The following is a 50945-nucleotide window of genomic DNA, read 5'->3' on the forward strand; positions in this document are numbered from 1 at the left end:
TTTAAGATCTTCATACTTAGGAAAGCGACCATTCAAAACCTTGTCTGTTAATTTTCGAGCTTTCTGAAGGACTTCCGGATTCTTGATTAACTCATACACCACAAAACTTAGAAGTCCTGAGGTAGTCTCGTGGCCTGCAATCAGAAAAGTAATGAGCTGATAACGGAGGTTCTCATCGCTTAGCTTTTCACCAGTCGACGGATCTTCAGCATTCATCATCACGTCGAGAACATCTTCATCACCCTCAGCGCTGGGATTCCGACGCCGCTCTGAAATCAACTCATCCACCGTATTTTCCATGGTTTTAATGTCCCCCTGGAATCGGTGTTGACCAATAAAGTCAAGCTTTTTTTGAATTTCAAGTGCGTGAGCCTTTCGGCCTGCATGATGTAGGCCTCTTGCCATTGCATTGACAAACGGGTGGAAACCTTCGGTGTAAAACGAGTTAAACCGATAGCTGAACGAGCATAGCGCGATCGTATCGAGAGTCAAACGAGTGAAATCATTAGCAACGTCAACTGCCGCTCCTGAAGAATTTCTGGACCACTTAAGCATTAACTGGTCCGCAATGTCCGTCATTTGACCATACATACTCCGCAACGCTAACGGGTTGAACGCCGGCATGAGAATACGGTGGGCTTTGCCCCACTCCGGATCATCATATTCAGAAGTAAACAGTCCATTCCCCGCAAAATTACGCACTACTTGCAGAGCAGGGTGGACTAATTTATGGAATCGGGATTCATCCGATAGTTCATCCACCAGTGCGAAGGAGCTCACTACATAGAAAGGCTCTGTCCCAGGGATTACCTGTCGATAAAATCGCCCATGTTCTTTAGCAAGCTTAGTTGCGGATTGTACAACGTTATTAGGGTCAACCGAATATGCAGTTCCGACAAACGGGTAAACCTTGGGTCCTGGCAATTCCGCCAAACAAGTTGAGTTATTGTCATTTTTCGAGGCGTTGGTGATAGTGCCAGTCATCTAGATTAGCTCCTTCTTTGAATTCACATCGCAGTAATACGTCTCGGATTGAAGTCCTTGTTGGACTTACAGATAGGTATTTGTACAGCTACGTTAAATGGCTCTTGAAGGCGTACTTCTAAAATAATTGAAATACTTGTTGAATGCTCGGCCATGCATTCAAGGTTCTGTCCAAGAAATTGTCTAAACGCAATGTACCGGTTAGATGAACCAGCGGCGTCGTGAGCGGATAGTTCTGGACCAGTGTGAATACAAACTCAGGAGTCATATCGTCGTTCTTTCTGTGTCAATGACGAAATTGCCGTCTCTTCTAGTAAAAGTCATAGACAGGAATTAGTGGCTATTTCCATCACCTGCCTGTTGACCCATTTGGATGCCTTAGCGATAAGTTTCGGCAATACGCCTACCATAATATCCGTGCCCGGCATCAGTGAGATGCCCGGCCAACTTATGCGGTGAATCGTCAAAGATCGAGGCACCATAACGTCCAGGATCATTAGAGCACCCATTCTTGCCACTTTGAACGGAAATCTCGGCGACCATATCCAGAAACTCACTTCCCGTATGCAGAGCGGCCAATCGTTGCTGTTCTCGCACTTCATCTTGGTAATAGGCCACAAGTGGGAAATACCAGTGACTGGTAACCCCTAGAAGATTAGAGCCACATGTATGATTGTGCCCATCTGTTTCATCTGGGATTCCCAGAAGAATTACTTTTGCGTTGGGGGCGACGCTTTTCACACGGTTAATAGCACCTGTCATTGCCGCATCGTAACGAGCCATTCGTTGGGGCTGTGTAGTCATTGATGGCAAGTTATTTGGCTGGTAAGTGTCGTTAACTCCAGCACTGATAGTCACCAGCCGCGTATTCGCATCAAGCTTACGATCCGCTATTGCTCGCTCAACCTGCTGACGAACTGTGTCATGTGGGATTGCATCATTTCCGTGCGGTTCGACGTATGCAGTCGCTCCCGGACAAGAATAGTCCTCTAGGCGCAGGCCAGTACGCTTCGCAGCCTGAACTGCAAAGTTGTTAGGATCCTGTGCGCAGGAGCCATTGCGAATGGTTGGCCACTCAAGATTCGGGACGTTCTTTTTAGTCTTGTATACCGCCACGTCTAGTGCTGTAGGGTTGGCCGCTACGGAGTCGCCAAAGCTCAGATAGGTTTCCCGAACGTTTTGGTTCACTTGAGGCTTTGGTTGGAGGTTTATTGGTGCCGCTGGAAGCGGTGGCATTTGCGGCAACGGGGGAAGCGGTGGCATTTGCGGCAGTTGGGGAAGCGGTGGCATTTGCGGCAACGGGGGAAGCGTCGGCGCTTGTTGAGGTAACGATGGTAAAGAAGGGGCTGCCTGTGCAATTGGCACCCCTGATACCCCGATGGCGAGCGCGACTATTACACCGCAAATTTTTCGTATCTTCATTGGTCCTCTTCTCAAGGTTAAAATTGACTGGCCAATCTTTGAAAGTACCGCAGTGGCACTATTTATAGTTCTTCAGCTTTCGTTAAAATGTTACACGTCATCTCAAAGTTCCTCAGGGATATTCTGTATAGCTTGTAACTTTTTTAGAAATCCCTTTCTGCGCTGTATCCCATGTGTCCCCATTACTTGCTAAATCTCCTCGCACTAGAGCACTATATTTGCGCGGATTCCACTACATGCAAACCATAAATGCTTGACCAGCGTTCGGACATTCCTCCGTCTTTTGAGCAGAAGGCGTGGCTAGTTTGTAAGCATGCATTCGAGTTGACACATTGGAATATCGCTTTGGCGGTGCACTGCTCCTTAGTAGGGCCGTTTTTCGTTCAATGCACCGGAATGGCACCTACACGCGCTAACTGACTGCTAGTGCGCTTTACCACTGATACCAAAATTCCCTTGACGCTCTCTTTACGCTGTTCGAATAAAACGGGGGTTGAGGGTCACAATGCATGTCTAAGATCAGGTATTTTTAGATTCTGACCTGTAGGGTTTCGCAGGATATATGCTTCGCGGGCGTATATCTGAGCTTCAGATGCGAAATCCACGATGTGGTAGCCAACCCGTGGTAATAGGCGGTGGTCTGGTGGCCCAATGCCAAAGGATCGACCACGTTGCCACTGCGGCGGCGATACCAAATGCAAAGGAACTACCCGAAGGCGGTGTAAGGCCTGCGGAGTTTCAGTCAATAAAAGCCGACCAGATGTCACCAAAGCTGCCGCATTGAGCCAGTTCATCGAACATTGCATCTCCACAACTTCACTGGAAGCTTTGGCTACACAAAATGGTGTCAGTGCTTCAACAACGAAACGACGCTTTAGCTGGTGCTGGCTTGTAGATGTTCCCGACCTCATCGTCGGTCATACCGGGCGGATCTATGACCAAGTCTTTATCGACGGCACCTACACCGCCAGCAGATGCTTAATCGTGGCCGGCACCCTAGACCACGTCATTGCCTGCCACTGGTGCAAGCGCGAAACCACCCATGCCTACACACAGTTATTGGAACGAATATCAGCGCCTTCAATCGCCGTCATTGACGGCGAGCAAGGAGCTGCTAGTGCCATCAAACAGTGCTGGCCTACCACTGTCATCCAACGCTGCCTGGTGCATGCTCAGCGTGTGGTACGCCACCATACCACCTCACGTCCACGTACTGATGCTGGGTGCCCCATCTACCAACTGGCACCCAAACTCACACGCATTACCACTATCGACCAAGCCAGCCAATGGGGGCGCACAACTGAATGGATTCGCCCCAGTCTACCGCACCTGGTTACAGGAAAAGACCCTCGTCAAAGACCCCAAACAGTCCATTGAACGCATACGTTGGCCCATGCAAACGTGCGCAAGGCCTACAACAGCCTGGCGTAGCGACCTGCTGCTTGTCTACCTCACCCCGCCTGAAGGAGTCGTTGATACTCACGAATATAAGCCACCACCAATAGTCTCGAAGGCGGAATCAACCCCCAGTTGAAATTACTAGCGAGAACAAACCGCGGACGACGCGGAGAACGCCAACGCCGAATGCTCGAGTGGTGGCTCTATCTAAAGCAGAACTGCCCGACGAGCCACTACGCATCGCCAAGCAGTCCCACTGGGGCCAAGACCAACTCGCCAAAGTATCCATCCTGACCCACACCGAGAACCAAGCCGACCACGAAACAGGACGACCAGCCCTCTACGACAACGGTATCGACACCGTGTACACCCACTCAATCGGCATCCAAAAAGGCCAAATCCAATCCCAGCGACACGCCGAGCCAGACACACATTTTGACCCTTAAGCCAAGTTCTCCTCAAAACATCTCGTACCCCACAGGAAATTTTTATCTGGTACGCACGCTACAAGGCGAAACGACGGAACTCGTGGTGCTATTACTGCTCCATCAATTTGATGGCTATGACCGCAAATAAAATCGGACTAGTCGCGTAGAACCACACCCGTGTCCACTCAATCAGATGTGGCAAGAGGCGACCCCGTAGGGCCATTCAGATTCATACCAATTCAATATAGCGAGACCATGATTGTACTGCGATCTTCAACTCTAGCTGTCGGCCTTTAGTTATAAGGACACTGTTCAAACAACCAACTCTAGTAAATGAACTACTGCGCTACCACGCGTTCATCACGTTCAGAACTTGAGGTTTAGAGCGATTAAGCTGATAACCAAATTGTTCCCAGTTGTGCAGGCCTTGGGCTGGGTAGCTTACAGTCGGATTTAGACCTTGCAGCCGCGCAGCACCTTCCCACACGTGAGTAGTCACGTTAGACCCGACCTCTAAGGCTGCCCCAGCGGCTTGATGCTCTGGCAGATAATGGCTGTCCCCAGGACCAGGAATACCAGAGGCCGAAGAAATATATAGATTAGTGTTACGCAATTGAGGGATCAGCAACAGCGGATCGTTTTGGAAACGCTTCGGATTAAACAGCGATCCGTACATTGCATTGATATTGAAGCCACCAGCATCCAACATAGCCAGACGCATGAACGTCTGTGCCCCCGGAACAGTGGTAGTCAAGAAACCGGAAAAAGACAGCGCTTGCCGGAATTGATTCGGGTGCTTCGCTGCCAGGGTTAGCGCGGCACCAGCGCCCATCGACAAACCCGCAATAGAGTTATTGTTACGTGCAACGCCGAAGTTTCGCTCCAGATAGCCTGGGAGTTCGCTGGTCAGAAACGTCTCCCATTTATAATTAACGGGGTTTGATAGATCGTAGGTCGCAGGCCCCTGCCAATCAGCATAGAAGGAAGCGGCACCGCCAACCGGCATAGCCAAGGTAATGTTGTGCGGCTCGTAGGTCCTTGCAGCATTGACGTCGTTTACCCACGCGTTGGTGCGATCGGTGGCACGGAGACCATCAAGCAAATAGAGGGCAGCATTGCCGCCGCGCTTTGCGGGCTGAATCTGTACCGGGATGGTGCGGCCCATGGCCTGGGACCACACGTCACAGCGCTGGACCCACCAGGCAACCTTGTCCCACTCACACGTACCAGTGGCGTCACGGCGCAGCCAGTCGCGGTTGGCTGCCTCGGCCGGCTGGGAGCCCGCCACGACGGCCAAGCCCAAAGCTACGGCAACTGCCATGATGACTGAAAGGACGCGACCCTTGATGGAAGCAGTCATCTTTCTCCTCCAAACTACTCGGTGATTGTCACTAAGCTTTATCGTCCGAACCCCGTATATCGTTAACGTCACGGATCGATAACAATGTCACAGGTTAGTGTAACTTAGGTTGGCCCTAAAGTCTGCATTTGAAGGAATTAGTGCAGGTAGTCCGAGGGATCCGAGGAGAAGGCTAGGGTCCGCCCGTCTGTCAGGGAGAATTTAATATTTTTCCAGAAACGGTCCCAAGTTAAAGGATCCCTGTAGGTGGCGAAGAGTTTCTGAAAATCGGCGTCGGCAAGAGCGGCGCGAGCCTTGGCAACCTCGTACTTATCAATCCACGCCGGAACCTCGTCAATATCGACGGCAGAGTCTGCCACCTGCCATGACATATCCAAGCTCTTGTCGTGCCCAATGCGTCCACCCACGATGCGTGGCTGGCGCGCCGCCAAAGGATTGCTGAGTCCAATATTGTCCAGCACGCGAATATCCAGCGGTGCATTCATGGAAGAAAGGCCCAAATTGAGCAGGTAAACGGTCGGTGGGTCGGTGCGCGAGGGATCTGCGGGGGCCGCCGTCCACGAGAACCTATCTTCCCCCTTGATATAGCGGAAGGTCATGGCGTCGCCAGCCTCCAGCTCGTCGATGCCCTCTTGGTAGTCCTCCATAAACTTGGCGCCGAGGAATTCTTCGGCCCGCATGGGAGGATCCTCACGCTGGGTCGCGTTGGTCCAGAAATCGCGCTCATCCACGATGGAGATCTCGCCCTCGTAGATGCTGCGGTCCACCGGATGTCCGCGCAGAACGATAACTAGCGCCCATACCGCACAGAACACGGAGGCTATCCATGCTCGAACGCTCACCACAAAAATGGGAAGCAGTGCCGCAAAAAGTGGGAGCAAAAGCATGCGACCATGCATGAAATCTCCACCCACGCGCAGCACGTAGAGCGTGTGAATGAGCGCAGTGCCTTCAAAGAGATAAATAGCGGTGGCAGTAGAGCACACCGCGGTGGGGCGCAGGTTTGCCTTCCATAGACCTGCCACGGCGAGCACGATAAGCGGCAGGAAGAGCCAGTATGGGCCGGCAAAATCCGCCAGGTAGGTAAACCCCTTGCCCCATTCGGAGTCAGCCGCGGACTTAGCCACAGCCGTGTGTGGGGTCAGCAGGCCGTAGTAGCCCATGCGGAAGACCTCATAAGCCAGCGGCAACGGCACCGCGACAGCGATAACTTTCCACGATCGATGAGACACGAGGAGAATGATTCCCACCAGACCGCCGTACAGGGCGAGCTCTGGGCGCACCAGCCAAGACAATCCGGCCCAGAAAGCTAGCCAGTAGGCGTCGCTATTGCTATTGGAATGGCGGGCCGGCCGCGACCAACGCAGCAATAGCGACCAGAGCACAGCTAGATAGAAAATGCAGAGGCCCCACTCCAGTCCCGAGGTGAAGAAGTCCCTGGCCGGCGGAAGGGCCAGATACACCAGCGCACCGGCCGGAAGAACAGCGCCAGAGCGAATGCTTGCCGACGCCCCCGTACCGACCACCATTGCTACTACCGCCAGGATGAGCCCCAAGTAAATGGCGATGCCTTCTAGGTTTGCGTGGGTCACCCAGCGCACCAGGAAAATGAGGTACTGCCACAGCGTGGAGGTATTGGCCTCTACGCGTTCGCCCATATTGAACACGGGCCCATTTCCGGCTTCGAGGTTGCGCACGGTTCGCAGGACAATGAGTCCGTCATCGGAAATCCAGCGGCGCGCAAAACCGCCCCACAAAGATAAAACACCGATCACAAGAACGACCGCCGGGGTACTCCAGCGGGCGATACTCTTGTGGTCGGTGTTAAGCACGGGAAGAAAGTTTATCAGCCCCGAGGAAAATTTCTATATCGATTCAGCTGTGTCTAGAACAACGGCATGATATACACCGCCATGGCGATGCAAGCGAGCCAAGCCAAAGCGAGAACCTGCAAAGTGCGGTCCTCCAGTGCAATCTCATCCGGAGCGCCACCCTGGCCGCGGTCCACATCGGCCGCATAGCGCAAGATGGCGATGGTAAACGGCACCATGGAGACTTGGTACCACACGCCACCGGTCTGGGCATCGTTAGCAAGCTCGAAGCCCCAGAGGGTGTAGCAGATAACCACCGCGGTGGCGGCTAGCGTCCACACGAAGCGCAGGTAGGTAGGCGTATAACCTTCCAGGGACTTGCGGATTTTCGCGCCGGTTTGCTCCACAAGAAGGATCTCCGAGTAGCGCTTGCCTGAGGCCATAAATAGCGAGCCAAAGGCCGCCACCAGCAGGAACCACTGCGAAAGCTCGATGCCTGCAGCCACGCCACCGGCCATGGTGCGCAGCATGAAGCCGGAGGAAACCAGGGCGATATCAATCACCGGCATGTGCTTCCAACCGAAGCAATAGCCCAATTGCAACGCGATATAAATCGCCATCACAATTGCCAGCTGCGGGCCAGCGGTAGCAAGGAAGGATAGCCCGATGGACAAGCAGATGAGCACCACGGCCATGACATAGGCGAGCTTGATGGGCAGCACGCCGGAGGCAATCGGGCGGAAGCGTTTGGTCGGATGCTCCTGATCCTCGCGCCAGTCCTTCGCATCATTGATCAAGTAGATGGAGGAAGCGCCGAGGCAGAAGACGACGAAGGCCAAGAGGACATCGACAAGCACGCGGCCGTGAAATAGGGCATCGGCGCCGGCCGCGGCGGGGGCCGCCAGCACGAGGACGTTTTTGACCCACTGCTTGGGACGCAGGGCCTTAATCATGCCATCGACAAGATTCTTCGGCGGCTTGCGCTTGCGGCCGGTATCTACGCCAGAGGTGTGCGGTTCCGAATGGAAAAAGTGCTGGTTTCCATCATCACTCATGCTTCATTCCTTTCATCACGACCTCTGCGGTAGCAGCGCCGATGGCCGCACCCACTGCCGTATCTGTTGGGTAGTGCACTCCGAGGACCATACGCGATGCCATCATGACTGGCACGCCGAGAAGCGGCGCCTTGCAGCCGGTAAGGCGGCTCGCCGCCACCAGGAATGCAGTAGTCGAGGTCGCGTGCGAACTGGGAAAAGATAGCTTGGAGGGAGTCTTTACCCCCACGCGCACGTACGGATAATCGGGGCGCTTGCGGCGCACGATGCGCTTGAGCACCACGCTAGCGGCGTGCGCGAGAAAAGCAGCAGCGCCCACCCGGATCCAGCCCTCGCGGCGGCGCTTGTCGACGCCCGCCCCTACCGCAGCGCTGCCCATCCAGCCCAGGGCATGCTCGCCCCAGTGGCTCAGCCCGCGGGCGGTGGGAAGCACGCCGGGCACGTCAAAGGCCGCACCCTGGATGGATTCGAGGACGCGCGATTCTGCTACGGAAAGTTTATTGGGCATCAAAGACCTTCTTCCAGGACTCGCGCGAGGTCAGCTCCGGCTGCGCCGCACGGTATTCAGTGCGCAGGTCATCGAAGTTTTCCTCGATCTCCTTCAGTAGCTCGCGGGTCTGCGATACGAGGTCTTTGGCCAAGTCGCGGTCGCGCTTACGGAAGGCCACACCGGTGCCACCTGCGGTAGAGACGGTGGCAGAGTCCACGCGGGAAAGGGTAAACCACCGGGCCTCGTCCGGAGTGAGGTTAAGCTGAGGCGCCTCGTGGTGCGCAGCGTCTTCCTTGCTCACGAGGTGCTTGAGGCCCTTGATGGCCCACGGGATCTTCTTAATCTTGGCTAGGCGGCCGCCGATATTGCGCGTAGGCACACCCGGCGCGCCGGTGGGAGAGGGCAGCTCATCTGCGGATTCCAAAATGACAGCATCGGAATAGTTCTTGCGGATTTCCGCGATGCGCGGCAGCGAGGACTCCAGGATGTCAAAGAGATGGTCCGGCCCCGCTAGGAAGTCGCGCATAGCTTCAATCTGGATGGCCATGGTGGAGTATTCCATGCACATGGTGTGCTTGAGGGTGGACTTGAAGATGGACTTGGTAATGCCCTTGGCCGGTCCCTCGTGGTACATCGCGGCAACGATGAGGCGGTTGCGCAGGTGGAAATAGGCCTGCCAGTCAATGGCATCATCCTTATCGGCCCAAGCCATGTGCCAGATGGCGGCACCTGGCCAGGTCACCGTGGGGAAGCCATTGCGCGCCGCGCGCAGGGAATACTCGGTATCGTCCCACTTGATAAAGAGCGGCAGCGGCTGGCCGTTGGTTTCTGCCACAATGCGCGGGAAGAGGCACATCCACCAGCCGTTGTACTCCACGTCAACGCGGCGGTGCAGCGCGCGGGAATCGTACTTCTTGGGATCTAGGTGAGTTTCGCGGGTACCGATGGCGCGCAGCGGGTACTTGGCAAAGTCGTGGTCGTAGACGGCGTGCGGTGCCGCACCCCACATGAAATCGGCACGGTTGACGCGCTCGCCGGTAGTGCGCAGCTGGGAGCGCTCCTGCAGGTTAAGCATTTGGCCACCGACGATAATCGGCTTGGCAGCGTAACGGGCCGCTTGCACCGCGCGCAGCACGGAATCCGGTTCGATGGCGATGTCATCGTCCATATAAAGGATGAAGGGCGAATCGGTATTTCCCAGCGCCTCGTACATAATGCGGGAGTAGCCACCGGAGCCGCCTAGGTTGCCCTGGCGGAACTCGCGGAAGCGCTCACCAAAGTGAGCGACTGCCTCGTCATAGCCTGGCTCATCGGCAGGGTGCTGGTTGCCTTGGTCCGGCATGAGGACGAAGTCGATGATCTCATCGACTACTGGGTCCTCGGCCAATGCCTTAAGGGCTGCTACGGCATCGGTCGGGCGGTTGAAAGTGGGAATGCCTACCGCCACGCGCTTGTCTTGGGCCGGCTGCTCGGTGCCGTCCGGCAGCACCTGCGGGCCGGGGGCGTGGGGGGAGCACCAGGCGGCGTCGGCAAGCGTGGTGTCCTGCTCGGCGGTGATATCGAACCACAGCCAGCCGCCGTCTTCGAAGTTTTTGAGTGGCAGCTCGAACTCATGGTGGCCGGTGCTTACCAGGTGGTTGGCCACGGAAATGCGCTGGCCATCCTGCTTGGAGCGGTAGAGGGAAATATTTGCCTGGCCCTCAATGTCCAGGCTGAGGATAACGGAGCGCAGCTGGGACCAGCGGCGCCAATAGGAGGCCGGGAAGGCGTTGAAGTAGGTTTCAAAAGAGGCTTCCTCGCCGGCCGGGATGGTTACGGACGTGCGGTTAAACCAGCTGAGGCGTTCGCGGTTTTGCTCGGCCTCGATGAGGTAGAGCATCCGCACATCAAAGGGCTCGCCGCGCTTAGGCAGCAGAATGCGCTGCAGGGGCTCATGGGCCTGGGTGTTGTTGGCAGTCACGATAACTTCGATTCTCCAAACGGTATAAACAGTAGTCAGCGATTTAGCGTAGTTGCTTTTGCATAAGTACTACGGTTTACACGCGGAGCCCGTAAGATGGAACATCATGAGATGGGTTCCTTGCGCGGCAGTAGTAGGTCTTTTTGCTGCAGCTAGCGCACCCGCCGCCCTCGCGGAGGACAAGCCCGCGGTGGATTTTTTGGACCACGCCCAGATTCTAAGCTCTTCGGACGAAGAGGCCGTGAAATCACAAGCGCAGTCCATGCACCTTCCAGATTCCGTGCACGAGGTTGTCTACGCCACGTATCCGAATTCGGGCGAGGATTTTTCCCGCACCCTGTTGCATGACTTGGCGCGCGAGCACCCACAATTCATCAGCAACGGTGAGCTGCAGAAGAATGTACTCGTTATCGCCGTAGGCTTTGAACCCAATAGCATGGCCGTGCGCTGTGGCGCCCAAGTGTGCCGAGACATCAAGATTTATAACGCCGGCCGCGTGGACGGCATCCTGGATCAGATGCGGCCGGCGCTGGAGGACGATGACTATACCGTCGGCATGATCTTGGCCACGCGCGCCGTCGCGGATCCGACCGTGCGCCGGCAATCTGCGCAGGAGGCGCCCACGTGGTCTATGTTCATTGCCACCACGTCAGTGATCGTGGTCCTCGCTGCGGTGGGGCTCATTACTTACTTGCTCACCCGCCGCGCCCGCCTGCGCAAGCGCTTTGACTATATTGCGGGAGTTCGCGATAGCGCCGAGGAGCTCATCGAGCGCACGGAGGCGCGCATTAATGCCCTGCAATCCCCCTTGGCGGGCGATTCCCTCAAGGCCCAGTGGCGTTTCCTAGTCAATCAGTACACCGATGCGCGGCCGACGCTCAAGGCCTTAGAACACGTCCAGGACTTTTCCTCGCATGCCGCCTCCATCAAGGAGTCCTATAAGGCGCTCAAGCAGATCCATACGGCCGCAGCGCAGATAGATTCCCTGGAAAAATTCTGCGATGGCGATACTGCGGTACGCGCCGGCGAGACGCAATGGCTGCTTAACGACGCCCAAACGGCCCTCTCCCGTCAACCCGACAACGCCAGCCTCCGCCAGATAACGCAGCGCATTAATGAGCTGTCCCAGGATCTGTCGCGGGAAGACTTCGACTCCGCCTTCGCTCGCATCCTCGAGGACTACCACCCCATGGTGGGCGCGCTGCCAGAAAGGCTATATCCACAGCGCGACCGCCAGACTCCCCCGCTCTTGGGCACGCCGGAATGGCGCCCCGGCATGGGCACGCACTATATGCCCTATAGGTTTGCGGGCTTCTGGGTGGCCAACAACAATGTCTCCTCCCAGCTACCGAACCCGTATCGCTTTTAGGCGTTAACCGGCTCAGTGACCGGATCAATGCCCAGCTTATTGAGCATGTAGAGCACGCGGGCTTCGAGGTCATCGGCCAATTCGCGCGCCTGCTCTACGGTATCCGCGGTAGGAATATCCCAGATTTTGATGTCTTTGCCTGCCTCATCGCGTTCGACCTCACGGCCTAGGAACACGATATAATCCGGCATCGCTACCGTCCGCACCTCATCAAGGTACTTATTTGGAGCCTCACCCATACCGCGCTCGTTCATGACGTGGGCGAGGTGGCCTTCTGCCTCGTTTTCCGGGTGGGCAACGGCGGTATCTACAAAGAGGGCCTCGCCGGCGTGCTTGCGGGTCAGTTCCGCCGCAGCCTGGGCCAGCGCATTATTAGTACCGGCGGCAAAGCGGATATGAAGGCGGTGAGCGCCGAAGTATTCACGCACCTCACGCTCCACCAATAGCGGCACGAATTCTTCGAGCTCTGCCTTCTTGGTGTGCTTGGCAATAACCTCATCGAGCTTGGCATCGATTTCTGCGGCGGTGTACTCGTGACCGTAGTTTTCGTGCAGATCCTGACGCAGGGTTTCAAACTGGTTCATTGTTATCCCCTTTCTCGGATTATTGTCCCGTTTGCTACGTGTTAACCTGACGTTAACTTTACAGGTTAACGGTGGGTTAAGTCAAACGGTTGGGTTAAACCCAATAGTTTTCTGCGCCGAAAATGCGGGAAGGCCCGCCGGGAGTTCCGGCAGGCCTTCTTGGACTGTTCCTTCTTTTTATCGGGAATGCGCGATGCACGGCTACGCAGTTTTAGATGCTCTTGCAGCCGCTCCGGCGACATTTTCCACATGCGGCGATCAGCCATACCGTCACCTCCTTCCTGTAGAGGTGATCAAGTTTAGTGGCCACGCTCCTGTTCGATAGCCTTGCCCTCGTTCCAGAATGGCGCGAGCTTATTATCAAACATGGACAGCGCGGAACCGATAGCCATGTGCATATCCAGGTACTGGTAGGTACCCAAGCGGCCACCGAAGAGAACCCTGTTCTCCTTCGATTCCTGGGCGGCGAGCTTGCGATAAGCCTCCAGCTTAGTGCGATCTTCCGGGGTATTAATTGGATAGTACGGCTCATCGCCTTTGTCGGCGAAGCGCGAATACTCCTTCATGATGACCGTCTTATCCTTCGGGTACTTATCCTTGCGCTCCGGGTGGAAATGGCGGAATTCGTGGATGCGGGTATAGTCCACATCCGCGTCGTTGTAGTTCATCACCGGCGTGCCCTGGAAATCGCCGGTATCCAGCACCTCCAGATCGAAGTCAAGGGTGCGCCAGCCCAGCTCGCCCTCGGCAAAATCAAAGTAGCGATCCAGTGGGCCGGTGTAGACCACGGGCGCATCTGGGGACTCGGCACGCAGCTCCTCGCGAACCTCGAACCAATCGGTATCCAAGCGGACCTCAATATTGTCGTGGTCGGCCATGTTTTCTAGCCATGCCGCATAGCCGTCTACAGGCAGGCCCTCATAAGTGTCATTGAAGTAGCGATTGTTGAAGGTGTAGCGCACCGGCAGGCGGGTGATATTCGCGGCCGGCAGCTCCTTCGGATCGGTCTGCCACTGCTTAGCGGTGTAATCGCGAATAAAGGCCTCATACAGCGGGCGACCGATAAGGGAGATGGCCTTTTCCTCCAGGTTTTGCGCTTCTTCCGGGGAGAACTCGCCGGCCTGATCCTTAATGAGCTGGCGGGCCTCATCCGGGGAGTAGTAGCGGCCGAAGAACTGGTTAATAAGACCTAGGCCCATCGGGAATTGGTAGGCGGTGCCATCGTGCATGGCAAAGACGCGGTGCTGGTAATCGGTGAAATCGGTGAACTTATTGCAGTAGTCCCACACGCGCTTATTGGAGGTGTGGAAGAGGTGCGCACCGTACTTGTGCACCTCGATTCCGGTGGTGGGTTCAGCCTCGGAGTAGGCATTGCCGCCTAGGTGGTTGCGGCGCTCCACAATGAGCACCTTCTTATCCAGCTGACTAGCGGCGCGCTCGGCAACCGTGAGGCCAAAAAATCCAGAGCCAACAACGATGAGGTCATAAGAAGTCATGGCCCCCAGTTTATTGCACTTCGGCAACCGACACGGCACAACGGCGTGTCGCAACAGGTTTCACAGAAGTCACAAACGTACCATCACAATCAATTCTTAACTTTTGGCAACCGTTTTTACAGCTGCACAACCCCAGGGAGATAACAGTGCAACAACGACGTCGACTAGTACCCACCAGGTCCAAGTGGTCCACCCCGGTCATTGCGGCAGTCACCTCTATCGCGCTCGCCGTAACCGCCGCATTCGGCGGCCAGCAGGTACTTAAGACCCAGGACTCCAACAATGGCGGTCCCATTGAGGTCAAAAACGCCTCCACCAGCTTCAGCGATGGCGAATCCATCGTCGTCGATGACCCCGCCGTAGCCGCGCAGGGCGATGGCGAAGGCCGCCGCGCGGTCAAGCAATTCCACCGCGACGAAACCTTCAACATGTTCGCCGTCACGTGGGAGGGCAAGCGCGATATCAACTCCTTCGTGCGCTCCAAACAGCAGGATGGCTCCTGGAGCGAGTGGCTGCCCATGGATGCGATGAACTACTCCGAGGGCAAGAACGGCACCGAGCTCATCTTCGTGGGCGATACCAACGATGTTCAGGTCTCTATGGCCAACGTCGACCTCGTGACCGGATCCAACCTGGACAAGAAGGAAGACTCCCTCCTGGACAAAGCCGCTAAGGGCGCCGATGCACATCGCCCGGCACCGCTTGCCTACAACGTCGGCGATATCTCCCCCGTGGCCGATGAGCGCACCCAGGTTGCGGATCTCGACGCCGTGTTTATCGACGGTAATGCCCAAGCCGGCGAAGCTATCGAACCCACCGCGGAAACCGCGGGTATGCCCAAGGTTGTCTCCCGCGCTGGCTGGGGCGCCGACGAGTCCAAACGCTGCCAGCAGCCAACCTACGACGATGGCCTGAAGGCCATGACTCTGCACCACACCGCGGGTACCAATAACTACACCCGCGCGCAGGCAGCGGCACAGGTTCGCGGCGCTTATGAATACCATGCACAGACCCTGGGCTGGTGCGATATCGGCTACAACGTGCTGGTAGATAAGTTCGGCACCATCTATGAGGGCCGCTATGGCGGTTTGGACAAGGCTGTACAGGGCGCCCACGTAGGCGGCTTCAATGCCAATAACTGGGGCATTTCCATGATTGGCAACTACGAGGAAACCGAGCCTTCCCGCGAGATGCTCAACTCCGTGGCCGAGATTGCGGGCTGGAAGGCAGCAATCTCTAACATCGATCCAATGGGCAAGGCTAGCTTGTACTCCGGCGGCTTTTACGGCTCCAAATTCCCGGCTGGAACCATGGCCACCGTGCCGGCCTTCGCAGGCCACAATGATTTCCACAACACCGCCTGCCCGGGTCAGTACACCATGCGCCACTGGGACGAAATCCGTAAGAACACCAAGCGCAAAGCAGATGCCATTAAGTCCGGTAAGAACAGTACGGATCTGAATTGGCAGAAGGCTCCTCAGCCCAATGCCCCCAAGACCCCGCAGCAGGTGGGTGGGGACATCACCTCCTCGCTAGGCGACGTCGAGGTGCCAGTCTCCACTATCTCCGCCCTCGCTGGAATCGCTGCCGCAGTCTTCGGCGTGCTCATCGCCAATGACCGCCTGCAGAAGCCTGATACCGATCAAAAGGTGGCGGGCAACCTGACCACCGGCGATATTCCGGAGATTGTCAATAAGGTCGTACAGGTTTCGAATAACGAAGGCCTCAAGGAGTCCTGGACCTCCGTACTCAACGCTTTCGGCCCGGTACTGGGCCTGGCAGTTGGCGGCCCGGATACCACCGATGGCGGCAAGATCCTCTACCAGCTCTTCCAGAATGGCGTGGTGCTCTCCTCTAAGGAGTCCGGTACCAAGGCGCTCACCGGTGAAATTGCCAAGAAGTGGTCCGAGGGCGATAATGCCTCCAAGCTCGGCCTGCCTACGTCCAATGAGGAGAAGAATGGCAAGGAAATCCGCGTGAAATTCCAGGGCGGCGAGATTGTCTACAACACCGAAACGGAAAAGGTAGACATCTTCACCGACTAGAACCAGCGCTCTAGCACCTTTGCCACGCCCGCCTGGTGGTTAGCAACGGTGACCGCGTCCGCGGCCGCCTTAACCTCTGGGTGGGCGTTTTCCATGGCCACACCGCAGCCAGCCCAGCGCAGCATCTCAATATCATTAGGCATATCCCCAAATGCGATCGTCTCCTGCTGGGCGACGCCGGTGTGCTCAGCCAACCATTCCACCCCGCGGCGCTTGGTCACATTGGGCGCGGCAACCTCCAGAATCCCTTCCTGCATGGAATACGTCAGGTGCGCGAGCTCCGGATCGATATGGGGCGCGATGAGCTCATACAGCTTCGGAGCGGAGTAGTCCGTATTGCGGATAAGAAATTTCACGGCAGGCTGCCTCACAAGCTCGCCCATGCTGACCACCCCGAAGCCTTCAAAGAGGGCGTTTTCGGAGTAGTGGCGTTCGACTACGAAGAGGTCCTCGACGGCGTCGCCAAGCGAGCCTCCTGCCCGCTCCGCTCCAAAGCCCACGGTACCCAACACCGTCTGGGCCACATCCACCACTTCTGCCAACGCTGCGGGTGAAAGCTCGTGGGCGGACATCACGCGGTCCTCCGCGGAATCGTAGAGCACCGCCCCATTCGAAGTCACACACACCGGGCGGACGGGAAGCTGCTCCAACACGGGCGCTATCCACCGGAACGGCCGGCCAGTGGAAAGCGCAAAATAGGCACCCTGTTGGACCGCCCGCGCCACAGCGTCACGATTGCGACGCGGGACACGGTGGTTGCGGTCCAGCAGGGTGCCGTCAATATCGCTCGCGATGAGGCGAGGAGCGCGGGCAGGGAAATTCTCCATACCCGCGAGTTTACTTCAGGACTTAGAAGTCCAGATCCTCGTCCTCGTTATCTTCCCAGTCCAAGGAACGCTTAATAGCGCGCTTCCAGTCGCGGTAGAGAGCCTCTACCTCTTCCTTCTCGCGCTTCGGCTTAAACACCTTCATGTCTCCTGTCTGGCTACCCAAAACGCTCAGGTCATCCCAGAAGCCATTGTCCAAACCTGCCGCGAAGGCCGCGCCGGTCGCGGTGGTCTCGATATTCTTCGGACGGTGTACCTCCACGCCGAGCATGTCCGCTTGGAACTGCATCAGAAGTTCGTTCATGGTCATGCCGCCGTCCACGCGCAGCTCGGTGATCTCCACACCGGAGTCTGCCACCATCGCATCGGCCACGTCTCGGGTCTGGTATGCAGTGGACTCGAGCACGGCGCGGGCCAGGTGCTTACGGTTGGCAAAGCGGGTTAGACCCACGATGACGCCACGAGCATCCGGGCGCCAGTACGGAGCGAAGAGGCCAGAGAAGGCAGGCACGATGTAGACGCCGCCGTTGTCTTTAACTTCCCGCGCCAGGTTCTCGATGGATGCAGCATTCGGGATAATCTGCAGGTTATCGCGCAGCCACTGCACTAGGGAACCGCCCATGGATACGGAGCCCTCCAACGCGTAGACAGGGCGTTCGCCCTCACGCTGGAAGCACACGGTGGTCAGTAGGCCATTCTCAGAGAACTTCGGGGTGGTGCCCGTGTTCAGCAGGAGGAACAGTCCGGTTCCGTAGGTATTCTTTGCAGAGCCGGCCCGGAAGCATCCTTGGCCAAACATCGCAGACTGCTGGTCACCCAGGATGGCGCGGATAGGAACACCGGAGAGCGAACCGCGCTCACGCACGGTACGGAAATCACCGAGGGATGGGCGAATCTCCGGCAGCATGGACATTGGGATGCCCATTTCCTTGCACAGTTCCTCATCCCACTCCAGCTTTTCGATGTCCATGAGCAGGGTGCGGGAGGCGTTGGTGACGTCGGTAGCGTGCAGAGCCTCACGGCCAGCATCGCCCTCGGCTCCGCCGGTGAGGTTCCACAATAGCCAGCTGTCAATGGTGCCGAAGAGCAGATCGCCGGCCTCGGCGCGCTCGCGTGCGCCCTCGACGTTATCGAGGATCCACTTCACCTTCGGGCCGGCCGGGTAGGAGTTAATGAAAAGACCGGTGCGGCGGCGCCACTTTTCCGGGCCTTCCTCTCCCGAGAGCTCCTTACAGATGGCGGTAGTGCGGGTATCTTGCCAGACAATAGCGTTGTAGACCGGCTTGCCGGTGTGCTTATCCCACACCACGGTGGTCTCTCGCTGATTGGTGATACCTACCGAGTCAATGTCTTCCACAGTGATATCGCCATTGGCAAGAGCCTCACCGACGGCGCGACGGGTATTGCTCCAGATTTCTTCCGGGTCGTGTTCTACCCAGCCCTTTTCGGGAAAGATCTGCTCGTGTTCGAGCTGACCAACGGCAACCTGCTCGCCATCGTGGTTAAAGATAATGCAGCGCGTCGACGTAGTTCCCTGGTCGATAGCGGCGACGTATTTCTTGTTAGTCATGTGTCTAGTCTCCTATACGAAGATGGAATTAGAGCGCAACGGACAACAGGCCAACGGCTACGGCCGCGACCAATGGGGCCACGATGGGGACCCAAGCATAGCCCCAGTTCGCGCTGCCTTTGTCCTGGATGGGCAAGATGAATGCATAAGCAATTCGCGGGCCCAGATCACGGACCGGATTGATGGCATAACCCGTAGGGGTACCCAGGGACAGGCCGATCGCCACCACAACGAAAGCAACGGCAAAGTAGCCCATTGGGCCAAGCTCGCCGCCGGTGGGGCCGAAGGCAATGAACATCAACAGCACGCAGGTGGCGATGAACTCCGTCACCGCATTCCAGCCGTTCTTAGGATGTGCCGGCTTGGTAAAGAAGATACCGTTCGTGTCCTTATTGGCGCCGGTGACGTTTCCGGCGTCGTCGTAATTATTGGCGTCGAAAAGCTGCTTGAAGGCAGCCCATGCCAGGATGGCACCGAGGATAGCGCCGAGGATCTGGCCCAGGAAGTAGTACGGCACCAGAGACCACTCGAGCGAGCCATTGACGGCCAACATTACGGTGACGGCGGGGTTAAGGTGCCCGCCCGTGGGATCGGCCACACTGGCACCGACGAAGACACCCATACCCCAACCCAGGGCGATAACGACCCAATCGGAGCCGCGCGCGCCAGAGGTGCGCAGGTTTACCAGCGCACATACGCCGTTTCCTAGAAGGAGCAGCAACGCAGTGCCGATAAACTCCCACAGGAATGCATCAAATCCGGTCATAACTTATACCTCGTTTTGGGTGGGTCGGGCGGATCCTGCGCGTACCAAAATGTCATTGGCCTCACGGTCAGTTACCGCAGCTTCTGCTTCAAGTTCGGCCTGGGTGTGGGCCTTGAATTGGGATACCTCGCGCTCCTTGTCGGCGTCGCTCCAGCCCAGCAGCGGTGCTACAAAATCAGCAACGGCCGGGGCGGCATTTACGCCGCGGTCACCAAACTCGATGGCGATACGCAGACGGCGGGACAGGATGTCCTCCAAGTGCAATGCACCCTCGTGGGTGACGGCGTAGCGGACCTCGGCCCACAGGTAGGACTCTGCACCTGGCACTGGCTCGAGCAGGGAGGCGTCCTCAGTAGCTGGCGCTAGGACCTCGCCCAGCAAAGAGCCATAGCGGCCGAGCAGGTGCTCAATGAACTTCTCGCTCAGGTTGTAGCGACGGGCCAGAGATGGGACTTGGTTAGCTAGAGCATGGTAGCCAGCGGCACCCAGGATCGGGGTTTGCTCGGTGATGGACTCTGGGACCTTGGTACCCAGTTCCTTCACCGCCAGGTCCACGGCATCCTTACCGATGACGCGGTACGTGGTGTACTTACCGCCGGCGACAGAGACCATGCCTGGGGCCACGCGTGCGACGGCGTGGTTGCGGGAAAGGTTGGTGGTGGAATCGGACTTGCCGGACAGCAGCGGGCGCAGGCCGGAGTAGACGCCCACGATGTCATCGCGGGTGATCTTACGGCGTACGCGCTGGTTAACCTGGCCCAAAATATAATCAATATCGGACTTGGTTGGTGCCGGATCCGGCAGGGACAGCCCCTTTTCCCAATCGGTGTCGGTGGTACCGATGATCCAGTACTCGCCCCATGGGATAACGAAGAGGACGGACTTTTCGGTTACGAAGCACAGGGCCGCGTCCGCATCGAGCGCATCCTTTGGCACAACGATGTGTACGCCCTTGGACGCGTGCACGGTGAACTTGCCTTCCACGCCGGCCATCTCTTGAACCTTGTCATTCCACACGCCGGTAGCGTTGATGAAGACCTTGCCGCGCACAGTGGTTTCGCGCCCAGTGGCGGTATCGCGGACCTTGGCACCTACGATGCGGCCGCCGCGGTCCTTGTCAAAGCCAATGACCTCGGTATTGGTGCGGACATCGGCGCCGTACTCGGCGGCGGTACGCAGCACGGTCATGGTATGGCGGGCGTCATCCACGAGGGTGTCGTAGTAGCGAACGCCACCCACAATGGCATCATCCTTCAGGCCCGGGGTCACCTTCAGCACGCCCTTACGGGTCAAGTGCTTCTGCATTGGCACGCTCTTCGATCCGCCCATGAGGTCATAGAGCGTAAATCCACCGAACATCATGACGCGCTCCCATACATGGTGGGTCAGCGGGAAGATGAACTTCAACGGCTTCACCAGGTGAGGTGCCAGGGTAGACATGTTGAGCTCGCGCTCCTTGAGGGACTCAGCCACGAGGCGGAAGTCAAACATTGCCAGGTAGCGCAGGCCACCGTGGAACATCTTGGAGGAGCGGGAAGAGGTACCTGCGGCGAAGTCGCGTGCCTCAATGACGGCGGTCTTCAGACCGCGGGTGGCGGCATCCGCTGCCGCTCCGGCACCCACGGAACCGCCACCGATAATGACTACGTCGTAGTCCTCATCTGCGTACCCGTTCCATAGAGTTTCAAAGTATTCGGGGTTAAAGGATTGATTGCTTTGCTGGATCATTACTGACCGCATCTCCTTCCTTGGTGCTTGCATGTGCCTGGGCCATAGGTCCGTGAATGAGATGGCATAAGCACAGCTAAAAGCAGGTAATTATGGGTTCGGTGGAAAGTATCGCACCGGGGCTACAGAGACTTCATCTCCTAAAATATATGTTAGGGGTCACCGACTTGAGTTACACATGTGGTTACTCACACGTAAGTTTCAGGCCCGTAAGCAGTCAGTTTCCTTAAAATACTTAGACTTCCAAAAAGAAAACCACCCCCTCGCGGGGGTGTAAAGCGGACGAAAAACTGTCGCTATTTCTTCGCTAAACGCGCCATCGCCTCGAGTACCTCTGACATTCCGGCCTTTTCTGCCGAGTAGGTTACCGCTTGAGCACCCTTAACCACCTCTATCGGGGCAGTTTCCAAAGCCACCACCGGCATCCACTCAAGGAAGTCCTCATCCCCCGGCTCATTTGCAAAGACTAGAGTCTCTTCCGGCTCATCCTGCAGATCCTCTAGGATGCGCTCCACGCCTTGTGCCGCACTGGCGGCAGTAACGGACATTGCTGCAGCATCGAGGCGTGGCTGTGCAACATCCTCATCAATGACAATGGTCCACACGGCTTGCGGGACATCTACATCGCCCGCGGGCGATACCACTATGAGAACTTCGGCCGCCGGGTAGATATCCGCAAAAGCCTTGCGCAACCGCGGGGTCAGTGCTCCATCCTCCCAATTCAGCGCACTACTATGCGCTACCACCACACGCGGGATGGAGGAGAATTGAGCCTTCATGCGGTGCGGCAGGCGCGAGACGATAAGCCGGGATTGGGTAGCTGCTGCCAAAAGGCCCTGCTCAGCTTTAGAACCGGCCCAAATCTCTTTGCTGCTGGCGGTAATGGAAGCCTGGGTTTGCGCCACATCAGATTTCAGTTGCGCCATAACATCCGCGACCTTATCGCGACCTTCATCCAAACCACGTGTTGCCTCTTCCACCACGGCGTTGAGATTGGCTTTGATCCAATCCAAAGTCTCTGGGGCGGTGCGCGCCTTAGTCTTGGGCGCATCCTCTTCATCCCCCTTGGCGGCGGCCATGCGGTTGCGCACTAGGTCAACCGTGGTGACGGATACGCGTTCTTTAAGCCCCACCAGATCATCACGTAGCCGGCGTACGCGGTGGCGCTCAGTTTCTACTTCAGCATCCCGCTCCTCCGCTTCTTCGAGGGTGGGAGCGCCGCCGCCCTTGCGGGCGGGCACCCAATAATCGCCCGCTGGCATGGGGCCAAATTCAGCTTCGTACTGTTCCCATAGCCCTTCCAAAGCCTCTTGCATTCGGCGCCTAATCTCCGCGGTATCGGCTTCCGCATCACCAGTGGGATAGTACGGTTCTAGGGCAGTGATAAAGACTGGAGTCTTCGTCCGTCCCAGATTCTTTTTATGCCCCTTGGTCCACAGGCGCTGGGAGCCGAAGATGACCTGCGGGATTACCGGCACCCCAGCCTCATAGGCGATGCGGGAGGCACCACTTTTCATGCTGCGAATTTCGAAGCTGCGGGAAATCGTGCCTTCAGAAAACACCCCGACAAGTTCGCCCTCTTTAGCGAGCCGAACCGCCTGCCGCATTGAGGCATTGCCATCGATGCGATCAACTGGCACATGGTGCATGGCCTTGAGCAAGGGACCCGCTAGTGGGGCTTTAAAGATGCCAGCCTTTGCCAAGAAGCGCACGAGGCGCTTTTTGCGGTAAGCCAAAAAGGCCCCGAAGAGGAAGTCCATGTAGCCGGTGTGGTTACAGACCAATACCGCGCCGCCTTCATCGGGGATATTTTCTTCACCCGAAAGGCGCATTTTTAATCCCTGCGCCAGAGTCACCCCCCTACCAATGTGAGTGATCTGGCGGTACAGGAAATTCGTCGCAGCGTTCATAACTCTCCAGGACGACGGCGGACTTACTGCGGGGTGAGGACATCCTTGCCCACGAAGGGGCGCAGGGCCTCAGGGACAACGACAGAGCCGTCGGCCTGCTGGTGGTTTTCCAGAATAGCAACGAGCCAGCGAGTAGTGGCCAGGGTGCCGTTCAAGGTAGCTGCGGTTTGAGTCTTGCCGTTTTCGTCGCGGTAACGGGTGGACAGGCGGCGAGCCTGGAAGGTGGTGCAGTTCGAGGTGGAAGTCAGCTCGCGGTAGGTGCCTTGGGTAGGAACCCAAGCCTCATTGTCGAACTTGCGGGCCGCCGAAGAACCGAGATCGCCACCGGCAATGTCGATGGTGCGGTAGGGCAGCTCCATGGCTTCAAGCATGTCCTTTTCCATGGATAGAAGGCGCTGGTGCATTTCCTCCGCATCTTCAGGCTTGCAGTAAACGAACATCTCCAGCTTGTCGAATTGGTGGACGCGCAGGATGCCGCGAGTGTCCTTACCGTGGGAGCCAGCCTCGCGGCGGAAGCAGGAGGACCAGCCAGCGTACTGCAGCGGACCGTTAGAGAGGTCGATGATCTCATCCTTGTGGTAGCCGGCAAGGGCTACCTCAGAGGTACCAACCAAGTACATATCATCAGCCGGGAGGTAGTACACCTCATCAGAGTGCTGTCCCAGGAACCCGGTGCCGGACATAATGTCTGGGCGGACTAGAACTGGCGGAATCATCAGCTTAAAACCAGCTTCGCGCGCCTTCTGTGCCGCGAGCATGAGCATTCCTAGCTGCAGGAAGGCACCGTCACCAGTGAGGTAGTAGAAGCGAGCTCCACCTACCTTGGCGCCACGCTTGACGTCGATGAGGCCTAGGGATTCGCCCAGCTCAAGGTGGTCCTTCGGTTCGAAGTCGAACTCAGGAATCTGGCCGACCTCTTCCATCACCACGAAGTCATCTTCGCCGCCGGCTGGGGCACCTTCGACCACGTTATCCAGCTTGTACTGCAGCTCTTCCACCTTGGCCTCAGCGGCAGACTGTGCCTCTTCCGCTTCCTTGACCTTGGCCTTCAGCTCATTGGAGCCCTCTAGCAAAGCCGGGCGCTCTTCCGGGGAGGCCTGGCCGATCTTCTTGCCAAAAGCCTTCTGCTCGGAGCGCAGTTCGTCGGCCTTTTGAATAGCAGCACGGCGCTGCTCATCAGCTTCCAAGAGCTGGTCTACGAGGGAGGGATCCTCACCTCGATTCACCTGGGAAGCACGGACAACGTCAGGGTTTTCGCGGAGTAGCTTGAGATCAATCACGAATGTAAGTTTAGCGTATTGACAACACCTTGCGGTGGTAATAACCAGCGAATTACCATGGAGTTATGTCCGCCGTTCAGCTCCCCGCCCGCACTATTACGGACGGCCCCGTTCCAAAACACGCCCAATTGCACGATATCCTCGAAGAATTGTGCCGCACGACCCTCAAACCCGGCGATACCCTCCCCGGCGAAAGGCTCCTTGAAGAGACCTACGGGGTGTCACGTATCACAGTACGCCGCGCCATCGGTGATCTCGTCGCGGCCGGGAAATTGCGCCGCATCCGCGGTAAGGGCACCTTCGTGGCCCCCAATCCCCTAGTCTCCCGGCTCCACCTGGCCTCATTTTCAGATGAGATGGGCGCCCAAGACGTCACCGCCTCTTCTAAAATCCTTACTAGCGGCCGCAGTAGCGCCCCAGAGGATGCCGCCATCTTTTTTGATACGCCCGCTAACGCCGAACATATTCACCTGCGCCGCCTGCGCTTGGGCGATGGCGAACCGTACTCCATCGACGATGGCTGGTATAACTCCACGTTCGCGCCCAGCCTTTTGGAAAATGACATCTACAACTCGGTCTACGCCATCCTCGATTCTGTCTTTGATGTCCCCATCACCGATGCGGATCAGACGGTCTCTGCAATATCGGCCGATGCGGACACTGCCCCGCTTCTCGACGTCCCCGTGGGCACCCCGCTGCTCCACATTGTGCGCTACTCCCGCTCGGGCGATAGGCCGGTAGAGTGGTGCTCCTCGGTTTATCGCACCGACCGCTATCGCCTGACTACCCGGGTGGCTAGGGAGAACAGTCTCTAGCCAGCATCCAGGTTAAAAGGTAAGATTAGGGGCCTTATGAAGAAATCACCTGCGTGGCGTTCCGCTGTGGCCGTCCAGATTGTCTTGATTGCGGCAATCGCGGCGGCCGTTTTCATGGGCATCTACGGCGTTATCAGCTCCCAGAAATCGGGCAGCGATGAGACCACCGCTGCCCAGCAGCACGATAGCGGGGATAATTCAGAAACCGCTGCCCCTAAACCGGAACCTTTCACCGCCGCGGCCGCTGGTGCCTGCTTGACGTGGGATATCGCGAAAGATGGCTCCGCCACAGGGTTCAAGGAAGTACCTTGTTCCGAACAGCACCGCTTCGAGGTCTCCAAGACCGAAGACTTAAGTGTGTACCCCACCAGCGAATTCGGACCAGATGCTACTCGCCCGGCACTTACCCGCCAACACCAATTGCGCGATGAGCTGTGCGAATCCGCCACCGTGAACTACCTGCACGGCAAGTGGGATCCCAACGGCAAGTACGACGTAGCATCCATTCTCCCGCCGCAGTCTGCCTGGGATCGCGGCGACCGCACCCTACTCTGTGGCCTGCAAACCACCGATGACCACGGCGTACCGCAGCTTAATCACGGCAACGTAGAAGCCTCCGAGCAGGCCAACCTCACCAAGCCGGGCGAATGCTTGGCCATCGATGACAAGCAGGTTCCACACGTCGTTGAATGCGCTAAGCCGCACCAGATGGAAACCGTATCCGTCATTGATGTGGGCAAGCAGTTCCCTGATGGCTACCCGGATGGCAAGGATATGGACAAATTCCTTTCCGATACCTGCACCGCCGCTACCGAGGACTACCTCGGCGGCGAAGAACAGCTCTATCAATCCACGCTGCAACCGTTCTGGGGTTCTATCACCGAGGCCTCATGGAATGGTGGCACCAAGTCCGTCAATTGCTTCCTCGTGCATGCCCGCGCAGGCGGCGGCTTCTCTGCCATCACCGGTTCCGCTACCGGTGGCCGTCAGGCCCTGACTATCGATGGCAAGCCGCCGGAGGAGCGACCTGAGCGCAATCCGCTGCGCGAGGATAAGGACAATAAGCCAGCGCCCGAATCCGCCGCCCCTGCACCAGCCCCAGCACCCTAATGGTGGAGGTTTCGGAAGAGCGCTTCGATGAAATGGTCAACGAGGCGCTGGATCAGGTCCCCGAGGAATTTGTGCGCCGCATGCGCAACCTCGTTATTTTGGTCGAAGATGAAAACCCCGATAACCCCATGTTGCTAGGGCTCTATGAAGGCGTGGCGCTGCCCCACCGCACCTTCGATCACACTGGTTTCCTGCCCGATGCGATCTTTATTTATCGCAAGACGCTGCAGCGCTGGGCTGGTAGCGAGGAAGAACTAGCGGAACAGGTTAAAGTCACCGTCTTCCACGAGCTCGGCCACTATTTTGGCCTCGAGGAAGAGGAGCTGCACCGCCTAGGTTGGGGCTAGAGCTCCGTATCTGCCCAACGGGTCAATGTCCACTGCCCAAAGTCCTTGCCGCGCGGCTCCATCACCATGAAGCGACAATTGGGCAGATAGCCGGTATAGGCAAAGTCGGCATCAACCCCCGTGGCATGCTTGGTGACCACGCGGATGGCCGCGCCGTGGCTGACAAGGATGACATCATGGTCGTCGGCAAGCTGGCCCGCAATGCCCTCCAGCACCGGCTGGTAGCGCGCCAGCACATCCTCTAGGGTCTCGCCACCTTCCATGCCGGCGTCCTGCTCGCCATCGCACCAGCCGCGCATGGCCACCATGTGCGAACGGTGGGCATCCTCGCTGCCGTCCATTTCCCAATCGCCGGCAGAAATCTCGTACACTCCGGCAATCACGTCCACACGCTGGGAAAACTCGGGCATACCGCGCTCTTGTTCAAAGGCGCGTGCCGCCAGCATCGCAGTCTGCTGAGCGCGCAGGGCAATGGAACATTTAAATTCCACCTCGCGCTCGCCCACCAACTGCGCTAGCTCACGGCCGACCTCCGTGGCTTGGTCGCGCCCGCGCTCAGTAAGCTCGGCCCCAGGCGGGCGGGTATCAAGAAGACGAGAAATATTGGAATAGGTCTGGCCATGGCGCAGCAGGATGATTCTTCCGGGCATGCCTCTAGATTATTGGCCCCTGCGTGCCCGCGCTACCCATTCATCCGCCGCGGCAAGATCGCGCGGCGGCCTGCCTGCGGGGGTTGCCGCCGGCCAAGAACCAAGGAAGAGCACGTTCTGCGCCCGCAACCACAATGCCCGGAGCGCCTCTGCCACCGGTTGGTCTTCAATATGCCCAATGAGGTCTACATAGAAACGGTATTCCCCAAAGGCCTCCCGCTTAGGACGCGACTCGATCCGGGAAAGGTCCACCCCACGGTGCGCAAAGTCCTGCAGTGCCCCCACCAGGCTGCCCGGCTCATTAGGCAGGGTGAAGATAACACTCGTGCGATCCTGTCCGGTACGCGCGGTTGGTTTTCCCGGGCGCCCCACCAAAACAAACCGTGTTGCCGCGCCCTTTATATCCGCCACCCCCTGGGCGATGGTCTCCAAGCCAAAGATCTCGGCCGCACGCGCTGGCGCCGCCGCGGCATCAGCGTCCCCACGGGCCACAGCCTCGGCCGCAGCCGCATTGGAGCTAGCCGGCACGAACTCAACCTCCGGCAGGTGTTCTTTTACCCACCCGCGGATTTGTTGGAAAGCCACCGGGTGGGTACTGAGCCGTTTAATATCCTCCGCATCCGGCCGGGTCATGATGCTAAAGGCCACGGGGATATCCACCTCGCGGTAAATCTGCACCGGTTCTCCCTCTACAAGGGCATCAAAGGTGGTGGTTACCGCGCCATCGACGGAATTTTCAATAGCTACGCAGGCATACTCGGCCTGCTCGGCGCGCACCGCGGCCACCGCTTCCGATGGAGAGCCAACCGGCATGGTCTCTACTTCCGGCATATGCGCGGCAAACTTGTACACGGCCGCTTCCGTAAAAGTTCCGGCCGGTCCAAGGAAGGCGATGGTGGTAGTCATGCTCGTCACCTTAGCCCACTAGACTGGTGCCCCATGGACTTTTCCGTAGAACAGCTCCGCGCGGACCTGCGCGGCCTTGCCCCAGAGGAGCATGGTTTTACCTACGTGGATCTGGACCGCAAGCCTTCCGCCTACGGCCGGCTAAGCGGCTGGGTCCTGTCCGCCAAGGATCTCTGCGATGTCCGCGGCATGCCCACTACCTTGGGAAACATCGATCGTACCTACTACCCTGAGCGTAGCGATTCCTTCATAGAGGGTTTGGAAAAGCAGGGCGCGCATATCATCGGCAAGTCCTCCGCTCCGGAGCTTGGCCTGCGTGTAGATACGGAACCGGTGGGCCTGCCCCACCCCGAAAATCCCCTCTACCCCGGATGCACCCCGGGTGGTTCTTCGGGTGGCGCGGCGGTGCAAGTCGCACGAGGATTGCTGCGAGCAGCCCACGCCAGCGATGGCGGCGGATCCATCCGCGTGCCGGCCGCGGCCTGCGGCGTCGTGGGTTTCAAACCGGCGGGTGCGGAGCTAGGTGTGCAGGGCTTTATTACCCGAACCGTGGCCGATAATGCGTTTTTGCATGGCCACCGCATGATCACCCCGCGCGCCCGCATCGGTCTGCTGCTGGAGCCGTTGTTCTGCGATGCCAGCGTCGCTGCGCACCACCTCCGCGCCGCCCGCGAGGCCGCCCAGCGCCTACAGGCAGCCGGCTTTCAGGTAGCGCCCATTTCCCCCTACCCTCAGGCTCGGTCTACCTTTGCGCATTTCCGGAATATTTTTACCTCCCGCCTAGCGGAGCTTCACCCAGCAGAAGGCTACGCCGAGTGGATTGCCCAGCAGGGGCGGCGCGTCAGCTCTGCTGAGGTGGCCGCGGCGCGGGCACACGTTCGGCAGCTGCCGGACCTACTGGCCCAAGAGTGGGGCGTAGATGCCATCCTCACCCCGATGCTGACCACGGATCCACCGCGCACCGGATATTTCCTGTCTCTGTCCCATGAGGAGAATTTCGCAGCCCAGACCCAGTGGTCCCCGTGGGGTTCGCTGTTTAATATGGCCCAACTTCCCGCCATTTCCGTGCCGTGGACCATTCCCAATCACCCACCGGTGGGAGTACACCTAGGGGGCATTACGCTTTCCGACGCCTCCCTGCTCGGCCTCGCCCATATCCTGCACCCATGACCAAGTCTCTACGCGCCGAACTGCTCATCGTCCTCACCCTCACCTTTGGTATTTCCGGGGTGCGGGCGGTGTTGAACCTCATCAATTCCTTCGCCTCACCGCAGCGGCTCAATGAGCAATCGGTCACGCTCAACTCCAGCCAGTCCTCTTTAGCCTGGGTGGATATGGGCCTGCAGCTGTGCTCGGCCGCTGTACTCTGCTCCTATGGTGCCTTAGCGCTCTTCCTGCTGGCTAAGGACCATATTTTCCCGCGCGCCTACCGCGCCCGCGACTGGCTGGAGGGGGCAGGGCTTGCCGCACTTATTGGAATTCCGGGACTCGCCCTATATTTCACGGCGGTCCACTTCGGGTGGAGCAAAGAGGTTATCCCCGGCGATTTTGCCAATGCTTGGGTGCACATTCCCGTTTCCCTTTTTAAGGCAGCGGCTAATGCCTTTGCGGAGGAAACCGTGGTGGTGATGTGGTTTATGACGCGCTTGCGCCAGGCCCGTTGGTCCCTGCCGACAATACTTGCCGCGAGCTCTATCTTGCGCGGTTCTTACCACCTCTACCAAGGAGTTTCTGCTGGATGTGGCAATATCATCATGGGGTTGGTTTATGGCTACTACTACCACCGCACGGGACGGGTATGGCCGTTGGTCATAGCGCATTTTCTTATCGACGCCGTCGCTTTCGTGGGTTATTCCTTCCTGTGAAAATGCCCTTAGAGGGACGTCGCGAAGCGGGCGAAACTCCCCGCACCTTGTAAGGTATAGCGCATGACTGAATCAGGACGAGATCCGCATAGGGAGGCCCGCCGCGCCGGCGACGGTTCCTCCACTGAATTCGTCCTTGGGGCCGATGGGCGTCCCCTCAAGGATCGATACGGCCGCCCCATTCGACGCCGTTCCTCCGCCCGCCCGACGCCGCGGCGCGTCGAACCGGAACAGCAATCCTTCCGCGCTCCGCAGCCACAGCGGCAGCAACAGCCACCGCGCCGCACCCCGCCCCCAACGCCGAGCCGCTACCCGAGTCAATACCGAGCGCAGCAACGCCCGCCCCGTCGGACCGAACCCCGACCTGCGCCCCGCCAGCGCCCGCATAGCCGCCGCAAGAAGGTCAATCCGGCCAAGCGCGCCCTCGGTTGTATTGGTATGGCGCTTGTTGTCCTCTTGGTATTCAACCTCGTCTTCATGTTTTGGACCGATGCTCGCCTGACCCGTATCGAGGCACTCCCCGAAGACCAAGTGCCTAATACCGCCGGCACCAACTGGTTGCTTGTTGGTTCCGATTCCCGTCAGGGACTCAGCGAGGAACAGCAGGCTGAACTGGGCACCGGCGGCGATGTGGGCGAAGGCCGCACCGATACCATCATGCTGCTGCACATCCCTCGCACCGGCAAGGCCAAGCTTGTGTCCATTCCGCGCGATAGCTACGTAGAGGTCCCCGGTTTTGGCATGGACAAGATCAATGCCGCCTTTACCTACGGTGGACCGCAGCTACTCGCCCAAACCGTTGAAGGGACAACCGGTCTGCACATCGACCACTATGCCGAAATCGGCATGGGTGGCCTGGCCAATGTGGTCGATTCTGTCGGCGGTGTGGACGTGTGCGTGAAAGAACCCATCAATGACCCGCTCGCCGGCATCGATCTCCAAGACGGCTGCCAAAAGCTCAAGGGACGCGATGCCTTGGGCTACGTGCGCACCCGTGCTACTGCCATGGGTGACCTAGACCGCGTGCAGCGCCAGCGCGAATTCTTCTCCGCTTTGCTGGATAAGGTGGCTTCTCCTGCCACCATTATCAATCCATTCCGCGCCTACTCCTTGGTCAACCACACCGCTTCCTCGTTCATCGTGGGCAACGGTGACCACGTCTGGCATCTTGCCCGCGTGGCGCTTGCCATGGGCTCCGGTGTGGAAACAGAAACCGTCCCCATCGGTGGGTTCCAAGACACCGAGGTAGGCAACGTAGTCCTCTGGGACGAGGAAGCAGCCTCTGGGTTGTGGGATTCCCTCAAATAGGGATCAAAAAATGGCACCTCCGCCACAGGAGGTGCCATTTTTATGTCTTTAACGCAAGGTCACCTGACGAGACTTGATGTTTTCGAGCTGCTTGCGCTCATCGGCGCTGAGCTGAGCATCATTAGAAATTTCCTCCTCCAGGGCCTTATCCACGCGGGTGAGGTGGTCCTCATAGGAAGCGTGGTCAACCTCTGGATCCAAGTCAAAGACTGGGGCAATAAGGCCGTGGGTGCGGAAGACACCGGCAAACTTGGTATCTTCACCGAGGTTCAGCTCACCGCGGGCGGCTACGCGTGCCAGCGCATTCAAGAATGCGGATTCATCGTCACTCGGGCGGACCCAACGAATATGGGCCTTGCCACCGCCGGCATTTGCCCAGAAAGCAGCGCCGGTGATGTTCTCGCCCACTTCGTGGGACTCAATGACGGAATCATTAGCTGCGCGCAGGGACTGCGCAATCTGCGGGGTGACCTGTGCACCCTCCGGGATCCACCATTCGAAGTCTTGGTGCACCTGCACGTCGAGGGTAGCGGAGGCGTCGATAAGCTCTTCCAGCTTCGGCTCCGAGCCATCAGCCGCAGTGGATTCCAGGGTGGCGCCAGGCTCATTATTCTTCACCCAGTTGAGGGCAAAGGCGAGGTCGCGGCCCGGGTTATGGGTATGCGACTGTACCTGCAAGCCCACGAAGGCATCGCCGCCAAATTCGGCATCACGAATTAGCGCAGCAGAAGCACCCGGCAAGACGGTGGCTACATATACGTTCTTGTCGCAGCCCTTGACCTCAAGCTTGGCAAAAGCGGAGGGGACGAACTCCTGCATGGCGACCAGGCTGGCCTCTGCAGCAAGTCCACCGTAGGGGCGGGGATCCTTTTCTAGGGCAGCGCGCTCCTTGGCGCGGGCGGCGAGCTTTGCCTGGCGGCGGGACATGCCCTCAGGCAGCTGTTCCTTGTTCTTTTTCTTCTTGGCCATGCTTCCAAGATACCTGGTTACTAGAGCTCAATGGCATGCAGGGCCACTTCGGGTTGGTTGGTAGCGAGCATATCCACCCCATTGGCCCACGCCCACTTCATATCCTCCGGCTTATCTACGGTCCACAGGTAAGTAGGCAATCCCTGGGCACCGATAATTGCTGGCTGTAGCTTCGCACGCAGCAAGGATACGCCCAGCGCGGTGGGCTTGGACAACATCACATCGGGCCGGTTGACGTGGCGTTCCCAATCGCGGCGGAGATAAATCCGGTCCATATGCGGCGCCAAGTTTTGCATCCGCCGAATGGCATGGTGGGAAAAGGAAATGATGTGGATCCGGGGATCGTCGAAAAGCCCCGCATAACGCAGGCGCAGCACCGTTTGCTCCTCCAGGATGTCGCCCTGCCCGGAGGGGTGCTTGGTCTCGATGTATAGGTGGTGCGGTTTGCCCTCGAGTAGCTCCAAGAGTTCATCGAGAAGCATCATGCGTTGGCCCGAACCGATGTCCACGCCGCGCAATTCTTCCCAGTCCAGCTTGGAAATGCGGCCGGGACGCCCCGCAGTGCGGTCCAACGTGGGATCGTGTTGGACCACTACCTTTCCATCGCGCGTCAAGCGTACATCGCACTCGACGCCATGAATTGGCAAATCTAAAGCCTTCTCAAAAGCTAGAGGGGATAGCTCTGGATATTTTCCGGAGTATCCCCTGTGGGCGACAATCTTCACTAGCCGAAGAACTCTTCCTTGATGTCATTCAGGGTCTTCGCAGAAGCATCGAAACGCTCCTTTTCGTGCTCATTGAGCTGCAGCTCAATCGCGCGCACGATGCCGGAACGATTGATAATGGCGGCAGTGCCGATGTAGAGATCTTCTACGCCGTACTCGCCCTGCAGATACGCAGAAACTGGCAGAGCCACGTCCTGGTTCTGGATGACGGCGGCGGTAATGCGGGCTAGGCCCATGCCGATGCCGAAAGAGGTAGAACCCTTGGCATCAATGATGGAGTAGGCAGCATCGCGGGTATCTTCGAAGATCTTCTCGATGCGTTCAGCGTACTCCGGATCCGTGTCGAACTTCTTGGACAACGGAACACCAGCGATATTGGCAGTAGAGACGGCCGGCAGCTCGGAATCGCCGTGCTCGCCCACGATGTAGGCGTGAACGGACTTCGGGGCAACGCCTTCTAGCTCACCCAGCATGTAGCGGAAGCGAGCGGAGTCCAGCACGGTGCCGGAGCCGATGACTCGCTTGTGGTCCAGGCCGGAGGCCTTCCATACGGCGTAGGTCAGGATGTCCACTGGGTTGGAGGCGACAAGGAAGATGCCGTCAAAGTCATTGGCCATGACATCGGAGACGATGCTGTTCATGATCTTGACGTTTTTGCCCACCAGGTCGAGGCGGGTTTCGCCCGGCTTCTGTGCGGCACCGGCGCAGATGACAACCATATCGGCGTCTGCGCAATCGGCGTAGGTGCCCTTGGTGACGCGAGTGCGGGTGGGGGCCCAAACAACGCCGTGATTGAGGTCCATGACGTTGCCCTCTAGCTTCTTTTCATCGATGTCGATGATTGCCAGGTGGTCAACGATGCTTTGGTTGATGAGAGCAAAGGCGTAGGCGACTCCCACGTCGCCGGCGCCGATGAGAACTACCTTGTTTCCTACATGATTTGCCATGACCCCATTGTGCAACTTTTTGGGGGGTTTTGCACGGGCTAGATCTCACCCTGAAATTCCCACCGAAATCTGGGACAATCGGGCATTATGAAACGCGCTCTCCGCCGCGCTGCACTAATCGCTCTTGGCGTAGCCGCGGATCTCACGCCCATCGTCCGTATGACCAGCCGGCAAACCTTACCGCCCAATATGTCGGCTGGAATTTTGGGTGCGGAATTAGCCACGTGGGCAGCAATTTCACCCTCTCTCCTCCCTCGCCCGTGGTGGGTGACTGCCGCCAATGTAGCCATTGGCCAGGGCATCGGACATTTGGGGGCGGCTTCGACAAGCTTCCTACTCAACAGCATTGGTAAGCGCCCCCAGGACCGCCTGGGGCCGCAACATCGACAGATCCTGCACCTTGCTATCGGCGCCGGCACCGCCTTTAATGCCGTACTTTCGTTGCGCAACCAGAAAAAGCAGGCGGAGTTAGTCAATAAACAGCTCGTGCGCGGGCCCGTTACGGCGGCGATCGGCTTGGCCGCTGGCACCGCAGGCTATGGCACACTACTGCTTATCGGGGAAGCCACACAGCTGGCCGTTACTAAATTATCGCGCCAATTGGGACGCTGGGTTCCGGCGCTTATCGCTTGGCCGGTTGTTAGCGCAGGACTGAGCCTAACGGCCTTTGCCCTTTCTGATCGCGTGGTTTTTCGGCGCTGGTTGCGTTCACTTTCGCACCAAGCGCAAAGAATCAATAAGCAAATTTTCCCCGGCACCTCCATGCCTTGGGAGCCGGAGCGGTCCGGCAGCCCGTGGTCGCTCGAGCCGTGGTCAGCACTGGGGCAGCAGGGGCGCCGCTTTGTTTCTAATGGCCCCCGCGCCCGCGATATCCGCATGGCAACAGGAATCAATGCGAAAGAGCCCATCCGCATCTATGCCGGATACATTCCGGGGCGTTCCTTCCGGCAATCCGCAGAGAAAGTTCGCGCCGAACTCGAGCGCACTGGTGCCCTAAGGCGCGAAACTATTGTTATCCAGATGCCTGCGGGTTCGGGATGGATAAATAATTGGGGCGCGTGCTCCTATGAGTTTTTAACCGGCGGTGATTGCGTCACCGTCACCATGCAATATTCCTATCTGCCTTCGGTCTTTGCTTACCTTGTAGATAAAAACGCCCCGAAGCAGGCAGCCCGCGAATTGATTCGGGTGATACAAGAAGAAATAGATAAGCTACCGGAGGAAAACCGCCCTCGGCTCTATTTTGCAGGTGAATCGCTTGGAGCCTACGCCATTATGGATAACTACCATAATGTGGAGGATCTACTTTCTGCCTGCAATGGCGCCGTCTTTTCCGGCCCTCCACGCATGACGCATTTTACCCAGCGTTTGCGCCGAGACATTGGCTCTTTGGAACGTCTGCCCGTTATCGATGGCGGTAAACATGTGCGCTACGCAGCGGCCCCAGACCACACGCTACACGACGCCTTTGGCAACGACTTCGCCCATACCTGGCGCCGGCCCCGCATGCTCATTGCCCAACACGCTTCCGACGCCATCGTGTGGTGGGACCTGAATCTCCTTGTGCGCAGGCCCACATGGATCCATGAACCGCAGCCGGAGGCCCTGCACGCGGATACCTTCCGGCAGCTGCACTGGGTGCCATTTATTACCTGGTGGCAAATTGGCTTGGACCAAATCAATTCCCTCAACGTCCCCGGCGGGCACGGGCACAACTATTTTGAGGAAATGCTCTGGTATTGGGACGAGGTTTTAGGATCCCAATCGCGCCAATCGCTCACCCCAAAGTTGGCTAAGAAGATTGCCCGCTTCATCCGGCGCGACGCTTAATCGCACTTCACCCCGGTGCTGTGGTGCGGGCAGTATCCATTGGGCACCTTATGTAAATACTGCTGATGCTCGTCCTCAGCTAGGTAGTACTCCCCGGAATCTGTATCGGAGAGAAGTTTAACCTCCGTGGTGGTATCTCCGAATCCGAATTCCTTGAGCTTGTTTGCATAGGAATCCACGATGTCCTGGATTTCTGCCCGCTCATCCTCCGTGCGTGGATAGAAGGCAGAGCGATATTGCGTGCCTACATCATTGCCCTGACGGAAGCCCTGGGTGGGATCATGCGCCTCAAGGGCCTGCACCACAAGATCACGCAGGCTGATGCGTTGCGGGTCATAAACCACCTGAACCACCTCGGCATGGTTGGTCAGTCCGCGGCATACCTCGTAATACGTAGGATTCGGGGTAGTGCCCCCCGCATAGCCCACCGAGGTGGACTCCACTCCTTCTGTCTCCCAGAACATCTTCTCCGCACCCCAGAAACATCCCAGTGCAATGAGGATGGAGCGCTGCCCTTCTTTCCACGGTCCGGTAATCGGCGTTCCTAAAACAGCATGCGGGGCAGGGGCCAGAATCGGTTCGGCTCGCCCTGACAGGGCTTGGTCTGCGGCAACGAGCTTGGGCTCTGGTTTAAACATCCACATGAGGCATAGCTCCTTCCTTATTCCTTCTTCCCAACGTTGTACTGCGAAAAGCTATTCCACAGCCAGTTAATATTCGCGCTGGTTCCACAATTCGAATTAATCATGGCGAAATCTTTCAACCGTGCCTATCATCGGGACACGTACCCGAAGAAAGGATTAAATTAATGGCTGTTTACGAACTTCCTGACCTCCCATACGCATTCGACGCACTGGAGCCACACATCTCCGCAGAGATCATGGAGCTCCACCACGATAAGCACCACGCAACCTACGTTGCTGGCGCTAACGCTGCACTCGAGGCGCTCGAGGAAGAGCGCAACGGCGAGGCTAACCCGGATCGTATCCGTGCCCTGTCCAAGAACTTGGCATTTAACCTGGGTGGCCACACCAACCACTCCATCTTCTGGAAGAACCTGTCCCCGAATGGTGGCGGCGAGCCAACCGGCGAGCTGGCAAAAGCTATCAACCGCGACTTCGGCTCCTTTGAGAAGTTCAAGGCTCACTTCTCCGCTGCCGCTACCTCCCTGCAGGGCTCTGGCTGGGCAGTTCTGGGCTACGACCACATTGCTGGCCGCCTGATCATCGAGCAGCTGACTGACCAGCAGGGTAATACCTCCATCAACTTCACCCCGCTGCTGATGCTGGATATGTGGGAGCACGCTTTCTACCTGCAGTACAAGAACGTTAAGGCTGACTACGTCAAGGCCGTATGGAACGTCTTCAACTGGGATGACGTTGCTGAGCGCTTCGCTGCAGCCACCAAGTAACTCCTTTTAGTTACACAGGCCGCCCCCTCTGGGGCGGCTTTTTCTATGCTCGGATAAACTCCCGGAATTGCTGCACCGGAGGCGCATCGTCCCCGGCGCGCCACACCAAACCGAGTTCGCGGTACGCCGGCGGCGTAAAGGGAACTAGGCTTCCCACCTGTAGATAAGGATCATCCAGCGGCAAGAGCGCCACCCCAAGGCCGGCCGCTACCAGCCCCGCAACGGTGGTAAGCTCCATCGATTCGAAAACAAGGTGGGGACTAAAGCCGGCATCTTCCGCCAGGGCATCAAGGAGCATGCGCGTGCCATAGCCGGGAAGCATGCCGATGAACGGCTCGGCCGCACATTCCGCAAGATCTACCTCTTGCCGGTGTGCTGCCCAGTGGCCTTCCGGTACCGCAAGACCTAGGCGCTGCACCTTTATCTGGTGCCAGCCCAATGCGGCATTCGGCCGCGGGCCTACCAGCGCGAGGTCGGATTCGCCATTTTCTACTCTGCTCACCAGCTCTTGCGCCGCCCCTTGGTGCAGGCGAATATCCACGTGGGGGTGCAGCTCGCGATAACTTTTGATCAGATCCGGAACCAGCCAGGTGCCGAGCGAGTGCATGAAATCAAGGCGCACGGTACCTCGTTCGGGGTCCATGAGGCGGGCTACATCGTCCCGGCCTGACTCATAGGCGCGGAGCATTTCCCGTCCTGTCGCAGCGAAGACGGTTCCGCGCGAGTTTACATGCAGGGTGTGCCCAGTGCGCTCAAAAAGACGGGCACCGAGGCTTGCTTCTACGCGCTGTACGCGGCGGGTCAGTGCAGATTGGGAAATCCCCAGCTCATCGGCCGCAGCGCCAACCCGACCGTAATCCACCACGGCGAGGAAGCCGCGGATATCTTCAACATTCATGCATGCTCCGCATCGCTTTTTGTAATTTTCCACATTTTACACATGCAGTGCCACAAGGCAGGCTAAATGACATGACTAGAACGCGGCGTGCAACGGTAGCCATGCTCCTAGTGGGCTTGGCCATCTTCTCCAGCCTTTATTCCACCCAAGCCATTCTTCCCACGCTGGTACAAAACATGGGTCTTTCCTCCACCGAGGCGGCCATGACCGTATCGGCCGCTACGGGCGCGCTGGCCCTGTGCGTCGTCCCCGCTTCCATCCTCTCCGAACGCTTCGGCCGCGGCCGTATCCTGCTTATTTCGGCCGTTTCCGCCACCAGCGTGGGGCTCATTGTGCCGCTCGCTGCCGAAGGATGGCATCTTATTTTGCTGCGCGGCCTGCAGGGCGCTCTCCTCTCCGGTGCACCTGCTACCGCGATGGCATGGCTTTCTGAAGAACTCGATGATAAAGCGCTGCCGCGCGCCATGGGGCTCTACATTGCAGGCACCTCCGTCGGCGGCCTTACCGGCCGTCTCATTCCTACCGGGCTGGTAGAGATTTCCACGTGGCGCTGGGCCCTTTTTGGCTCGGCGCTAGTTTCGCTCGCCTTTGCCATCACGTCGTGGCTCCTGCTTCCCGCGCAACGCAATTTCCGGCCGAAATCCATCCATCTCACCAGCGAAAGTCGGGCGCTTTTCGGCCACTGGGCTAACCGGGATTTGGCATTGCTCTTTCTCACCGCGTTCCTCTCTATGGGCACGTTTGTCTCCATGTACAACTTCCTGACCTTCCGGCTCATCGATGATTTTGGGTTGGCCCCTTCACTCGCCGGTTTGGCCTTCCTCTTCTATCTTTCCGGCACGTGGTCCTCTGCACGGGCGGGCTCTCTCGTGGCACGGATCGGGCATGGGAAAACCCTCTGTGCTTCGGCCGCACTTTTTACCCTTGGCATCGCATTATGCGCCGGTCACCTTCCCATGACGCTCCTGGGCATGATCGCCTTTACCGTGGGCTTTTTCGCCGTCCACTCCACCGCCTCCGGGTGGGTGGGCCAGATTGCCACCCATGACCGCGCGGAGGCGTCCTCGATGTACGTATTCTGCTATTATTTCGGCTCTTCTGTGGTGGGAGCGTGTGCGGGCATGCTTTTCGACGCCCTTTCCTGGCCCCTCTTCATTGCCTTCTTCACCGCGGTGGCCCTTAGCCTTAGTGCGCTGACTTGGACCAGGATTAAATCCGACTAATATCGGTTTTATGCCTGAGAATAAGTGGTCGGCGCGGACGTGGCACCGAAGGGCCTCTCGGCCCGTATCTCTGTGGATGATGGTCTTCATCCTCGTGGGTGCCACGCATACCCTGGTGCCGAATTACCGATGGGTGCTCATTCACCTGTTCACCCTCGGACTAGTGAGCAATAGCATCATGGTCTGGTCACAGCACCTGACGGAAAAATTCACCCAACAGCGCCTCCCCGATTCCACCCGGCCCACCCAATTGGGTCGCATCTATGGCCTCAATGCCGGCATCATCATCACGCTACTCGGCCAAGTCCTTATGGAATTCTGGTCCCATCACTGGATAGTCACCCAGGTGGGAGCCACGCTCATTACTCTCATGGTGCTTTGGCATGCGGCATCGCTCTTCCGGCAATGGCGCGGCGCCAAAGAAAAGCGCTTCCGGCCGGTGGTGGGCGCCTATGCACTTTCCGCCCTCTGCCTGCCGGTAGGCGCCATGTTTGGCGCACTGCTAGCGGTCCACCCCGGCCACCCTACGCTGCTGCTCGCCCATATCGCCGCCAATATCGGCGGTTTCATCGGCTTGGCAGCGGCCGGCTCCCTCACCATCCTTTTCCCCTCCATTTGGCGCACCCAAGGTATCAATCGCCACATGCGTTCCTCCTTTGCCCTGCTCGCCGTCGGCGTGGCCGCCACCATCATTGGGGCCTTCCTCGGATTCCCCCAGTTGGGCCTAATCATGTACTGCTGCGGTTGGGTACTGAGTCTGCAGCAGTGGCTCGACAACGTGCTCACAGTGGCTAAAGACCCGCGCGATCGCATTACTTTCGCCTCGGTCTCCGTCCTTATGGCCTCGTTATGGCTGGTGCTGTCTTTGGCGTATTACACCGTCCAGCACTTTTTCACCCCTGCACCGGCACTGCCTTCCCTCGCCTTGCTGGTGGGGTTTGCCGGTCAGCTCCTCATCGGCGTCATGAGTTACCTCTTGCCCACCACCATGGGTGGCGGCCCCTCTGCCGTCCGAGCGGGCCTACAGCAGCTAGACAAACTCGGCTTATTGCGTGCCACATTCGTCAATGGCGGGCTACTCATCTGGATCGGTACCGATATTTCCCTGCTCAAGGTGGCCGCCTCCCTTCTGTGCATCCTTTCTCTGGCTGTCTACCCCGTGCTCATCGCCCGAGCGGTCAAAGCCCAGAAACAGGTCTTAATGAAAAAGGCGGAGGGCCCAGATCCCAAGCCGGGACCTGAATGGAACCAGGTATATATGGGCATAGCGATCCTCGCGGTCGTGTACGCCCTATTTACAGCGCTTTAACCCCCGGTGCTCCGGCATCCATCCACTCGCGTACCGCGCGGGTGGCCTGTACATCGCCGGAGTTATAGTCCAGCAAACGCTGCCGCGCCACGAGGTCCCCGGCTAGCGCCTCGCGCCGCGCATTCACGGATTCTTCGCCGTCGAAATCCTCTTCTGGCCACGTAAACCCAGCCTCAGGCGCAACAACCTTCAGGCCCAGGCCAAAGGGGCCGGCGAAGGATCTTTTAACGTGGGCGAACATATCCACCCACTCGGGCGAGGAGATGAACTCTTCTACCTCCCGCTCATCCACTTCGTGGAAGCGCCGCGCGGACATACGCATCCAGTGATTCTCGCCATGGGCAGAGTAGCAATAAGCAGCAAAGGTTTTACCCTGCGCATGCGCCTGCGCCCGCAGATCCATCAGCCAGCGCCAGAAGGCCGCAAAATTTTCCGCCTCGGCGCGCCCTCCCAACGGCTCCCAGGTCACGAAAGGGACATACTCGCCGTCGTACCACGCTCCCCATAGATACGCGCCCTGGTCCAGGTAGGCTTCCATATCCACGTCTACTTCCACGTCCGCCCGCGGAACGTTCACGTCACCGCGGCGCAACAATACTTCCCCGGCGCGCCAGGCGGCTGCAAGGCGGGAGGGTTCGCCCAGGTCGGCGTCGATAAGCGCCTGCACGGAAGTAATACCTCGCTCGCGGTAAGGCTTAGCGCGGTCGCCGGATAAAAAGAGCGAAATATCATCCGCCGCCACCAACTCTGGTTCACACAAAGACCAGAAGCGGCAGCTAGCGCACTCTTTAACCCGTACCGGCGCAGTAGGCAGCGGCTGATTCCACGCGCGTTCCAGATCAAACCTGGCCGTGTCAGTAAAAAATGCTCGCGTGCGATCCTGTCCAATGGCTCCGCCCCGGCCCGAATCAAGCCCTAGATCCTGCAAAGCACGAGCGGCAAAAGCTAAGCGGTAGCCATCCACCGCATGGTGGCGCAGCTTATACGGGGCTTCGAGCGGCTCGCTCAGCCCCAACCTGTGGGTGGGCACCGCCAGCGTCGTCTTCGTGTCATTCTTGCGGGCCACACGATGATTGGAGACGATGATCGGGGTGTATTTATCGCCCTCACGCAGCAGCACATCCACGTGCACCATCCACTCCTCGGTAGCAAAGACCGCATTGGTGATGTGCGTATATCCGGAAACCACAGCCTCAAGGGTGCGCATGGAGCGCTCCCACTCATCGCCTTCTAAATCGATGCGGCGGAAACGACCGGAACCCCTGCGCGGAAGCATCTGCATGACCGCCTCCACGGCGGCGGCGTGGCGCTCCGCCCGGGCAATCGAGGCATGGGTACGCGGCATCTCGGGGTGCGCACGCCGCTGCACTAAGCGGTAACGGCATCCCACAAGGTCCGAAGCAACAACCACATCCTCCACACCGGGTGAGCTTAATAGAATGGCAAGGTAAAGTTGAATCCAGACTCGATCAAACGTGAGGGAAATTAAATGAGCATTCTGAAGAAAATTAAAAAGGCCCGCCAAGAAGCACGCGCACAGGCAAAGGCTGCCAAGACCCGCGCTAAGGCAGAGGTAAAGGCCCAGTCTAAAGACCGCCGTCGCCAGCAAAAGCTCCTGGCCAAGCAGGAAAAGCACCTCATCAAGTCTGAGGAAAAGGGGCTAAAGAAGCGCCGCAAGCACGAGGAGAAGATGGCCAAGAATGAACTGGCCAAGCTCAAGGCCGGCCGTTTTAATTCCGATAACGTCAAGCGCTACGCCGGTGCACTGCGCACCGCCGCTCCCCTGCTGCTGCCACTTCTCTACCGCGGCTATGTAGGCTTGAAAACCGAAGGCGAAAAGCGAAAGGCCGCCAAAGCCGGCGTAACTTCAGACCAGATGGCTTCCTTTTCCGGCTACGGTGCCCCGCTCAAGGCCCGCACCGCAGGTATCCGCAATTCCCTCGATAACACGGATATCCCGGCCGGATTCAAGCGCGATGTGCGCGACCGCCTCCAGGAAGTAGACTCCGCCATCGACAATGCTGAGTTTATGACTAAGCAGCAGCGCCGCCGCGCACACAAGACCATTAGCTCGGAGATTGACTCCATTACTGCGGAAATCCAGCAGCGTCTGGCCCAGTAAAATCATTTATGCCACCACCGAATAGGGGGCGGTGGTGGCATATATTTATTTTCCATAAAGTTCCGGAATTTTTCGGGGAAAGTCTTTTCAGCCAGAAAAAGATGCGGATAATCTTCTAATCGCCCTATCCCTGAAACACCATTAATGCTCTCTTTGCTTGGTGTGCATTTAGAAAATTGGAGGCAAAATGTCCCGCCGTGAAGTGACCCAATTTTACGACGACTTGGACCACACCCTAATTCCCGAAGACCAGCTAGAAGTCATTCACTTCAGCGTGAACGGTCAAAACTACCTTATCGATCTCTCCACGGATAACGCGCGTCGCTTCCATAATCTTCTCGCCCCCTACGTGGATGCCGCCCGCGTTGCCCCGGACATCAATGCACAGCGCGCCAATCCGAGTCAGATCCGCGCATGGGCACGCACCCAAGGGCTGCCAGTGGCGCACCGGGGCAAGATCCCGCAGGACGTCATCGAGGCCTATAACGCTGCCAACTAGAGCACGCCCTGCTCGCGCGCAGCCGCCACGGCGGAGGTGCGCGAACGCACACCCAACTTGTCATAAATGTGCACAAGGTGGGACTTCACGGTGGCCTCAGACAACATAAGATCTTGTCCAATCTGGCGGTTTGAAGCACCGGCTGCCACCAGCTGCAATACTTCTAACTCGCGCGGTGTAAGGGAAGTACGCGGCGTGCGTACGCGAGTCATTAGCCTATCGGCCACGATAGGAGAAAGCGCCGAATCGCCCTCCGCAGTCGAGCGTACCGCCGCGAGCAACTCCTGCGGTGGTGCATCCTTGAGGAGATAGCCCACGGCGCCGGCCTCAATCGCGCCGAGAATATCCGCATCGGTGTCATAGTTAGTGACCACCAGAACCTTGGGCGGGGTGGCCATGGCGGATCGAATCTGCGCGGTAGCCTCCGCACCACCCATAACGCGGGTCCCTTCCACGCCGGCGCCAAAGCGCAGGTCCATCAGGATGACATCGATGCCGCCCGCCTGCGCAGCCGAAACCGCAGCTTCGGCCGTAGCGACCTCCCCTACGACGTCGATATCTTCTGCGCCCTCCAGCACGGAGCGCAAGCCTAGCCGGACGATTTCGTGGTCATCTGCTAATAGGACCCGAATCACGACATTCCTCCTATCGATGTCATTGTCAACCAAAAGTTTAATCTACTCGGCTGTTTAAGGGCATACTAGCTGACACAGCAGTGCCCTCCCCCGGCGCGGATTCAATAATGACCTCCCCGCCTAGCTCCTGCGCGCGGCGCCTGATTGCGGCCAGCCCAATATGTCCCAGCCCTGCAGGGGTACTCTCCACCGCAGCCGGATCAAAGCCCTTGCCATTATCCACCACGTCCAGGCGCACCTCATCACCCTCATAGGTCACCGTAATCCGGGCGCGGCTCGCCCCTGCATGCTTGACGACGTTCCCCACAGCCCCCTGCGCAATCCGCAATAACGCCGCCTCCACCTTCATGGGCAACTGTTGTACTTCACCTTCGGATTCCACCTCTACGTGGATATCTCCAGTAGCACCAAAATTCTCCGCCATGCGGGTCAACGCCGCCTCAAGGGAAGCCTCATTGAGCGTTGGCGGCTGCAAGGCCGCAATCATCGCCCGTGCCTCGTGCAGATTATCCGCGGCCGTCCTTCGGGCCAGTTCAATTCGCTCTCGCGCCTTGTCCACGTCCTGCTTATCCAAATCGCGGTCCGCCGAATGCAAAAGCATTTGAATAGAAGACAGCCCTTGGGCAAGGGTGTCATGAATCTCGTGCGCAATGCGCTGACGCTCGGCCACCATGCCAGCATCGCGCTCCGTGGCCGCTAGCTGCGAACGAGTTTCTATCAGCTCCTTATTCATCCGTGACAGCGTACGGAAAGCGTAGGTAATCGCTATCGTCACCAGCGCCGAAACTGCCGGTCCCATCACCCCGCCAAAAGTTAGCCCCTGCGGTATCTGCACCGCCACGGTGATGATTGAGGCTCCAATAACGCAGACTATGCCCGCCGCCATATCCAGCACCGTGAGGTACAGGAAGAACATCGCGAAGACCAAATAGATTGCCGCTGGAGCCACAGAAAGGTCCGCTATCCACAGCACCGATAGGATGCATAGCCATAGGTAGCGCACCGGCCTAGCCCAGTTCTCCCCGTACACCGAGCCCGCGAAAAATACCGCCGCAAAACCCACCAAGAGCAGCAGGTTAATAATCGCTTGGGAAAGCGGCATCCGCGCCGAGGTGAAAATGCCGACCACCAGCAGGCCAGCGGTGAGGATATGGATGCCGGTGCGGAGTGCATCGGTATCCCGGTCTATTGTGGAGTTCATGCGCAAAAGCCTACTTCCCCTTTTCACCCTAGCCGCTTTTGGGATCGCCGGCTGCGATTCATCCACGCCCGCCCCTGCGCCAAACACCCCGGTAACCCCAGAATCATCGCAAGCACCCGAGGTTAACGTCTCTCAGACCGCGGAGGTCAATGACTGGAGCGATTGCCCCTATATCGGCCCCGGCTGGCTAGAAAAAACCAACGGCCAGCGCCTGACCAAACAGGGCATCGACACGCGCTTTCCCACCCCAGCCTGCGTATTCTGGTCTTATCAGGACGATCCACAAGCCACCGTCATCGTGCGGGATATGCCCACGGCCGAAGACGCTCGCGCCGCAGTGGATTGGGCCGCACCTATCGACGCCACCGAACCCGCCTCTTTTGACGGTTGGGAAGGCGGCCGGGGCGTGGTCGATGAACACGCCGTATACGCCGTGCAGAAGGACACGCACGCGGTGCTGGTCTGGAGCAACCAGCAACAAACGGTTAAATCAGAGCAGATCGCCCACGAGGCGATTGCGAACTTAGGCCTTTAGACCGCGACATCGTTATACGGCATCATTGGCGACAGCCACGGGAATACAACCTCCATCAGCAGGAAGAAAACTCCCACCGCAATGGCGATGGCCAAGATGACTTTCACCGGTGTCGGCCCCGGCAAAAAATTCCATAAAGCGCGATACATTATTTCTCCTCTTTTTCTACTTCCATAGCGTGCACAATCATGCGCTCCGCATTGGAAAATTGCGGGTGGCACGTGGTCAGGGTAAGGATCTCGCGATTCGGCGCGGCGTCAGACTCTGGTACTGGGTTGGTCACTGAGACATCGCCAGGCGTTGTAATATGCCGGCCAACCACGTGGGAATACTCCGGCGGTATTCCGTTAAAGCAATCCGCCTGCTCTCCATCAATGGGCAGTACGCGATAGGTGATTCGCTCCGTTTGCGTCTCCACCACGATGTCATCGCAGGTCTCCAGCTTGCCTAGATCATTAAAGGGAGCCCCCTTGCCCACGCGGTGGCCGGCAACGGCAAAGTTTCCCATCTCCCCCGGCATCTGGGAATCTACGTAGCGACCAGGACCGCGGAGCAGATCATCTTCATTGGTGCCCTCAATGATGGCGAAGTGATAGTCAGAACCAAAGGTGGGAATGTAGAGCTGGGCGAATGCCTCGCCCAATTCCGGCTCCATCTTCTGGCGTGGGTTCCTCCATTGCTCTTCAAGATCGGCACTCGCCTCTTCTTGCAACTGCCCGGATTCTACATTTGTCCAATAGGCTTCATAGAATGCAAAGAGTAAAAGAACCACGCCAATGGTTAGCATGAGTTCCCCAAGAACTTTAGTCATGCCTTAGACCATACTGCCCATGAAAGGTTAAGTATGTACGAAGTCTTCATGTACCCGGTTTCTGGAATCATGAAATTCTGGCACTGGATCGTCAGCAGCTTCGTCAGTGAATCCACGGCTTGGCTGATCTCGATCATTCTGCTCGTTATCACCGTGCGTGGAGTCGTTGTCCCCCTGAACTGGATTTCCGTACGTTCCGCCCGTATCGGCGCACTCATCCGCCCAGAAAACAACCGCATCAAAAAGCAGATGAACAACGCCACCACTACCGAGGAAATGGTGGAGCTCATGCAAGAGGAAAAGAACCTCATGAAGAGCTACAACTATAACCCTGCAGCGGGCTGTTTTCCCCCACTCATCATGATCCCGGCCTTCATCGGCCTCTACCAGGTGCTCCTGCGCATGTCTAATATCGAGCGCGGCTCCACCACCGTGGGAATGCTGAATGCCTCCGATGTGTCGGCCTTCCGCCAAACTACCTTCTACGGCGCCCCGTTGACGGATTTCGCCCGCGAACACGGCGACCTCATCAACCCCATCTTGATAGCCGCTATTACCTTTACCATGGCTAATTCTGTTATTTCTCTGGTGCGCAGCTTCCGCACCACTCAGTTTGATCAAAAGGTCAACCGTCGCGTCTTCATCATCATGGGCTTTTTGCTCTTAGTCATCCCATTCTTCCTATGGCACTTGGCCCAAACCGGACCAATCCCGGTAGCAATCATTCTCTACTGGGGCTGCGCGTATCTCTTCACGCTGATCCAAACCGCCATGTTTGAGATCATTTTGCACCGCGACTACCCACTTACTGAGGACGTTCATACTATGCGCCGAGACAGCATCCGCCGCTGGCGCAAGCGCGAAAAAGAACCCGCCCTCTCCAAGGAAGAGAAGAAGCGGGTCAACCGGCTACGTATGGAGGCACGAAAGTATCTTAAATCGAATAATCAGCAGGGGGAGCAGAAAGCATCTGAGTAGCCAGTTCGCGAGCCGTCTGCAGCGGCCCAATCTCCTTGGTGAGCCGAGCGCCGGCGCGACCACCATCCAAGAAGATCAAAAGCTGGCTCGCCTGCGAAGAGGATGGGTACCCATTGCGCTCAGTCAACAATGCCGTCAAGGTAGAGTGCACCCAGTTACGGTGCTCAATACATGCAGCCACGATCCCGTGCTCAGCTTCAGTTTCTGGTCGCGGGTATTCTCCGGCCGCATTCAAAAAGTGGGATCCGCGGAAATCCTGCTTGGGTTCTTCCTCAATCGCTTTATCAAAAAAGGCCATGATCTTTTGATCCGGATCCGTCATCTCCGCAGTGCGCTGCTCCCAATCCTGGCGGAACTTCTCGTCCAAAGCTTCCACATAGGCGATTACGAGCGCATCCTTGGAACCAAATAAGGAGTACAAAGAAGCCTTAGCTACGTCCGCCTCACGCAGGATGCGGTCAATTCCGATGACACGAATGCCCTCGGTAGTAAAAAGCTTGGTCGCCGATTCCAGCAGCCGACTACGCGGGCTGGGCCGATTACGGCGCGACTTCTTTTCTGCCATGGTTTCCTCTCTAAAACGACAAAGCCGGTTCATCTATACTTTATAGACAAACCGGTTTGTACGCGAATTAAATGCGGGCTACTTCTTAATGAGCCCCACGATCCACAACAGGATACAAGCACCACCAGTAGCGGCAATCAAGGAGAAGATCCATCCGCCTTCCTCAATGTTCAGGAAGTGGATAATCATTCCGCCGATAATGCCGCCCAGCACACCAACAATAAGGTTGGTCAACAAGCCGTGGTCGCGCTTCATAATCTTTTCTGCCAGCCAGCCAGCAATAATACCGATAACAATCGAGCTAAAAAGCCCCAAACCCAAATTCATGCAATCCTCCTAAATTAACGGGCACACTCCAACGTACACGAGCGAACCGGCTCTAGGGGGTACGCAACAACAAAGGTGCTCCGCCTACATGGGCGGAGCACCTTATACGCAGTAGCTTTTAGTTGTCCTCATCCGGGCGAACAACCATCATCGGGCATGGTGCAGACTGCAGCAATGCGCGAGAGGTCGAGCCCAAGAGCATACCCTTAAAGCCGCCGCGGCCATGGGAGCCCACAACCAGAAGCTGCGCACCTTCTGCGGCTTCGGTCAAAGCGCTCACTGGACGATCCCGGGTGATAAGCTGCTTGACCTCTACGTCTGGGTACTCCTCGCGCGGCTCCTTGAGGTTTTCAGCCAACAGCTCGCTCTGCTCCTTCTCGATATCAGCCCACTCAGACTGGGCGGCCGAAAGACCAGCCAAGGAAGCCTGTACCTGCATATCCATCCAGGTGTGAACCGCAATCAAAGCGGCGCCACGAGCCTGCGCCTCACGGAATGCATAAGCAGTGGCCTTCTGCGAGACCTCAGAGCCATCCACACCGACCACAACAGGACCGTACTTGGTGGATTCCGTAACGTGATTATCTTCGCGAACGACAACCACTGGGCAAGAAGCGTGGGAGACAACCGAAGCGGAGACAGAGCCCATCACCATGCCAGACAAGCCACCCATGCCGCGGGAACCCATGACGATCATGGTGACATCATGCGACATTTCCAGCAGCATATCGATCGGGGAGCCCTCAGCCACCGTATGACCAATCTTCAGCTCTGGGGCAACCTCATGAGCGATAGCGCGAGCCTCTTCGATCTTTTCCAGCGTCTCGGCCTGCAAGTCATCGAAAAGTTCCTTCGGCGGAACCATGCCCTCTGCGTACAAGAACTGCGGCATGGTGTAGCTCGATGCAATTCGAAGAGGAATCTCGCGCTTCATAGCCGTATTTGCGGCCCAGCGGACTGCATTCTTGGATGCTTCCGAACCGTCAACGGCAACGACTACAATGTCTTCCTTGGCCATGATGTGTCCTTTCCGTGGTTATACCTTAATTGTAGTACGGATTAGGCTTGAGGGTTGATGGTTGCGGCCTCAGAATTCGACGGGAACATAACGGTGTAAACAAATTCCAAGACGGTGCGAATTACGGCGCCGATACCTTCAGAGAAAAAGGCAACAACCGGTTCAATGAGAGAGTTAAAATCCATGGACAAAACCTTAGTACATCGCAGAAAAGGTTTCACGCCTTTACCGATTAAAGACGGCCTAAACCCAACCCGCGTGCGCACCCCTGAGGCAAACATAACCGCCTGGGATTTTCTTAGTGCAGTAATCTCGGCACAACGCCACCGGCATCCTCACGATGACGCCGCCGCGCTCCAAGCGCGCTTTGACTCCGGCGAGGTGGTCCTACGCGACCAAACCCAGCTCCGACCGGAATCCGTCTTGCGCCAAGATGAGGACGTCTTTTTCTACCGCATGCCGGCACCCGAGATACCGGTGCCTTATGACATCCCCGTTCTCTATGAAGATGAACACATTCTCATCGCCGATAAGCCACCGTTCATGGCCACCATGCCACGGGCGCGACATATCGTACAGACCGCTACAGTCCAGCTGCGGCGAATGACCGGAAATAGCGAACTAGCACCAGCACACCGTCTAGACAGACTTACATCCGGAATCTTGCTATTTACCAAACACCGTGAGGTGCGCGGTGCCTACCAAACCCTTTTCGCTGAAAAGAAAGTCGCAAAAACCTATCAAGCGATCGCCAAATACCGGCGCTTTCCGACGCCCCTCCAATGGTCCTCGCACCTCACCAAGACCCCCGGCGAAATCCAGGGCCGAATTGGCGACGGTCCCCCTAATGCGTTCACTACCCTCGCTTCAGTCGACCGCATAGACAATGCCCCTTATGAAAAACTACACGGCCACCTGCCAGAATTAGGAATTTACTCATTAAACCCCACCACGGGTAAGACCCATCAATTGCGTCTCCATATGTGGCAAGCAGGCGTACCTATCCTGGGTGACCCAGTCTATCCAGAAATCTTTCCCGAAGAAGCAGAGGATATGCGTATCCCCATGCACCTAACGGCCACGCGCATCGAATTTACTGATCCCCTGAGTGAAAAGCCGCGCGAGTTTGAGTCCGCCCTGCCGCTATACACACACCGTCTCATCGATTTTCAGTAGCACAAGCCCGGTACGCCGAGCCTCGTGCTAGCGGCTTCTCGATGGCCTATGTTGAAACCGATGGCTGCTACAGGATAGGCAGTGTGGTGGTAGTAAAAATAGCTCAATAGCCCGAGACTGCATAGACAGCTCGGGGCACCCTTGCCACGTTGTGGGCCGGTGACAAGATGTGAGTCCGCCCAGACTCTCCCCTCCATAGCCTTCAGCCGTACTCTTGGCTTTGCAGATGAGGCCTTCCACCGGCCGGGAGGGCTGGTAAAACGCAAAAAGAAGAGGGCGGTG

At 57.8% G+C, this 50945-nt stretch carries 49 protein-coding genes and 1 pseudogene (1 of these 50 running past the window's edge); 18 read left to right on the forward strand and 32 right to left on the reverse strand.

What is annotated here, in order from left to right:
• Together QP904_RS03070 and QP904_RS03075 are read right to left on the reverse strand one after the other, a co-directional pair.
• Positions 1-984, reverse strand: the beginning of a protein-coding gene (locus QP904_RS03070) for a cytochrome P450 (protein ID WP_200288549.1). It extends 2286 nt beyond the left edge of the window; 984 of the gene's 3270 nt are visible here — the first part of the coding sequence; the start codon lies at positions 982-984; its stop codon lies off the left edge, out of view.
• A gap of 378 nt (positions 985-1362) precedes the next feature.
• Positions 1363-2172: a GDSL-type esterase/lipase family protein gene (locus QP904_RS03075; RefSeq protein ID WP_198010439.1), complete on the reverse strand. Its 810-nt coding sequence runs from the start codon at positions 2170-2172 to the stop codon at positions 1363-1365.
• Positions 2173-3057: 885 nt separating this feature from the next.
• On the opposite strand from QP904_RS03075, the pseudogene QP904_RS03080 reads away from it, so the two are divergent.
• Positions 3058-4250, forward strand: a pseudogene (locus QP904_RS03080) (IS1249 family transposase).
• Positions 4251-4578: 328 nt separating this feature from the next.
• Here QP904_RS03080 and QP904_RS03085 read toward each other — a convergent pair.
• The 5 genes from QP904_RS03085 to QP904_RS03105 all read right to left on the reverse strand — a co-directional run bounded on the left by QP904_RS03085 (position 4579) and on the right by QP904_RS03105 (position 10908).
• Positions 4579-5592: an alpha/beta hydrolase gene (locus QP904_RS03085; RefSeq protein ID WP_023020077.1), complete on the reverse strand. Its 1014-nt coding sequence runs from the start codon at positions 5590-5592 to the stop codon at positions 4579-4581.
• A gap of 137 nt (positions 5593-5729) precedes the next feature.
• Positions 5730-7424, reverse strand: a complete 1695-nt coding sequence (locus QP904_RS03090) for an arabinofuranosyltransferase AftB family protein (protein WP_200288547.1) — start codon at positions 7422-7424, stop codon at positions 5730-5732.
• Positions 7425-7477: 53 nt separating this feature from the next.
• Positions 7478-8458, reverse strand: coding sequence for a decaprenyl-phosphate phosphoribosyltransferase (locus QP904_RS03095; protein WP_023020079.1), 981 nt, complete (start codon positions 8456-8458; stop codon positions 7478-7480).
• Positions 8451-8966 carry a phosphatase PAP2 family protein gene (locus QP904_RS03100; RefSeq protein WP_023020080.1) on the reverse strand — a complete coding sequence of 172 codons (516 nt, stop codon included), beginning with the start codon at positions 8964-8966 and terminating at the stop codon, positions 8451-8453. Before QP904_RS03100 ends, QP904_RS03095 begins: the two co-directional genes overlap by 8 nt.
• Entirely contained in the window at positions 8956-10908 is a 1953-nt protein-coding gene (locus QP904_RS03105) for a glycosyltransferase (protein ID WP_023020081.1), read from the reverse strand. Before QP904_RS03105 ends, QP904_RS03100 begins: the two co-directional genes overlap by 11 nt.
• 106 nt (positions 10909-11014) lie before the next feature.
• Here QP904_RS03105 and QP904_RS03110 point away from each other — a divergent pair, with 106 nt between their 5' ends.
• Positions 11015-12277, forward strand: coding sequence for a TPM domain-containing protein (locus QP904_RS03110; RefSeq protein WP_023020082.1), 1263 nt, complete (start codon positions 11015-11017; stop codon positions 12275-12277).
• Here the strand turns inward: QP904_RS03110 and QP904_RS03115 are convergent.
• From QP904_RS03115 to glf, 3 genes are all read right to left on the reverse strand, one after another.
• The gene (locus tag QP904_RS03115; protein ID WP_248099964.1) at positions 12274-12861 is read right to left on the reverse strand and encodes a three-helix bundle dimerization domain-containing protein; all 588 of its coding nucleotides are present in this window, start codon (positions 12859-12861) and stop codon (positions 12274-12276) included. The two genes, QP904_RS03110 and QP904_RS03115, sit on opposite strands and share 4 nt — an antisense overlap.
• 65 nt (positions 12862-12926) lie before the next feature.
• Positions 12927-13127, reverse strand: coding sequence for a hypothetical protein (locus tag QP904_RS03120; protein WP_023020084.1), 201 nt, complete (start codon positions 13125-13127; stop codon positions 12927-12929).
• A gap of 33 nt (positions 13128-13160) precedes the next feature.
• A complete protein-coding gene (gene glf, locus QP904_RS03125) occupies positions 13161-14357 on the reverse strand; it encodes a UDP-galactopyranose mutase (RefSeq protein ID WP_284835521.1) in 1197 nt (398 codons plus the stop codon).
• A gap of 146 nt (positions 14358-14503) precedes the next feature.
• Here glf and QP904_RS03130 point away from each other — a divergent pair, with 146 nt between their 5' ends.
• Entirely contained in the window at positions 14504-16402 is a 1899-nt protein-coding gene (locus tag QP904_RS03130; RefSeq protein WP_284835522.1) for an N-acetylmuramoyl-L-alanine amidase, read from the forward strand.
• Here QP904_RS03130 and QP904_RS03135 read toward each other — a convergent pair.
• The 6 genes from QP904_RS03135 to serS all read right to left on the reverse strand — a co-directional run bounded on the left by QP904_RS03135 (position 16399) and on the right by serS (position 24483).
• Positions 16399-17229 (reverse strand): HAD family hydrolase, encoded by an 831-nt coding sequence (locus QP904_RS03135; protein WP_284835523.1) that lies wholly within the window; start codon positions 17227-17229, stop codon positions 16399-16401. The two genes, QP904_RS03130 and QP904_RS03135, sit on opposite strands and share 4 nt — an antisense overlap.
• A gap of 22 nt (positions 17230-17251) precedes the next feature.
• A complete protein-coding gene (gene glpK / locus QP904_RS03140) occupies positions 17252-18799 on the reverse strand; it encodes a glycerol kinase GlpK (protein ID WP_023020088.1) in 1548 nt (515 codons plus the stop codon).
• A gap of 28 nt (positions 18800-18827) precedes the next feature.
• Positions 18828-19565, reverse strand: a complete 738-nt coding sequence (locus tag QP904_RS03145; protein ID WP_284835524.1) for an MIP/aquaporin family protein — start codon at positions 19563-19565, stop codon at positions 18828-18830.
• Between the two features lie 3 nt (positions 19566-19568).
• Positions 19569-21293, reverse strand: a complete 1725-nt coding sequence (locus QP904_RS03150; RefSeq protein WP_248099950.1) for a glycerol-3-phosphate dehydrogenase/oxidase — start codon at positions 21291-21293, stop codon at positions 19569-19571.
• 296 nt (positions 21294-21589) lie between these two features.
• Positions 21590-23125: a lysophospholipid acyltransferase family protein gene (locus QP904_RS03155; RefSeq protein WP_232212563.1), complete on the reverse strand. Its 1536-nt coding sequence runs from the start codon at positions 23123-23125 to the stop codon at positions 21590-21592.
• Between the two features lie 101 nt (positions 23126-23226).
• Positions 23227-24483, reverse strand: coding sequence for a serine--tRNA ligase (serS, locus tag QP904_RS03160; RefSeq protein ID WP_023020092.1), 1257 nt, complete (start codon positions 24481-24483; stop codon positions 23227-23229).
• Between the two features lie 65 nt (positions 24484-24548).
• On the opposite strand from serS, the gene QP904_RS03165 reads away from it, so the two are divergent.
• Genes QP904_RS03165 through QP904_RS03175 form a run of 3 tightly spaced genes read left to right on the forward strand, consistent with a single transcriptional unit; the run spans position 24549 to position 26755 of the window.
• Positions 24549-25298, forward strand: a complete 750-nt coding sequence (locus QP904_RS03165; RefSeq protein WP_023020093.1) for a GntR family transcriptional regulator — start codon at positions 24549-24551, stop codon at positions 25296-25298.
• 36 nt (positions 25299-25334) lie between these two features.
• On the forward strand, positions 25335-26408 hold the full coding sequence (locus QP904_RS03170) for a septum formation family protein (protein WP_023020094.1): 1074 nt from the start codon (positions 25335-25337) through the stop codon (positions 26406-26408).
• A complete protein-coding gene (locus QP904_RS03175; protein WP_248099948.1) occupies positions 26408-26755 on the forward strand; it encodes a metallopeptidase family protein in 348 nt (115 codons plus the stop codon). Before QP904_RS03170 ends, QP904_RS03175 begins: the two co-directional genes overlap by 1 nt.
• Here QP904_RS03175 and QP904_RS03180 read toward each other — a convergent pair.
• Positions 26752-27405, reverse strand: coding sequence for a histidine phosphatase family protein (locus QP904_RS03180; RefSeq protein ID WP_284835525.1), 654 nt, complete (start codon positions 27403-27405; stop codon positions 26752-26754). The genes QP904_RS03175 and QP904_RS03180 overlap by 4 nt on opposite strands.
• A gap of 9 nt (positions 27406-27414) precedes the next feature.
• Entirely contained in the window at positions 27415-28311 is an 897-nt protein-coding gene (gene pheA / locus QP904_RS03185) for a prephenate dehydratase (RefSeq protein WP_284835526.1), read from the reverse strand.
• A gap of 33 nt (positions 28312-28344) precedes the next feature.
• Between pheA and QP904_RS03190 the strand changes: the two genes are divergently transcribed.
• From QP904_RS03190 to QP904_RS03200, 3 genes are all read left to right on the forward strand, one after another.
• Positions 28345-29481, forward strand: a complete 1137-nt coding sequence (locus QP904_RS03190; protein ID WP_284835527.1) for an amidase — start codon at positions 28345-28347, stop codon at positions 29479-29481.
• A complete protein-coding gene (locus tag QP904_RS03195) occupies positions 29478-30176 on the forward strand; it encodes a CPBP family intramembrane glutamic endopeptidase (RefSeq protein WP_284835528.1) in 699 nt (232 codons plus the stop codon). The genes QP904_RS03190 and QP904_RS03195 overlap by 4 nt, the downstream gene beginning before the upstream one ends.
• Before the next feature lie 63 nt (positions 30177-30239).
• Positions 30240-31484, forward strand: a complete 1245-nt coding sequence (locus QP904_RS03200; RefSeq protein WP_239206410.1) for an LCP family protein — start codon at positions 30240-30242, stop codon at positions 31482-31484.
• A gap of 48 nt (positions 31485-31532) precedes the next feature.
• On the opposite strand, the gene QP904_RS03205 is transcribed toward QP904_RS03200, so the two are convergent.
• From QP904_RS03205 to QP904_RS03215, 3 genes are read right to left on the reverse strand one after another with little or no spacing between them, the layout of a single operon-like run.
• Positions 31533-32453, reverse strand: a complete 921-nt coding sequence (locus QP904_RS03205) for a DUF5926 family protein (RefSeq protein WP_284835529.1) — start codon at positions 32451-32453, stop codon at positions 31533-31535.
• A gap of 20 nt (positions 32454-32473) precedes the next feature.
• Complete coding sequence (locus QP904_RS03210; RefSeq protein ID WP_023020102.1) at positions 32474-33178, reverse strand: glycerophosphodiester phosphodiesterase family protein; 705 nt, start codon at positions 33176-33178, stop codon at positions 32474-32476.
• A complete protein-coding gene (locus tag QP904_RS03215) occupies positions 33178-34125 on the reverse strand; it encodes an L-lactate dehydrogenase (RefSeq protein ID WP_023027783.1) in 948 nt (315 codons plus the stop codon). The genes QP904_RS03210 and QP904_RS03215 overlap by 1 nt, the downstream gene beginning before the upstream one ends.
• Positions 34126-34212: 87 nt before the next feature.
• Between QP904_RS03215 and QP904_RS03220 the strand changes: the two genes are divergently transcribed.
• Positions 34213-35955 (forward strand): alpha/beta-hydrolase family protein, encoded by a 1743-nt coding sequence (locus QP904_RS03220; RefSeq protein ID WP_284835530.1) that lies wholly within the window; start codon positions 34213-34215, stop codon positions 35953-35955.
• Here the strand turns inward: QP904_RS03220 and msrA are convergent.
• Positions 35952-36599 carry a peptide-methionine (S)-S-oxide reductase MsrA gene (gene msrA, locus QP904_RS03225; protein ID WP_023020105.1) on the reverse strand — a complete coding sequence of 216 codons (648 nt, stop codon included), beginning with the start codon at positions 36597-36599 and terminating at the stop codon, positions 35952-35954. The two genes, QP904_RS03220 and msrA, sit on opposite strands and share 4 nt — an antisense overlap.
• A 164-nt stretch (positions 36600-36763) precedes the next feature.
• Here msrA and QP904_RS03230 point away from each other — a divergent pair, with 164 nt between their 5' ends.
• On the forward strand, positions 36764-37366 hold the full coding sequence (locus QP904_RS03230) for a superoxide dismutase (protein WP_284835531.1): 603 nt from the start codon (positions 36764-36766) through the stop codon (positions 37364-37366).
• Positions 37367-37409: 43 nt separating this feature from the next.
• Here the strand turns inward: QP904_RS03230 and QP904_RS03235 are convergent, their stop codons facing one another.
• Positions 37410-38264 (reverse strand): LysR family transcriptional regulator, encoded by an 855-nt coding sequence (locus QP904_RS03235; RefSeq protein ID WP_284835532.1) that lies wholly within the window; start codon positions 38262-38264, stop codon positions 37410-37412.
• A 71-nt stretch (positions 38265-38335) separates the two neighbouring features.
• Here QP904_RS03235 and QP904_RS03240 point away from each other — a divergent pair, with 71 nt between their 5' ends.
• Positions 38336-39487, forward strand: a complete 1152-nt coding sequence (locus tag QP904_RS03240) for an MFS transporter (protein ID WP_284835533.1) — start codon at positions 38336-38338, stop codon at positions 39485-39487.
• 10 nt (positions 39488-39497) lie between these two features.
• A complete protein-coding gene (locus QP904_RS03245) occupies positions 39498-40796 on the forward strand; it encodes a copper oxidase (protein ID WP_284835534.1) in 1299 nt (432 codons plus the stop codon).
• Here the strand turns inward: QP904_RS03245 and QP904_RS03250 are convergent.
• Positions 40783-42216 carry a TM0106 family RecB-like putative nuclease gene (locus QP904_RS03250; protein ID WP_023020109.1) on the reverse strand — a complete coding sequence of 478 codons (1434 nt, stop codon included), beginning with the start codon at positions 42214-42216 and terminating at the stop codon, positions 40783-40785. The two genes, QP904_RS03245 and QP904_RS03250, sit on opposite strands and share 14 nt — an antisense overlap.
• Positions 42217-42285: 69 nt before the next feature.
• Between QP904_RS03250 and QP904_RS03255 the strand changes: the two genes are divergently transcribed.
• Both QP904_RS03255 and QP904_RS03260 read left to right on the forward strand, forming a co-directional pair.
• Positions 42286-42918 carry a DUF6474 family protein gene (locus tag QP904_RS03255; RefSeq protein WP_023020110.1) on the forward strand — a complete coding sequence of 211 codons (633 nt, stop codon included), beginning with the start codon at positions 42286-42288 and terminating at the stop codon, positions 42916-42918.
• A gap of 187 nt (positions 42919-43105) precedes the next feature.
• Complete coding sequence (locus tag QP904_RS03260) at positions 43106-43417, forward strand: histone-like nucleoid-structuring protein Lsr2 (RefSeq protein ID WP_023020111.1); 312 nt, start codon at positions 43106-43108, stop codon at positions 43415-43417.
• Here QP904_RS03260 and QP904_RS03265 read toward each other — a convergent pair.
• Both QP904_RS03265 and QP904_RS03270 read right to left on the reverse strand, forming a co-directional pair.
• Positions 43414-44052, reverse strand: coding sequence for a LuxR C-terminal-related transcriptional regulator (locus QP904_RS03265; RefSeq protein ID WP_023020112.1), 639 nt, complete (start codon positions 44050-44052; stop codon positions 43414-43416). The genes QP904_RS03260 and QP904_RS03265 overlap by 4 nt on opposite strands.
• A gap of 37 nt (positions 44053-44089) precedes the next feature.
• Positions 44090-45253 (reverse strand): sensor histidine kinase, encoded by a 1164-nt coding sequence (locus tag QP904_RS03270; RefSeq protein ID WP_239208182.1) that lies wholly within the window; start codon positions 45251-45253, stop codon positions 44090-44092.
• Here QP904_RS03270 and QP904_RS03275 point away from each other — a divergent pair.
• Positions 45252-45788, forward strand: a complete 537-nt coding sequence (locus tag QP904_RS03275) for a DUF2020 domain-containing protein (RefSeq protein ID WP_034655585.1) — start codon at positions 45252-45254, stop codon at positions 45786-45788. The two genes, QP904_RS03270 and QP904_RS03275, sit on opposite strands and share 2 nt — an antisense overlap.
• Here QP904_RS03275 and QP904_RS03280 read toward each other — a convergent pair.
• Positions 45785-45937, reverse strand: a complete 153-nt coding sequence (locus tag QP904_RS03280) for a hypothetical protein (RefSeq protein WP_023020115.1) — start codon at positions 45935-45937, stop codon at positions 45785-45787. The two genes, QP904_RS03275 and QP904_RS03280, sit on opposite strands and share 4 nt — an antisense overlap.
• Complete coding sequence (locus tag QP904_RS03285) at positions 45937-46599, reverse strand: class E sortase (RefSeq protein ID WP_200288526.1); 663 nt, start codon at positions 46597-46599, stop codon at positions 45937-45939. The genes QP904_RS03280 and QP904_RS03285 overlap by 1 nt, the downstream gene beginning before the upstream one ends.
• A 33-nt stretch (positions 46600-46632) precedes the next feature.
• Between QP904_RS03285 and QP904_RS03290 the strand changes: the two genes are divergently transcribed.
• Positions 46633-47577 carry a membrane protein insertase YidC gene (locus QP904_RS03290; RefSeq protein ID WP_023020117.1) on the forward strand — a complete coding sequence of 315 codons (945 nt, stop codon included), beginning with the start codon at positions 46633-46635 and terminating at the stop codon, positions 47575-47577.
• Here QP904_RS03290 and QP904_RS03295 read toward each other — a convergent pair.
• The 4 genes from QP904_RS03295 to QP904_RS03310 form a co-directional block, all read right to left on the reverse strand.
• Positions 47534-48142: a TetR/AcrR family transcriptional regulator gene (locus QP904_RS03295; RefSeq protein WP_239208179.1), complete on the reverse strand. Its 609-nt coding sequence runs from the start codon at positions 48140-48142 to the stop codon at positions 47534-47536. The two genes, QP904_RS03290 and QP904_RS03295, sit on opposite strands and share 44 nt — an antisense overlap.
• A gap of 78 nt (positions 48143-48220) precedes the next feature.
• On the reverse strand, positions 48221-48469 hold the full coding sequence (locus QP904_RS03300) for a GlsB/YeaQ/YmgE family stress response membrane protein (protein WP_005325340.1): 249 nt from the start codon (positions 48467-48469) through the stop codon (positions 48221-48223).
• A gap of 118 nt (positions 48470-48587) precedes the next feature.
• Positions 48588-49487: a universal stress protein gene (locus tag QP904_RS03305; RefSeq protein WP_023020119.1), complete on the reverse strand. Its 900-nt coding sequence runs from the start codon at positions 49485-49487 to the stop codon at positions 48588-48590.
• Positions 49488-49528: 41 nt separating this feature from the next.
• Entirely contained in the window at positions 49529-49672 is a 144-nt protein-coding gene (locus tag QP904_RS03310) for a hypothetical protein (protein WP_023020120.1), read from the reverse strand.
• Between QP904_RS03310 and QP904_RS03315 the strand changes: the two genes are divergently transcribed.
• A complete protein-coding gene (locus QP904_RS03315; protein ID WP_084278933.1) occupies positions 49653-50663 on the forward strand; it encodes a pseudouridine synthase in 1011 nt (336 codons plus the stop codon). The genes QP904_RS03310 and QP904_RS03315 overlap by 20 nt on opposite strands.
• Positions 50664-50945 lie beyond the last annotated feature (282 nt).

This window comes from Corynebacterium nasorum, assembly GCF_030229765.1.
Taxonomy (GTDB): Bacteria; Actinomycetota; Actinomycetes; order Mycobacteriales; family Mycobacteriaceae; genus Corynebacterium; species Corynebacterium kefirresidentii.

Excerpts from the sequence above, each read along its gene's own strand:
- QP904_RS03085 (WP_023020077.1), bottom strand. The coding sequence starts at position 5,592 with ATGACTGCTTCCATCAAGGGTCGCGTCCTTTCAGTCATCATGGCAGTT.
- QP904_RS03095 (WP_023020079.1), bottom strand. The coding sequence starts at position 8,458 with ATGAGTGATGATGGAAACCAGCACTTTTTCCATTCGGAACCGCACACC.
- QP904_RS03100 (WP_023020080.1), bottom strand. The coding sequence starts at position 8,966 with ATGCCCAATAAACTTTCCGTAGCAGAATCGCGCGTCCTCGAATCCATC.
- QP904_RS03110 (WP_023020082.1), top strand. The coding sequence starts at position 11,015 with ATGAGATGGGTTCCTTGCGCGGCAGTAGTAGGTCTTTTTGCTGCAGCT.
- QP904_RS03115 (WP_248099964.1), bottom strand. The coding sequence starts at position 12,861 with ATGAACCAGTTTGAAACCCTGCGTCAGGATCTGCACGAAAACTACGGT.
- QP904_RS03120 (WP_023020084.1), bottom strand. The coding sequence starts at position 13,127 with ATGGCTGATCGCCGCATGTGGAAAATGTCGCCGGAGCGGCTGCAAGAG.
- glf (WP_284835521.1), bottom strand. The coding sequence starts at position 14,357 with ATGACTTCTTATGACCTCATCGTTGTTGGCTCTGGATTTTTTGGCCTC.
- QP904_RS03135 (WP_284835523.1), bottom strand. The coding sequence starts at position 17,229 with ATGGAGAATTTCCCTGCCCGCGCTCCTCGCCTCATCGCGAGCGATATT.
- glpK (WP_023020088.1), bottom strand. The coding sequence starts at position 18,799 with ATGACTAACAAGAAATACGTCGCCGCTATCGACCAGGGAACTACGTCG.
- QP904_RS03145 (WP_284835524.1), bottom strand. The coding sequence starts at position 19,565 with ATGACCGGATTTGATGCATTCCTGTGGGAGTTTATCGGCACTGCGTTG.
- QP904_RS03150 (WP_248099950.1), bottom strand. The coding sequence starts at position 21,293 with ATGATCCAGCAAAGCAATCAATCCTTTAACCCCGAATACTTTGAAACT.
- QP904_RS03155 (WP_232212563.1), bottom strand. The coding sequence starts at position 23,125 with ATGCGCCTTTCGGGTGAAGAAAATATCCCCGATGAAGGCGGCGCGGTA.
- QP904_RS03165 (WP_023020093.1), top strand. The coding sequence starts at position 24,549 with ATGTCCGCCGTTCAGCTCCCCGCCCGCACTATTACGGACGGCCCCGTT.
- QP904_RS03170 (WP_023020094.1), top strand. The coding sequence starts at position 25,335 with ATGAAGAAATCACCTGCGTGGCGTTCCGCTGTGGCCGTCCAGATTGTC.
- QP904_RS03175 (WP_248099948.1), top strand. The coding sequence starts at position 26,408 with ATGGTGGAGGTTTCGGAAGAGCGCTTCGATGAAATGGTCAACGAGGCG.
- QP904_RS03180 (WP_284835525.1), bottom strand. The coding sequence starts at position 27,405 with ATGCCCGGAAGAATCATCCTGCTGCGCCATGGCCAGACCTATTCCAAT.
- pheA (WP_284835526.1), bottom strand. The coding sequence starts at position 28,311 with ATGACTACCACCATCGCCTTCCTTGGACCGGCCGGAACTTTTACGGAA.
- QP904_RS03190 (WP_284835527.1), top strand. The coding sequence starts at position 28,345 with ATGGACTTTTCCGTAGAACAGCTCCGCGCGGACCTGCGCGGCCTTGCC.
- QP904_RS03195 (WP_284835528.1), top strand. The coding sequence starts at position 29,478 with ATGACCAAGTCTCTACGCGCCGAACTGCTCATCGTCCTCACCCTCACC.
- QP904_RS03200 (WP_239206410.1), top strand. The coding sequence starts at position 30,240 with ATGACTGAATCAGGACGAGATCCGCATAGGGAGGCCCGCCGCGCCGGC.
- QP904_RS03205 (WP_284835529.1), bottom strand. The coding sequence starts at position 32,453 with ATGGCCAAGAAGAAAAAGAACAAGGAACAGCTGCCTGAGGGCATGTCC.
- QP904_RS03215 (WP_023027783.1), bottom strand. The coding sequence starts at position 34,125 with ATGGCAAATCATGTAGGAAACAAGGTAGTTCTCATCGGCGCCGGCGAC.
- QP904_RS03220 (WP_284835530.1), top strand. The coding sequence starts at position 34,213 with ATGAAACGCGCTCTCCGCCGCGCTGCACTAATCGCTCTTGGCGTAGCC.
- msrA (WP_023020105.1), bottom strand. The coding sequence starts at position 36,599 with ATGTGGATGTTTAAACCAGAGCCCAAGCTCGTTGCCGCAGACCAAGCC.
- QP904_RS03230 (WP_284835531.1), top strand. The coding sequence starts at position 36,764 with ATGGCTGTTTACGAACTTCCTGACCTCCCATACGCATTCGACGCACTG.
- QP904_RS03235 (WP_284835532.1), bottom strand. The coding sequence starts at position 38,264 with ATGAATGTTGAAGATATCCGCGGCTTCCTCGCCGTGGTGGATTACGGT.
- QP904_RS03240 (WP_284835533.1), top strand. The coding sequence starts at position 38,336 with ATGACTAGAACGCGGCGTGCAACGGTAGCCATGCTCCTAGTGGGCTTG.
- QP904_RS03245 (WP_284835534.1), top strand. The coding sequence starts at position 39,498 with ATGCCTGAGAATAAGTGGTCGGCGCGGACGTGGCACCGAAGGGCCTCT.
- QP904_RS03255 (WP_023020110.1), top strand. The coding sequence starts at position 42,286 with ATGAGCATTCTGAAGAAAATTAAAAAGGCCCGCCAAGAAGCACGCGCA.
- QP904_RS03260 (WP_023020111.1), top strand. The coding sequence starts at position 43,106 with ATGTCCCGCCGTGAAGTGACCCAATTTTACGACGACTTGGACCACACC.
- QP904_RS03275 (WP_034655585.1), top strand. The coding sequence starts at position 45,252 with ATGCGCAAAAGCCTACTTCCCCTTTTCACCCTAGCCGCTTTTGGGATC.
- QP904_RS03270 (WP_239208182.1), bottom strand. The coding sequence starts at position 45,253 with ATGAACTCCACAATAGACCGGGATACCGATGCACTCCGCACCGGCATC.
- QP904_RS03280 (WP_023020115.1), bottom strand. The coding sequence starts at position 45,937 with ATGTATCGCGCTTTATGGAATTTTTTGCCGGGGCCGACACCGGTGAAA.
- QP904_RS03285 (WP_200288526.1), bottom strand. The coding sequence starts at position 46,599 with ATGACTAAAGTTCTTGGGGAACTCATGCTAACCATTGGCGTGGTTCTT.
- QP904_RS03290 (WP_023020117.1), top strand. The coding sequence starts at position 46,633 with ATGTACGAAGTCTTCATGTACCCGGTTTCTGGAATCATGAAATTCTGG.
- QP904_RS03295 (WP_239208179.1), bottom strand. The coding sequence starts at position 48,142 with ATGGCAGAAAAGAAGTCGCGCCGTAATCGGCCCAGCCCGCGTAGTCGG.
- QP904_RS03300 (WP_005325340.1), bottom strand. The coding sequence starts at position 48,469 with ATGAATTTGGGTTTGGGGCTTTTTAGCTCGATTGTTATCGGTATTATT.
- QP904_RS03305 (WP_023020119.1), bottom strand. The coding sequence starts at position 49,487 with ATGGCCAAGGAAGACATTGTAGTCGTTGCCGTTGACGGTTCGGAAGCA.
- QP904_RS03315 (WP_084278933.1), top strand. The coding sequence starts at position 49,653 with ATGAGAGAGTTAAAATCCATGGACAAAACCTTAGTACATCGCAGAAAA.
- QP904_RS03310 (WP_023020120.1), bottom strand. The coding sequence starts at position 49,672 with ATGGATTTTAACTCTCTCATTGAACCGGTTGTTGCCTTTTTCTCTGAA.